Source organism: Peribacillus sp. NPDC046944 (assembly GCF_050272735.1).
Classification (GTDB): Bacteria; Bacillota; Bacilli; order Bacillales; family DSM-1321; genus Peribacillus.
Window position 1 is genome coordinate 115,343 of sequence record NZ_JBNNML010000002.1, and the last position, 57,671, is coordinate 173,013.

At 41.8% G+C, this 57,671-nt stretch carries 51 protein-coding genes and 1 tRNA gene (2 of these 52 running past the window's edge); 20 read left to right on the forward strand and 32 right to left on the reverse strand.

All coding sequences use genetic code 11. The features are described from left to right. A protein-coding gene (locus tag ACQKIC_RS03575) for a hypothetical protein (protein ID WP_402870120.1) crosses the window boundary here: on the reverse strand, window positions 1–431 show its 5' portion. 166 nt of this gene lie to the left of the window's left edge; only the first 431 of its 597 coding nucleotides appear in the window; the start codon lies at window positions 429–431; its stop codon lies beyond the left edge, outside the window. After that, window positions 428–1,048, reverse strand: a complete 621-nt coding sequence (locus tag ACQKIC_RS03580; RefSeq protein ID WP_402870117.1) for a hypothetical protein — start codon at window positions 1,046–1,048, stop codon at window positions 428–430. Before ACQKIC_RS03580 ends, ACQKIC_RS03575 begins: the two co-directional genes overlap by 4 nt. Window positions 1,049–1,454: 406 nt before the next feature. Here ACQKIC_RS03580 and ACQKIC_RS03585 point away from each other — a divergent pair. After that, window positions 1,455–1,528: transfer RNA gene (locus tag ACQKIC_RS03585), tRNA-Arg, on the forward strand. 144 nt (window positions 1,529–1,672) lie between these two features. On the opposite strand, the gene ACQKIC_RS03590 is transcribed toward ACQKIC_RS03585, so the two are convergent. After that, a complete protein-coding gene (locus ACQKIC_RS03590; protein ID WP_402955132.1) occupies window positions 1,673–2,362 on the reverse strand; it encodes a YetF domain-containing protein in 690 nt (229 codons plus the stop codon). A 497-nt stretch (window positions 2,363–2,859) separates the two neighbouring features. On the opposite strand from ACQKIC_RS03590, the gene ACQKIC_RS03595 reads away from it, so the two are divergent. Beyond that, window positions 2,860–3,021, forward strand: coding sequence for a hypothetical protein (locus ACQKIC_RS03595; RefSeq protein ID WP_402870111.1), 162 nt, complete (start codon window positions 2,860–2,862; stop codon window positions 3,019–3,021). A 60-nt stretch (window positions 3,022–3,081) separates the two neighbouring features. On the opposite strand, the gene ACQKIC_RS03600 is transcribed toward ACQKIC_RS03595, so the two are convergent. Both ACQKIC_RS03600 and ACQKIC_RS03605 read right to left on the reverse strand, forming a co-directional pair. After that, window positions 3,082–3,363: a nitroreductase family protein gene (locus ACQKIC_RS03600; protein WP_402955136.1), complete on the reverse strand. Its 282-nt coding sequence runs from the start codon at window positions 3,361–3,363 to the stop codon at window positions 3,082–3,084. Continuing rightward, window positions 3,360–5,552, reverse strand: a complete 2,193-nt coding sequence (locus ACQKIC_RS03605; protein WP_402955009.1) for a DNA topoisomerase III — start codon at window positions 5,550–5,552, stop codon at window positions 3,360–3,362. The genes ACQKIC_RS03600 and ACQKIC_RS03605 overlap by 4 nt, the downstream gene beginning before the upstream one ends. A gap of 256 nt (window positions 5,553–5,808) precedes the next feature. Here ACQKIC_RS03605 and abc-f point away from each other — a divergent pair, with 256 nt between their 5' ends. Next, window positions 5,809–7,359, forward strand: a complete 1,551-nt coding sequence (gene abc-f / locus ACQKIC_RS03610) for a ribosomal protection-like ABC-F family protein (protein ID WP_402870105.1) — start codon at window positions 5,809–5,811, stop codon at window positions 7,357–7,359. A 79-nt stretch (window positions 7,360–7,438) separates the two neighbouring features. Here abc-f and ACQKIC_RS03615 read toward each other — a convergent pair whose 3' ends face one another. From ACQKIC_RS03615 to ACQKIC_RS03625, 3 genes are read right to left on the reverse strand one after another with little or no spacing between them, the layout of a single operon-like run. Then, window positions 7,439–8,638, reverse strand: a complete 1,200-nt coding sequence (locus tag ACQKIC_RS03615) for a class I SAM-dependent methyltransferase (RefSeq protein ID WP_402955012.1) — start codon at window positions 8,636–8,638, stop codon at window positions 7,439–7,441. A 33-nt stretch (window positions 8,639–8,671) separates the two neighbouring features. Continuing rightward, window positions 8,672–9,580 carry a phosphotransferase gene (locus ACQKIC_RS03620; protein ID WP_427591681.1) on the reverse strand — a complete coding sequence of 303 codons (909 nt, stop codon included), beginning with the start codon at window positions 9,578–9,580 and terminating at the stop codon, window positions 8,672–8,674. Between the two features lie 14 nt (window positions 9,581–9,594). Then, on the reverse strand, window positions 9,595–11,106 hold the full coding sequence (locus tag ACQKIC_RS03625) for a DEAD/DEAH box helicase (protein ID WP_427591680.1): 1,512 nt from the start codon (window positions 11,104–11,106) through the stop codon (window positions 9,595–9,597). 306 nt (window positions 11,107–11,412) lie between these two features. Here ACQKIC_RS03625 and ACQKIC_RS03630 point away from each other — a divergent pair, with 306 nt between their 5' ends. Then, window positions 11,413–12,705, forward strand: coding sequence for an NCS2 family permease (locus ACQKIC_RS03630; RefSeq protein ID WP_402870094.1), 1,293 nt, complete (start codon window positions 11,413–11,415; stop codon window positions 12,703–12,705). A gap of 116 nt (window positions 12,706–12,821) precedes the next feature. Here ACQKIC_RS03630 and ACQKIC_RS03635 read toward each other — a convergent pair whose 3' ends face one another. Together ACQKIC_RS03635 and ACQKIC_RS03640 are read right to left on the reverse strand one after the other, a co-directional pair. Then, window positions 12,822–13,370: a hypothetical protein gene (locus tag ACQKIC_RS03635; RefSeq protein ID WP_402955015.1), complete on the reverse strand. Its 549-nt coding sequence runs from the start codon at window positions 13,368–13,370 to the stop codon at window positions 12,822–12,824. Window positions 13,371–13,378: 8 nt separating this feature from the next. Continuing rightward, window positions 13,379–14,572 (reverse strand): ParM/StbA family protein, encoded by a 1,194-nt coding sequence (locus ACQKIC_RS03640; protein WP_427591679.1) that lies wholly within the window; start codon window positions 14,570–14,572, stop codon window positions 13,379–13,381. Window positions 14,573–14,932: 360 nt separating this feature from the next. On the opposite strand from ACQKIC_RS03640, the gene ACQKIC_RS03645 reads away from it, so the two are divergent. The 3 genes from ACQKIC_RS03645 (at window position 14,933) to ACQKIC_RS03655 (ending at window position 17,552) form a co-directional block, all read left to right on the forward strand. Further along, window positions 14,933–16,453, forward strand: a complete 1,521-nt coding sequence (locus ACQKIC_RS03645; protein WP_427591678.1) for an FAD-dependent oxidoreductase — start codon at window positions 14,933–14,935, stop codon at window positions 16,451–16,453. Between the two features lie 112 nt (window positions 16,454–16,565). After that, complete coding sequence (locus ACQKIC_RS03650; protein ID WP_057914066.1) at window positions 16,566–16,760, forward strand: YwbE family protein; 195 nt, start codon at window positions 16,566–16,568, stop codon at window positions 16,758–16,760. Between the two features lie 135 nt (window positions 16,761–16,895). Continuing rightward, window positions 16,896–17,552 (forward strand): SIMPL domain-containing protein, encoded by a 657-nt coding sequence (locus ACQKIC_RS03655; RefSeq protein ID WP_427591677.1) that lies wholly within the window; start codon window positions 16,896–16,898, stop codon window positions 17,550–17,552. Window positions 17,553–17,617: 65 nt separating this feature from the next. On the opposite strand, the gene purU is transcribed toward ACQKIC_RS03655, so the two are convergent. Next, window positions 17,618–18,520 carry a formyltetrahydrofolate deformylase gene (gene purU, locus ACQKIC_RS03660; protein ID WP_402870082.1) on the reverse strand — a complete coding sequence of 301 codons (903 nt, stop codon included), beginning with the start codon at window positions 18,518–18,520 and terminating at the stop codon, window positions 17,618–17,620. Window positions 18,521–19,019: 499 nt separating this feature from the next. On the opposite strand from purU, the gene ACQKIC_RS03665 reads away from it, so the two are divergent. The 4 genes from ACQKIC_RS03665 (at window position 19,020) to ACQKIC_RS03680 (ending at window position 23,156) form a co-directional block, all read left to right on the forward strand. Then, on the forward strand, window positions 19,020–19,799 hold the full coding sequence (locus tag ACQKIC_RS03665) for a transporter substrate-binding domain-containing protein (RefSeq protein WP_402870080.1): 780 nt from the start codon (window positions 19,020–19,022) through the stop codon (window positions 19,797–19,799). Window positions 19,800–19,825: 26 nt separating this feature from the next. Further along, entirely contained in the window at window positions 19,826–20,491 is a 666-nt protein-coding gene (locus ACQKIC_RS03670) for an amino acid ABC transporter permease (protein WP_402870078.1), read from the forward strand. A 12-nt stretch (window positions 20,492–20,503) separates the two neighbouring features. Continuing rightward, window positions 20,504–21,244, forward strand: a complete 741-nt coding sequence (locus tag ACQKIC_RS03675) for an amino acid ABC transporter ATP-binding protein (protein ID WP_402870075.1) — start codon at window positions 20,504–20,506, stop codon at window positions 21,242–21,244. A gap of 259 nt (window positions 21,245–21,503) precedes the next feature. Continuing rightward, window positions 21,504–23,156 (forward strand): glutamine--tRNA ligase/YqeY domain fusion protein, encoded by a 1,653-nt coding sequence (locus ACQKIC_RS03680; protein ID WP_402870072.1) that lies wholly within the window; start codon window positions 21,504–21,506, stop codon window positions 23,154–23,156. Window positions 23,157–23,246: 90 nt separating this feature from the next. Here the strand turns inward: ACQKIC_RS03680 and msrB are convergent, their stop codons facing one another. From msrB to ACQKIC_RS03700, 4 genes are all read right to left on the reverse strand, one after another. Then, a complete protein-coding gene (gene msrB / locus ACQKIC_RS03685; protein WP_427591676.1) occupies window positions 23,247–24,206 on the reverse strand; it encodes a peptide-methionine (R)-S-oxide reductase MsrB in 960 nt (319 codons plus the stop codon). A gap of 156 nt (window positions 24,207–24,362) precedes the next feature. Next, entirely contained in the window at window positions 24,363–25,541 is a 1,179-nt protein-coding gene (locus ACQKIC_RS03690) for a NupC/NupG family nucleoside CNT transporter (RefSeq protein WP_402870067.1), read from the reverse strand. Window positions 25,542–25,871: 330 nt separating this feature from the next. Then, complete coding sequence (locus ACQKIC_RS03695; RefSeq protein ID WP_427591675.1) at window positions 25,872–27,098, reverse strand: sensor histidine kinase; 1,227 nt, start codon at window positions 27,096–27,098, stop codon at window positions 25,872–25,874. An 11-nt stretch (window positions 27,099–27,109) separates the two neighbouring features. Further along, window positions 27,110–27,781, reverse strand: a complete 672-nt coding sequence (locus ACQKIC_RS03700) for a response regulator transcription factor (protein ID WP_427591720.1) — start codon at window positions 27,779–27,781, stop codon at window positions 27,110–27,112. Between the two features lie 355 nt (window positions 27,782–28,136). On the opposite strand from ACQKIC_RS03700, the gene ACQKIC_RS03705 reads away from it, so the two are divergent. Together ACQKIC_RS03705 and ACQKIC_RS03710 are read left to right on the forward strand one after the other, a co-directional pair. After that, window positions 28,137–28,463 (forward strand): DUF485 domain-containing protein, encoded by a 327-nt coding sequence (locus tag ACQKIC_RS03705; RefSeq protein WP_427591719.1) that lies wholly within the window; start codon window positions 28,137–28,139, stop codon window positions 28,461–28,463. A 7-nt stretch (window positions 28,464–28,470) separates the two neighbouring features. Next, window positions 28,471–30,006 (forward strand): solute symporter family protein, encoded by a 1,536-nt coding sequence (locus ACQKIC_RS03710; RefSeq protein ID WP_427591674.1) that lies wholly within the window; start codon window positions 28,471–28,473, stop codon window positions 30,004–30,006. 66 nt (window positions 30,007–30,072) lie between these two features. On the opposite strand, the gene ACQKIC_RS03715 is transcribed toward ACQKIC_RS03710, so the two are convergent. Next, window positions 30,073–30,525 (reverse strand): threonine/serine exporter family protein, encoded by a 453-nt coding sequence (locus ACQKIC_RS03715; RefSeq protein WP_402870056.1) that lies wholly within the window; start codon window positions 30,523–30,525, stop codon window positions 30,073–30,075. Between the two features lie 18 nt (window positions 30,526–30,543). Beyond that, window positions 30,544–31,299 carry a threonine/serine exporter family protein gene (locus ACQKIC_RS03720; RefSeq protein ID WP_403124219.1) on the reverse strand — a complete coding sequence of 252 codons (756 nt, stop codon included), beginning with the start codon at window positions 31,297–31,299 and terminating at the stop codon, window positions 30,544–30,546. A gap of 620 nt (window positions 31,300–31,919) precedes the next feature. Here ACQKIC_RS03720 and ACQKIC_RS03725 point away from each other — a divergent pair. Both ACQKIC_RS03725 and ACQKIC_RS03730 read left to right on the forward strand, forming a co-directional pair. After that, window positions 31,920–33,188, forward strand: coding sequence for a dicarboxylate/amino acid:cation symporter (locus ACQKIC_RS03725; protein WP_402870052.1), 1,269 nt, complete (start codon window positions 31,920–31,922; stop codon window positions 33,186–33,188). 141 nt (window positions 33,189–33,329) lie between these two features. Then, on the forward strand, window positions 33,330–34,007 hold the full coding sequence (locus tag ACQKIC_RS03730; RefSeq protein WP_402870050.1) for a lysoplasmalogenase: 678 nt from the start codon (window positions 33,330–33,332) through the stop codon (window positions 34,005–34,007). 74 nt (window positions 34,008–34,081) lie between these two features. On the opposite strand, the gene ACQKIC_RS03735 is transcribed toward ACQKIC_RS03730, so the two are convergent. The 3 genes from ACQKIC_RS03735 to ACQKIC_RS03745 form a co-directional block, all read right to left on the reverse strand. Continuing rightward, entirely contained in the window at window positions 34,082–35,290 is a 1,209-nt protein-coding gene (locus ACQKIC_RS03735) for a class I SAM-dependent rRNA methyltransferase (protein ID WP_402991156.1), read from the reverse strand. 102 nt (window positions 35,291–35,392) lie between these two features. Next, the gene (locus tag ACQKIC_RS03740; RefSeq protein ID WP_402871292.1) at window positions 35,393–36,385 is read right to left on the reverse strand and encodes a PTS transporter subunit IIC; all 993 of its coding nucleotides are present in this window, start codon (window positions 36,383–36,385) and stop codon (window positions 35,393–35,395) included. A 482-nt stretch (window positions 36,386–36,867) separates the two neighbouring features. Beyond that, a complete protein-coding gene (locus ACQKIC_RS03745; RefSeq protein ID WP_402870044.1) occupies window positions 36,868–37,770 on the reverse strand; it encodes a LysR family transcriptional regulator in 903 nt (300 codons plus the stop codon). A gap of 163 nt (window positions 37,771–37,933) precedes the next feature. On the opposite strand from ACQKIC_RS03745, the gene gdhA reads away from it, so the two are divergent. After that, complete coding sequence (gdhA, locus tag ACQKIC_RS03750; protein WP_402870042.1) at window positions 37,934–39,316, forward strand: NADP-specific glutamate dehydrogenase; 1,383 nt, start codon at window positions 37,934–37,936, stop codon at window positions 39,314–39,316. A 109-nt stretch (window positions 39,317–39,425) separates the two neighbouring features. Here the strand turns inward: gdhA and rbsB are convergent, their stop codons facing one another. Genes rbsB through ACQKIC_RS03780 form a run of 6 tightly spaced genes read right to left on the reverse strand, consistent with a single transcriptional unit; the run spans window position 39,426 to window position 45,062 of the window. Then, a complete protein-coding gene (gene rbsB / locus ACQKIC_RS03755) occupies window positions 39,426–40,346 on the reverse strand; it encodes a ribose ABC transporter substrate-binding protein RbsB (protein ID WP_402870039.1) in 921 nt (306 codons plus the stop codon). 16 nt (window positions 40,347–40,362) lie between these two features. After that, a complete protein-coding gene (locus ACQKIC_RS03760) occupies window positions 40,363–41,307 on the reverse strand; it encodes an ABC transporter permease (RefSeq protein ID WP_402870036.1) in 945 nt (314 codons plus the stop codon). Window position 41,308: 1 nt separating this feature from the next. Further along, on the reverse strand, window positions 41,309–42,790 hold the full coding sequence (locus ACQKIC_RS03765) for a sugar ABC transporter ATP-binding protein (protein ID WP_402955036.1): 1,482 nt from the start codon (window positions 42,788–42,790) through the stop codon (window positions 41,309–41,311). Window positions 42,791–42,808: 18 nt separating this feature from the next. Beyond that, complete coding sequence (gene rbsD, locus ACQKIC_RS03770) at window positions 42,809–43,201, reverse strand: D-ribose pyranase (RefSeq protein WP_402870030.1); 393 nt, start codon at window positions 43,199–43,201, stop codon at window positions 42,809–42,811. Beyond that, window positions 43,198–44,082, reverse strand: coding sequence for a ribokinase (rbsK, locus tag ACQKIC_RS03775; RefSeq protein ID WP_402870027.1), 885 nt, complete (start codon window positions 44,080–44,082; stop codon window positions 43,198–43,200). Before rbsK ends, rbsD begins: the two co-directional genes overlap by 4 nt. Next, window positions 44,079–45,062 carry a LacI family DNA-binding transcriptional regulator gene (locus tag ACQKIC_RS03780; protein ID WP_402991154.1) on the reverse strand — a complete coding sequence of 328 codons (984 nt, stop codon included), beginning with the start codon at window positions 45,060–45,062 and terminating at the stop codon, window positions 44,079–44,081. Before ACQKIC_RS03780 ends, rbsK begins: the two co-directional genes overlap by 4 nt. A gap of 297 nt (window positions 45,063–45,359) precedes the next feature. Between ACQKIC_RS03780 and ACQKIC_RS03785 the strand changes: the two genes are divergently transcribed. From ACQKIC_RS03785 to pepT, 3 genes are all read left to right on the forward strand, one after another. Continuing rightward, window positions 45,360–45,545, forward strand: coding sequence for a hypothetical protein (locus tag ACQKIC_RS03785; protein WP_427591673.1), 186 nt, complete (start codon window positions 45,360–45,362; stop codon window positions 45,543–45,545). 299 nt (window positions 45,546–45,844) lie between these two features. Continuing rightward, complete coding sequence (locus ACQKIC_RS03790) at window positions 45,845–47,302, forward strand: alpha-amylase (protein WP_402870020.1); 1,458 nt, start codon at window positions 45,845–45,847, stop codon at window positions 47,300–47,302. Window positions 47,303–47,470: 168 nt separating this feature from the next. Beyond that, window positions 47,471–48,706, forward strand: a complete 1,236-nt coding sequence (gene pepT, locus ACQKIC_RS03795; protein ID WP_427591672.1) for a peptidase T — start codon at window positions 47,471–47,473, stop codon at window positions 48,704–48,706. A 65-nt stretch (window positions 48,707–48,771) separates the two neighbouring features. On the opposite strand, the gene ACQKIC_RS03800 is transcribed toward pepT, so the two are convergent. The 6 genes from ACQKIC_RS03800 to ACQKIC_RS03825 all read right to left on the reverse strand — a co-directional run bounded on the left by ACQKIC_RS03800 (window position 48,772) and on the right by ACQKIC_RS03825 (window position 57,064). Next, on the reverse strand, window positions 48,772–50,835 hold the full coding sequence (locus tag ACQKIC_RS03800; RefSeq protein WP_402955050.1) for a catalase: 2,064 nt from the start codon (window positions 50,833–50,835) through the stop codon (window positions 48,772–48,774). 274 nt (window positions 50,836–51,109) lie between these two features. Beyond that, the gene (locus ACQKIC_RS03805; RefSeq protein WP_402991141.1) at window positions 51,110–51,718 is read right to left on the reverse strand and encodes a hypothetical protein; all 609 of its coding nucleotides are present in this window, start codon (window positions 51,716–51,718) and stop codon (window positions 51,110–51,112) included. Next, on the reverse strand, window positions 51,715–52,356 hold the full coding sequence (locus ACQKIC_RS03810) for a phosphate starvation-inducible protein PhoH (protein ID WP_402991138.1): 642 nt from the start codon (window positions 52,354–52,356) through the stop codon (window positions 51,715–51,717). The genes ACQKIC_RS03805 and ACQKIC_RS03810 overlap by 4 nt, the downstream gene beginning before the upstream one ends. Window positions 52,357–52,790: 434 nt before the next feature. Continuing rightward, the gene (locus ACQKIC_RS03815) at window positions 52,791–53,927 is read right to left on the reverse strand and encodes a TcaA second domain-containing protein (protein ID WP_427591671.1); all 1,137 of its coding nucleotides are present in this window, start codon (window positions 53,925–53,927) and stop codon (window positions 52,791–52,793) included. A 14-nt stretch (window positions 53,928–53,941) separates the two neighbouring features. Beyond that, window positions 53,942–55,012 (reverse strand): DUF5105 domain-containing protein, encoded by a 1,071-nt coding sequence (locus ACQKIC_RS03820; RefSeq protein ID WP_402955062.1) that lies wholly within the window; start codon window positions 55,010–55,012, stop codon window positions 53,942–53,944. 603 nt (window positions 55,013–55,615) lie between these two features. Next, window positions 55,616–57,064 (reverse strand): DEAD/DEAH box helicase, encoded by a 1,449-nt coding sequence (locus ACQKIC_RS03825; RefSeq protein WP_402991131.1) that lies wholly within the window; start codon window positions 57,062–57,064, stop codon window positions 55,616–55,618. 334 nt (window positions 57,065–57,398) lie between these two features. On the opposite strand from ACQKIC_RS03825, the gene ACQKIC_RS03830 reads away from it, so the two are divergent. Beyond that, window positions 57,399–57,671, forward strand: the 5' portion of a protein-coding gene (locus ACQKIC_RS03830; protein ID WP_402869999.1) for a heme oxygenase. It continues 60 nt past the right edge of the window; the window shows 273 of its 333 coding nt (coding positions 1–273); the start codon lies at window positions 57,399–57,401; its stop codon lies off the right edge, out of view.

The window sequence follows — 57,671 nt, forward strand, 5'->3', positions numbered from 1 at the left end:
AGTGATTTTGCCCCTTCCGGAACTTTGAACGTCCCGTGGTAATGCCACTTCATATCTGATAGGGATACATGCTGATATAAAGGATGATCTGTATTTTCAGCCATTAAAGGTAAATCTCCATGCTCCTTCACCCACCAACTGAAATTCACTTCAGATTCCTCCCAGTCTATACCAGGAAGCCAATTATCCAGCACTTCACCGAAAACGACTAGACGTTTTCCCTCTTGAAGGAACTTCACGAAAAGCGATTGGTACCGTTTTAAAAGCATTAGGGACATCCGATCATTAACAATTAGCGTGTCATATTGACTTAAATCATATGTATGGAGCTGACGAAGTTGAAGCACATCATCATACATATAAGCAAACTCATCCATTTGAAAGAAACGATGATGGAAACTATAACCGTTATCTAAGATTGCCACTTTCATTGCTTTGTTTCCCCCTTGTTTGCTTCATACTCTTCGCGTATCCAGTCCAAAATTTGTTGACGTAGCACACGCGAACTATTTTCTTGGATTCCAAAGCGGTACAGATCCGTTCCTGCACCCGCGACAATCGTGCCACCGGTCGTTTTTCGGTCAATGTAAATGATTGCTTTTCCTTCTTGGTCTTCAACGATTACTTCCGAATGTTCTGGGGCCTCAAGATATCCTCTTGAGAAAAAGCCACGAACCCCTTTTTTATAATTCAAATCATAAGGGTCAATTCCTGCGAACATAGGATGTACAGGCTCAGTCAATCGGATTTCACGGTCCTTCAAAGAAATCGGAGAACGCATCCAATTTCCGCAACCAGGTAACCAAGGTAGGAAATTTTCGGTTTGGGAAAGAATGACGCCGCCATCATTCAAATAATTTTCGATGATTTCTTTATGTTCAAGTAAAAAGGCCTCTTCCACGAAATTAGTCACGATGACCCCAGCATATGCCGAGAAATCAGCAAATGGAATATCATACAATTGCAAAGAAACCAAACCATTTTCATGATCGATGTCTTTAAGTCTTGTGAATTGAATATCAGTACTTATATAGGCTATAGGTTTCATAATCAACCATCTTTCTTATATTGATATAATATTTTTTCGATTGTAAATATTGTCAAATGTTGATTTAACGGGATATAATCACTTTTATTTATTACTTCAAGATAGAATATTTATGTTTATCAGTATAAGTGATAATGATTATCATCGTCAACAAAAACTTTTATCCAGTTGGTTTTATCAAAAAACTAGTGGGGTAACTGATGGACTCCACCGTAGTTAGCCTTTCTCTGTCGAACGAAAAAGCATGGCGCGAAAGGTATTTATCGCCTTCTTCACACTGCCATTCAGACACTACAAGGCAGTCAATATAGATAATTTCCCATGAATATTTTCGCAACAAGAGGCTATAACCTTGAAATGTTTACTAATAACAAATATAATAAGAAAGTCGTCGTTACCTTTATATGTCCCAGTAGCTCAGTAGGATAGAGCGACAGCCTCCTAAGCTGTAGGTCGTAGGTTCGATTCCTATCTGGGACGCTAAATGGAAAACAGCCAAAACCTTGTAATATGGAGGTTTTGGCTGTTTTTTTTATTGGAACAATGATAAAAGTAGAAATATTGATGTAAGTTGTTTATTAAAAGAGGGATATGGCATCCAGCCTGTCCAATTATTCATACCATTTAATGAAGACTGCCTTCCTTTATGTCCATATAAAGTGTTCGGTCTGATTGAACTTCAGCATAAAAGACATCAGAGATTGATGTAATACCAGCTTTAGCTAATTGACCATTCAACCACTCCATATCAAGGTTTAACTGATCCAGGTTATCCATGTTGACTACCCCATCCGAAATAACGCCTGTTATGATGGGCGAAGGGTTCTTTTGAAGATTTCCAATATTCATGTCGCCTCTTACGATAGGCTGTTTATGTTCTTTCTTCATAACGGAAAGCTTACCCGTAATTTCAAAAATGGCATACTCCACTTCAGTGATTGAGAATATACTTTTTTGCCTAAGCAATGCCATTAACGTATCTGCATCCAAGTTAACCTTGCGAAGTGGTTTTTCCATCATTTTACCGTTTTTGATAATGATAAGGGGTTCCCCATCAATTACTCTTCGTGCTTTTTTAGACTTAATGACAATTCGTCCAGATAAGATCGTAAGTAAACTCCATATCATTAAGGCGACTATACCATTTTGAATGCTTAAACGATGGTTGAAAGAAAGATTTCCCGCTATTGAACCGATGGAAATGGCAGAAGCAAAGTTGAAGAATGTCATCTCTGAGATTTCTTTTCTTTCCATCACCCTTGTTAGAGTCAAAAGAATAACAAAGGACAATGATGATCTAATGATTATTTCGATAACCCCAAATCAATTCCCCCTTTTCTACAATATTATTTCCACCATTGATAAAAATATCGTAAAAAGGTTATTTTTCTCGAAGGCGAAATAATACAAGACTCTAAATAATAATTACTCGTATATTTTTTTACTTTTTTTGAAAAAATTGTTTAATCTTGTCCCAATCGGGTAGATAAATAGTGTAAGACATTCTCACCAAAGGAGATGATGTGCAAGATGAGTACTATCAGAAGCCAATGGAACAAAGAGAATGACGCAGCGGTGTTTAGTCCCGGTGATCAGCGTTAGAAGCTAGTGAAGCTTTCATGAAAACCACGAGGAAAATACAAATCTTCTCATCCAAAGGAGGATACCAACATGAGTATTTACAGCCAATGGAATCCAGAGAATGACGAAGCAATTTTCAGTCCAGGTGATCAGTGTTAGAAACTAGTAAAGCATTCGATGAAAACTATGAAGGAAAATGACAAATCTTCTCACCAAAGGAGGATACCAACATGAGTATTCACAGCCAATGGAATCCAGAGAATGATGAAGCAATTTTCAGTCCAGGTGATCAGTTGCCCTTCAGTGCGCTCACACCATTAGAAACGGTCAAACAGACGACCGATAAAACACCTGAATTTGATTTACAAGGTACCGTACTGAATAAAATCTAATTGATATTGATGAATGATAGAAAAAGGATGGAGCAAATCTGCTCCATCCTTTTTTCATATTCAGATGAACTTCGCTACTTCATCTAACGACAATCTTGTAGTTTGGAAAGAAGGTGAAGCTGCCTTCCCTTTTGCAATTAAGACAATCGGAACATAACGTTCAGGCACATCGAATCTTTCAATGAATTGTTGTTTATTATACCCACCCATTGTAAGTGTGTCGTATCCCTTAGATTTCGCTATTAGCATAAGCTGCATCGAAACAAGTCCAGCATCAAAATTAGCCATACTCTCCCTGGTTTCTCTTGAAGCATCATTCCGATACTGGACTTTTCCTATTATTTATCGAATTTCAGTTTCGCCAATGCATCCGCTAATGCTGTATTGATTGGCTCCTCTTTGTTTTGCTTTTTCATATAATTCGAGACTTCATTTTTAGACACTTTCTTATTCTTGTTTTGACCTTTTCGTTTGTTATATGAAGAAAGCTTTTCATGAAAGCCACATTTACATGTGAACGTCTGTGCTTCTCCTTGCCCTCTCATTTCCATTTTCTTATGGCATTGTGGGCATCTTGCATTTGTTACACGTGAAACACCTTTTTTATGCCCGCATTCTCGGTCTTGGCAAACGAGCATTTTCCCTTTTTTACTGTTTACTTCAAGCATCAACTTGCCGCAATCCGGGCATTTTGTACCGGAAATGTTATCATGCTTGAATTTTTGATCACTCGTCTTGATTTCGTGAACGATATTTTTCGCATAGGTGCGCATATCCCCAATGAATGTACGCTTATCAAGCGTTCCGTTAGCAATGGCTGTTAGCTTCTGTTCCCATTGTGCGGTCAACGCTGGCGAACGTAGATCTTCGGGAGCCAACTCGAGGAGCTGTTTACCTTTTGAGGTAACATGAAGACCTTTTCCACGTTTTTCAATCAGGAAACTATTGAACAATTTTTCAATAACATCGGCCCGGGTCGCAACGGTGCCGATTCCCCCGGTTTCCCCCAACGTCTTAATGAGTTCCTTGCTTTCCCCAGCCATGAAACGAGCGGGATTTTCCATTGCAGATAACAAGGTGCCCTCATTGAATGGCTCCGGTGGTCTTGTTTCTCCCTCTGTTTGTTTCACTGCCGTGATGTCTAAGATGTCACCATTCTCGAGTGTCGGAAGCAATTGCTCTGTAAGGCCATCACTTGCCTCTTCTTCCTCGAACTGATGATCATAGACTTCCTTCCAACCTGATTTCAAGATGACTTTTCCTTTAGCGACGAATGTTTCACTGCCCACTTTTGCGGTAACGGTCGTTTGCTCATATTCAAATGGTGGCATCAGAACCGCAAGGAACCGTTTGACGACAAGGTCGTAAATTTTCGATTCCTTGTCACTCAATTTACCCGGTAGAGGCGTTTGCTCAGTAGGTATGATGGCATGATGATCACTCACCTTGCTGTCATCCACGAATGATTTATTGGCCTTGATTGGGCTACGCAAGATTCTCGATGCATATTGGGCATATGGCTTGATGCTGACTGCCTGTAATCTTTCTTTCAGCGTCTCGACCAAATCCGAGGTTAAGAAACGCGAGTCCGTTCTTGGATAGGTCAGGACTTTATGTCCTTCATATAAACGTTGCATGATGGAAAGTGTCTCTTTCGCCGAATAACCGAATTTCTTATTGGCATCCCTTTGTAGCTCAGTTAGGTCATATAACTGGGGCGCAAAATTCTTCTTATGGGCTTTTTTCACTTCCACCACTTCAGCCTTTTTGTTTTTCACATCAGCAAGGACTTTGTCTGCCTTTGCCTTTTCGAATGTGCGTATATCTTTCGAATGGGCGTCTTGCCAGACAAGGCGTAGTTGAGATTCTGCCGTTGCCGTAACGCCATAAAATTTCCTTGGCTGAAATTGTTTGATTTCCTTTTCCTTGGCAGCTATCATCGCTAGTGTAGGCGTTTGAACCCTTCCGCACGATAACTGGGCATTATGCTTCGTTGTCAGTGCCCTTGTAGCATTCATACCGACAAACCAATCCGCCTCGGCCCGAGCAACTGCAGAGGCAAATAGATTCTCGTACTCTTTCCCATCCTTCAGCTTGTTAAATCCATCCTTAATCGCCTTATCAGTTACCGATGATATCCAGAGCCGCTTGATTGGTTTTTTAACATTCGCTTTTTCCAGAATCCAACGTGCAACGAGCTCCCCTTCCCGTCCTGCATCGGTTGCGATGATGACGTCCTTGACATCACTGCGGTTCAATTGCGTTTTTACCGCTTGAAACTGCTTTCCGGATTGCTTGATTACGACCAATTTCAAGGATGGAGGCAACATAGGGAGGTCTTCGAGCCGCCATGTTTTGTATTTTTCGTCATACGTTTCCGGATCTGCATGGGTAACTAAATGACCAAGCGCCCAGGTGACGATATACTGACTTCCTTCCAAATAACCGTTGCCTTTTTTTTCGCAATTCAGCACTTTTGCTATATCTCTTCCGACCGATGGTTTCTCGGCCAGTACGACTGTTTTACTCATCAAATACATCCTTTCCCTTTTAAACTGATTCTCTCATTATCTCATATATTTTTAGTCAGGGCGATAAAGGACTAGGGACTAACAACTAATGTCGAAGTGACTTAGGCAGACCGTCTAGTTGGTGAACCATTTATCGGTGGACCCCACCTAATTCATGCGCAATATGTAAATTACTAGATTAGATAGCAATCTAGTACAGATTTTAGTATGATGAAACGTAGAGATTTTTTCAAAATAATTGGGAGGTTCAACATAAATGAGCTTACTTTCTATAGATAATTTGGCACACAGCTTTGGTGATCGGACATTATTCAGAGATGTTACGTTCCGTTTGATGGCTGGGGAACATGTAGGCCTCGTCGGCGCTAACGGCGTAGGTAAATCAACAATGATGAACATTATTACCGGGCAACTGATTCACGATGAAGGCCGAGTTGATTGGACACCTGGCGTTGAATATGGCTACCTTGACCAGCACACCGTCCTGACTAAAGGCAAAACGATACGCGATGTGTTAAGAGATGCCTACTTACCTTTATTCGAGCAGGAAAAAGCTTTGAATGAAGTGACCGAGAAAATGGGTTCAGCGACACCAGAGGAACTTGAAGAACTTTTGGAACAAATGGGGGAAATCCAAGATAAACTCGAAGCTGGGGATTTTTATAATTTAGATATGAAAATCGAAGATGCGGCACGCGGGTTGGGCTTGGATGCGATAGGCCTTGAGCGTGACGTTTCTGCTCTGAGTGGCGGACAGCGGACAAAAGTATTGCTGGCGAAACTGCTATTGGAACAACCCCAAGTACTACTGTTGGATGAGCCGACAAACTACTTGGATGTAGAGCATATCCGTTGGTTGAGCAGCTACTTAAAGGAATATCCTAACGCATTCCTATTGATTTCACATGATACCGAGTTCATGAACGGCGTAGTTGATGTCATCTTCCATCTAGAATTCTCGAAATTGACCCGTTATACGGCGACATACGAAAAATTCCTTGAACTTGCTGAACTGAATAAGAACCAACATATTAATGCATACGAAAAACAGCGGGACTTCATTAAAAAGCAGGAAGACTTCATCGCAAAAAACAAAGCCCGTTATTCAACTTCTGGCCGGGCAAAAAGTCGGGAGAAACAATTGAATCGCATAGAACGTATCGACCGTCCGGAAACGGCGATGAAACCGACTTTCGATTTCAAAGAGTCACGTGCGAGCAGCCGATATGTATTTGAAGGGGAAGATATTGAAATCGGCTATGACCGTCCATTACTTCCAAAACTTTCAATGAACATAGAGCGTGGGGAGAAAATTGCCATTGTGGGATGTAACGGAGTGGGGAAATCCACACTGTTAAAAACGATTCTTGGTAAAATCGAGCCACTAAGCGGGAAAAGATCACTTGGTGATTTCCTCTTCCCTTCTTATTTTGAACAAGAGGTACAAGCAGGCAACACGACACCGATCGATGAAGTGTGGAACGCATTCCCTCATCTCGATCAACCTCAAGTACGTGCTATCCTCGCGCGGGTTGGCTTAAAAAATGAACATATCACTCGCCCGATGGCCCATTTAAGTGGTGGGGAACAGTCCAAGGTCCGCTTATGTAAGTTGATGCTTACAGAAAGCAACTGGCTTCTGTTCGATGAACCAACAAACCATTTAGACGTGGTGGCCAAGGAAGAATTGAAACGTGCATTGAAAGAATATAAAGGAACGGTTCTGATTGTCTGCCATGAACCCGATTTCTACGAAGATTGGGTCACGAAAGTATGGGACGTCGAAGAATGGTCGAACAACAACTAAATGAACGGTCAAAGAGGGTGCCGCATACATTGCGGGCACCCTCTTTATTTTATTGAACGGGACTGGTCATGCTCAATGATTAATGCATGTCCCCACTACGTTCAGCTACTAACGTATACGTTTTAGGTATCCCAATGTCATGGATTTTGTGGTTTGGTTCTTCTTCAAGGACTTTGATGATCAAACCGGATTCTCCGACTGCCGTTATGAGTTCACCCATGGTCCATTTGCGTTGGACCACTTTCGAAAGGCTTTGTTTATCTTCTTCAGGCATATGTTTGGAAAAAGCCACCTCGTTATTTTCAATGGCAGGAGCAAAATAATTGCCTGTCACCTTATGTTTTTTACCAGAAGAGGTTATGAGTTTCGTCGAAATTGGATGGAACTCATGCAGCACGAATCGTCCCCCCGGCTTCAACATCCTTTTTACCGTTTCGAATAATGGCTGCAGATCTATGAGATAGTGAAGGACACCCAGTTCCATCAAGACCAAGTCCTGGTCTCCTAATGCATGTTCGGGCGGCAAGGACAGCACATCCGAGACAATATATTCAATGCTGACGTCGGATGATTCAGCCAGTTCGTTCGCGAAAGTAGCATTTTCCCGAGAGAAATCCACGACCTTAACGTCAGCTCCCAACATCGCCATGGCGACTGCCTTGACCCCATTCGATCCCATTAAATGTGTGACTTTCCGACCCACTATGTCTCCCATATATTTATAAAATGGATGCAATCTCCATCGCGGGTTGTGCTTGATCTTCCCTGCCAATTCATCCGGTTTACCGTAACGGTTCACAAGGGCTAGATAATTATTTTGATTCCAGGCCTGTTCATTTTCAGCTGTAAAGCCCTTTTGTGCCGATAATAGATACGCATGGATTTCATCACGATTACTCTGCATTTCAGCATTGTAAAGGTAGCTGTATAGGGATTGGCACCAAAGCTCGGTTTCCCCTACTGGTATGAGTAGTCGGTAAGGATCCGTTTTAATTGTCCTATTGAATAAACAGCGGACCGTAATCAGTATTCCATCCTTTTCAACCTGGAAAAAGGCTGTTTCAGGATTCTTTTCGGGCTGTGAAGGAGCATGATCTATGAAAAGGGAAAATGTTTCATCAAAAACATCCCACTGCACGTCGACCGAGACATTTATAGTATCCTTTATTTCAACCCCTTGTATAAATAAAGCGGAGGGTCCCGTAAATTGATAGGGAATGTTTTCATCCTCAAGCAATTCCCCTATCCATGTAATTGTATGTAAATAGTTTCCGTTCATGCGAACCTCCTAGATCAGTAAAAATCAGTAGAATCAATCTTCCATAGCCAACGACAAACCTGTGCGCGTGAGGGAGATCAGTTCTTCGTCACCTCGATCGATTCCATACACAAGCAGCCTGACGAGCATGTAAATCGCCCTAAATCTTGCCAGGTTTTTGACTTCGGTTTCAATTTCACCATAGATTTCAAAAAAGGACCGTCTCGCCTCTTTTGGAAAGTAGCTGTATAAAAAAGAAAAATCGATAGCTGGATGCCCGATATGAACGTCCCCCCAGTCAATGATGCCCATTAGTACACCCTGGGCATCGAGCAAGACGTTCCGGACATGAATATCACCATGGACAAGGGTATCGCATGTCCCTTCATACGATACATCCAGGTCTTTCAAATACATCGAAACGGCATGGGCCTGTTCAGAATAGCCTAGTGCCACTAATGCTAAGAGTTGCTCATCAAGGCTGTCCTGCCGGAAAGAAACATCAAGCCTCCGCATTCCATCAGGCTGTACACCCAATTGTTTCGCCGTTGGCACAGGAAACCCGTGAAGCACTTTCAGGAAGTGGGCAAACTTTATTGCCGAGGAAATCTTACTTTCCATGGTTTCCTTCACAGGTAAGTGTCCCTTCACCATTTTGTAGCCAGTAAAGGGATATGGATAACTACTGCTCGGCTCTCCAAAAAAGACCGGTTCAGGAATGGCTAGCGGAAGATTTCCGGCCAATGAAGGCAAAAGCTTGTTTTCCACTTGAATTAAGGTAACAGCAATGGGTCTTCGGGGAAATCTGAATACATACTCCTCATTCAACTGAATGACCGTATTGTCAAACCCTTCCCCGATTTGCCTCACCTTTTCCAAGCCCACATCGGGAAACTGATGCTTTATCAAATTCTTTGCAAGTTCTAAGGAAACTGGATATTCTGCCAACCATGGTTTGTCCAATTCTCCTTCCCCCTTTATCGGTTTCTGCCCCTGCTAGGTGAACCTCCTGAATCATTGCGACGGTTCCCATTCGGACTATGGGTATTCCCCCTTCTGCCTTGACTCCCTCTTTGTCGTTCTCCTCGGACATTGTCGCGACTACGTCCCCGACTTTCATCCCTATGATCTCCTCGTGTGTTCTCGCGTTTAGGACCTCGGTTTGCAAAGCCCTCACGTGTATTCTCTAGACTCAACTCACGATTGTCGGCCTGATTAGCGGAGCGGTGACTTCCTCGGTTCGGACCTCGCGTATCGATTCTTTCTCTATGACGGCGTCCACCACCAGAACGTGGACGACGCGCTTCCCCTTCAGATGAGTCGCGGTCATGACGCTTCCGTTTATTCTCGACTTCGCCCGGCTGGAACATCTTAACCCCTTCGATCTTTCTCCGTTCAATTTTCATGGAAATACCTTTTTCAATATCACTCAAAAGCTGAAGATCCTTCGTAGCAATAAAGGTTACGGCTAATCCATGCTCACCGGCCCTTCCTGTACGTCCTATCCTATGGATATAGCTTTCGGCATCTTCAGGAACATCGTAGTTAAAAACATGTGTCACGCCTTCAACATCCAGCCCACGCGCAGCAACATCCGTGGCCACTAAATATTGAAGCTTCGCATCCCGGAAGTTTTTCATGACGCGCTCTCGTTTTGCCTGCGACAAATCCCCATGAAGTTCATCCGAGTTGAAACCAGCCGCCTTTAAAGCATCGTTCAAAACAGAAACACGGCGCTTTGTCCGGCAAAAAACAATCGCCAGATATGGCTGTTCTTCCTTTATGATGCTGATCAGTGAGGACTGTTTGGCCCTATCCGTCGTTTCAATGACAAGTTGACGGATCTGCTCGACCGTCACTTGCTCAGCTTTAACAGCAGCTGTCAATGGTCTATCCATATAACGCTTCGCCAACTGATGGACTTGTTCTGGCATCGTCGCGGAAAAGAGCAACGTTTGTCTTGTCTCTGGCAATTGTCCCATGATTTCTTCCACTTCCGGTAAAAATCCAATATGGAGCATTTGGTCCGCTTCATCCAAAACAAGCGTTTCGGTTTGGGATAAATCAATGGTTCCCCTTCGTAAATGGTCTAATAATCGGCCCGGTGTAGCTACCACGACAGAAATATTCCGTGTCAGCTTTTTCATTTGCTGCTCCACATCTTGTCCACCATACACGGCTAGCACTTGCAATTCCTCGATCTCATTGGCGAACTTTTTCAGCTCAGCCGTTATCTGTAACGCTAACTCCCTAGTCGGTGTGACGATTAATGATTGAACGTGGGAAGCTTTTGGGTCGACTTTTTCTAATATTGGAAGCAAAAATGCCAATGTCTTCCCTGTTCCTGTCTGTGCTTTCGCGATGACATCCCGTCCCGCCATTATGTCAGGTATCGATTTTTCCTGTATCGGGGTTGGGCTGGTTATGCCGGTTTGCTTCAATATCGTGTTAATTTCTGGGCTTATGCCAAGCTCGATGAAATTTGTCATGTATCGGCCTACTCTCTATATTTGTGATATCTTATTTAAATCATCATTACATCCATTGTCTATTATTGATTCTACACTAAGGCAATTTCCTTTACTCCAAGTTCTTTGTTAGTATATCATTATCTATTTTTGAGAGAAAATTTTTCATGGTATTGTGCTTTAGATGTTTTTCTAATATAATTTATAAGATTTTAAATTTCTGACTAACTATACTATTTGAGCTACTTGCCTGGAAAAAGGTGGGCGTCTCCTCCTTGTAAATGTCCGTACAAGGAGTTTTTGTATATAAAAAGAAGGAGTGGCCGCATGTTTAAATTAAAAGAACGGAAAACGAATATTAAGACAGAAGTCCTTGCAGGGCTTACAACCTTTTTAACATTAGCTTATATCATCGTTGTAAACCCCAAAATTCTTTCTGATGCTGGTGTTCCTTTTGAACAGGCTTTTACAGCAACCATCATCGCTACCTTAGTCGGTACTCTTTTCATGGCTTTTCTAGCCAATTATCCGATTGTCATTGCTCCTGCGATGGGATTGAATGCCTATTTCGCGTACTCTGTCCTAGGCACGCATGATATCTCGTACACGGTTGCCTTTTCGGCAGTCTTTGTTACAGGTATTATCTTCGTCATATTATCGCTTACTTCTTTCCGGTCTAAACTGATTGAAGCGATCCCCAATAATCTGAAACATGCTATCAGCGCCGGGATTGGTCTATTCATCACCTTTATCGGGCTTCGTTTATCTGGGGTCGTAACGAGTCATGAATCGAACCTGGTGACCCTAGGGAGCTTCAGAGACCCAGGAGTGGCACTTACCTTAATCGGTTTGGTAATAACCATCATTTTAATGGTCCGTAAGATTCAGGGTTCCATTTTCATCGGGATGATCATTACAGCGATCATTGCCCTATTTACTGGACAACTTAAAATTGAACATTTTGTTTCGGTGCCATCGTTACCCGAGGGCATCATTGTCGCTAATCCAATCACTTCTTTTGCGGATGTTGTAAACTACGGCCTATATGGTGTAGTGTTTTCCATCCTTCTCGTTATGCTTTTCGACACCACCGGAGCCCTAATCGGGATTGTGCGCCAAGCTGGGTTATTGAAAGACGGAAAGTTGGAGAAAGCAGGAAGTGCTTTCTTCGCGGATTCCGTTGGGACAACAATCGGAGCCATGTTCGGTACAAGCCCCACTGCCGCCTCCGTGGAGTCCTCGGCCGGTGTAGGTTCAGGTGGTAAAACAGGGTTAACCGCTCTTGTCGTAGCCATTCTTTTCTTGGTCACTGCTTTCTTCAGCCCACTTATCGGGGCAGTATCAGATATTGCGGCCATCACTGCACCTAGCTTGATCATAGTTGGTAGCATGATGATCAAAAGCATCAATGAGATTGAATGGACCCATTTCGACGAATCTTTCCCAGCCTTTTTGGTCATTGTTACGATGCCTCTTACTTCAAGTATCGCCAATGGTATAGCACTTGGATTCATCTCATATCCAATACTAAAAATCGCAAGAGGGAAATTCAAAGAAGTCCATCCGTTAGTATACATCTTTGCCGTTCTTTTTCTTTACCAACTCATTTTCTTAGCATAAAAGAGAGGAACCGTGACATCACGGTTCCTCTTTTCATGTCCTATCCTCGCCTTTAACCCCCTTCGAATCCTATCAAAAAAAGGATATCCAACATGTTGTCAGATACCCTTCCTCTTTTACTGATTCATTTGATCAAGAAAGTCGCCAAGAAGATCATCCAGGTTTTCCTCTTCTGGTTCCGGCTGCTCTGGCTGTTCTGAAGTCTCATCGAAACTCCAATCAAAATCATCCAAATCCATTTCGGGTAATTCCTTCGGTTCTTCTTCCAAACTCCTCTCCACCAATTCTTCCTCTTCCTTTACATAGACATCCTCATTGATTCCATTGCTGTTTAGTGAGGCCAACAAGGCCGTAGCCCGTAAAGGATCGGATAAAAGATGGTACAAAATCGTTCCAAGCATTGCTTCTGAGTGGGAATGCTTTAGCCAGTCACGCTGAGATTTACTAAGCTTATTCGGCATGGGCAAGGCAACCATCTCCCGTTCCTGATGAGAGGATTGCCCAACGCCATCAAGAACATACTCTGCAATCTTACTGGAAAAATTTCTTCTTTCCGTTTCCTTTAATTTCTGCAGCTGCCTTAACGTATAATCGGATACATCTGAAGGGATACGAAAAGTGATGGCCTGTCCTCTTTTGATTTCAGAAGAAGCTGTTTTTTTCATTTTCTCACCTATTTAACTGAACCTGTACGTTGTTCTTTCTTCTTATGTTGAGATTGTTGCTCTTCCTTTGAATTCCGGCGTTTAAAGTCGGAAATCAGCTTGTAATAGGCGTTGGCCATCATCCAAACGCTTTCTCTTTCATCTTCAAAAAAATCGATATTGTACCCATCAAAGTTTTGATTGAGTGTTTTCAAGTAATCCTTCAGTACAATTGAACCCCCACCTACGAAGTAGCAAATCTCCGTCTGTGAATTCTTTTTCCAAACGTTGCGAAGATGACGATATTGTTTTTTTGCAAGCTCCCCTAAAATGCGGTCGACAATATCATGCACACTTGTCCGACTTCCACGGACCATTATATGGTTCCGGTCGTTCTTTTTCGTGATAATCTCCACCACGTCACGTCTGCTGTCCAATTCGACACCATGTTTCTTCCTGATTTCCTCACGAATTGATTCGAGTGCTTCAGCCACACCAAGGTTAAACCCTTGTGCTTTATCATCATCCACTTTACGGTTCTTAATGACCGCGATATCTGTCGAAAGTCCGCCGATATCTTGAATAAGAATTCTTTTGTCGATCAGCTCACGGTTAATGATGTTCAAATCATTGTCCATTACTAGATTGATATAAGCTGCAAACCCTTCAGGATAGACCTTCACTTCATCAAATTTAATATTCACTTTCAATCCCTGATATTTAGGCGTGATTAAAAATTCCACTTGGTGAACCGAACCCACTAATTTCGAGCGATATCCGACATCTTTCCCTTCCTTCACTTCACGGAGCGGAAGGCCCGTACCCAACGTATAGTTCGCTTCGACGACATTATTAACCTTTTTGAAGCGATCATTGTTCCCCTGTTTAGCCGCATCCAATGCCAGTGCCGCAAAAAGCATGATCAACGTTTGGTCTTCTTCCGATTTACTGCTGCCTAAATCCAATTCTGTAGGGTTATCACTTTTTGTCGCTAAATTCCCAACACGGTAAATAGCATTATTATCTTGAAGTGCTGGTGAGTGCACTCTTATATGAATTCCATCCAATGGACTATTCTCATCCAGTTCCTCTATCCCGATGACCGGCCGGTCCTCAATATCTTTTGCAATGACATTCGGTATATATAGTTCAGACTCTAGTTTTCCAAAAATAGCTTTGATAGCATCATTACCTACATCTACTGCTGCGATTCTAGAACTCATCTTAAAACATCCCCTTTTTTTAAAAAAATGCCAGACAGTGTACTTTAATAAGAATAGAAAAAAATACCATAATAGTCAATGATTCGATAGATATACCTTTTCCTAAAATATGTATTCATTTTGTATACATTAGTAACAAGTGTGTACACACCTTGTATATAGCCATGCATACGTGTTTGTAAACATGTTTACTATATTGTTTACAAACTATCTTATTTTGTTTACATGTATACATTTTTGTATACAATGCAAACCATTTCCTTTTTATAACATCCATCTACCAAAAAGAGGATAAAAAGCTAGGTGAAAGGGAATGGTAATAAACGGAAACCATTCCTAAACGTCTGGAGGAATTTAAAAATGACTGAAAAAAATACAGAACTCCCACAGTATCCTGAACCCTTCTGGAGAAGTACATTGACTTTTCCTTCATTCCCCAAGGTAGAAGAAGATATTAAAACAGATGTCTTGATTGTTGGAGGCGGGATCACAGGCATAACTTCCGCTTATCTATTAGCCAAGCAAGGAGTTCAAGTCACACTCATTGAGGCGAGCGAGATCCTAAACGGAACCACAGGACATACAACAGCCAAGATTACCGCCCAGCATGGACTGGTTTATGACAAGCTAATTGCAGCGCATGGCGAGGAAAAGGCAAAACTATACTATGAAGCAAATACTGAAGCAATGAATTTAATCAAGGAATTGGTCGAGGAACATTCTATAGAATGTAATTTATCTAAACAAGATGCTTATGTGTATGCAAATACTGAAGAATATGTTAGTAAGATTCAAAAAGAATTGAGGGCCTATCGTAAACTCGGTATTCCCGGTGATTATACCGACACTATACCCTTCTCCATTCCATGCAAAGCCGCGGTAATCATGAAGGACCAGGCACAGTTCCATCCATTGAAATATTTACTGGGACTTACCTCCCCCATTCTGGATGGTGGCGGGAAAATCTTTGAACATACGACAGCCATGAAGATTGAAGATGGAGAGAATCCGACCGTTCTGACTGAGGATGGTCATAAAATTACATGCAACCATGTCATCGTCGCTTCTCATTTTCCTTTTAATGATGAGATGGGTTTATACTTTGCACGGGTCCATGTAAAAAGATCCTATGTCCTTGGCATTAGGATGAAACAGGAATATCCGGGAGGTATGTTTTATAGCGCGGATAGCCCTTCCCGTTCCCTTCGCTATACGGAAAACGACAATGGTGAAAAGCTGATTCTTGTAGGCGGAGAAGGGCATAAAACCGGGCAAGGTATATCCACAATAAACCATTATGAGGCTTTACAGGATTTTGGCTCCCACTATTTCAAAGTGGAGGACATCCCTTACCGTTGGTCGGCTCAGGATATCGTGACGCCTGATGACCTGCCATTCGTTGGCCCGGCAACCCCCAATCATCCCCGGGTGCTCATTGCAACCGGTTATGCAAAATGGGGCATGACAAATGGAACCATTGCCGCAAAAATCTTGACTGACCGCATTTTACAAAAGGATAACCGATATGCGGACTTGTATGATCCCGCCAGATTAGATGGAATGAAAAACATGGTGAAAGATAATGCGGATGTCGCGAAGCATATGATTCAGGGCAAGCTTTCCATCCTTCATAAAAAGCCAGACGACCTAGGATTGGATGAAGGGGCCATTGTCAAAGTGAATGGGGATAAGGCTGGGTGTTACCGAGATAAAGAAGGTCAACTATTCATCGTGGACTCGACATGTACCCATATGGGATGTGAAGTCGCGTGGAACAGTGGGGATAGGACTTGGGATTGTCCGTGCCATGGCTCACGTTACTCTATTACTGGAGAAGTTATGGAAGGTCCTGCAGTCGAGCCCCTCAAGAAAATTCGGTAATAACGGATACCTAGCGTACATTGCCCTATTATTCTCGACTATAACAACTGTTTTCCTTATACTGAAGGGACTGCAGTAACTTGCAAATACCTCTAAAAGGGATTGAAGTAAAATGAACGGTAAAAATCGAAAAGATATCACTCCAGGAACCTCTGTAGACATTGTACTGAAAGCAGATCAACGAAGCGGAAAACTAACAAGTGGTACAGTAAAGGACATCTTAACAAACTCTAGCAGTCACCCACATGGAATAAAAGTACGGTTGACAGACGGCCAAGTTGGCAGGGTCCAGGTCATTCATAAATAACATGCACTCGGTTTGAAACCGAGTGTTTTTTTATATCCTTATTCTTTCGATCAATCCTTCAACAAAAGGGAGCATGTTTTCCCTTACGGTCCCGTACAATAGGATAAACTCACTTTTATAAAAGGTTGGTGTCTTATGAATCAGGAATTTAGCACCCCCAATCGAAATTATCTTGATAACCCTCACGCTTTAAAGGTGTCCGGCTCTGAGACGCTTCAGGCTGCCCCTGATCAGGCGACCATTACCCTGGGGGTCATAACAGAGGATGAGGACCCCCAGAAGGCTCAACAAGCCAATTCACAAAGCATTGCACGAGTCATTGCTGGACTGAAGTCCATTGGCATTTCCGAAGATCAATTGAAAACGAGTGAATATAGGATTGACCCGCAATATGATTATGTTGGTGGAAAAGAACTGTTTAAAAATTATAAGGTCCATTATATAATCCAAGTCCAAACAACTGAGATTGAGGCCATTGGCATCATAATTGACACGGCTGTCAGCAATGGGGCCAATTCCATCTCCAATATCCGTTTTTCCTTGTCCACTCCAGAGGTCTATTACAATCAAGCCCTTTCACTAGCTTTAAAGAATGCTTATGAAAAAGCACTCTCCATGGCGAGAACGATAGGAGTTACCTTGAACCCCATTCCCACTCTCGTTGAAGAAATGTCGGAAACAACTCCTCCTGTTCTTTTCCAAACCAGTTCCTACACCAAAGCAGCCACTACCCCCATCCAACCTGGTGAATTGAACATTACCGCTACAGTAAGAGTGGAATATACTTACTAAGTTGCCGGTTTCCAAAGTAAAACCCTCTATTGGCAAGGCTACTTGCCAATAGAGGGTTTTTGTTTTTAAAAGACGACTGTTTTGTTTTCATGAACAAGAACACGGTCTTCCAAATGCCACTTCACAGCATGAGCAAGTACCCTGCGTTCTGCAGAACGACCAATTTTCTTCATCTCTTCTGCAGAGTCACGGTGATCGACACGTTCTATGTCCTGCTCGATGATGGGACCTTCATCTAAATCATTTGTCACATAGTGGGATGTTGCCCCTATCAACTTAACACCGCGGGTATATGCGCGTTCATAAGGTCGAGCCCCTATGAATGCAGGTAGGAATGAATGATGGATGTTGATGATTTTATTCGGATGGGCTGCCACGAAATCGGGTGTCAAAATCTGCATATATCGAGCCAATACGATTAAATCAATCTTAAAGTCCTCCAGCAATTTAAGCTGCTGCGCTTCCACTTCTTTACGAATCTCTTTATTTGCCGGAATATAATAAAAAGGAATATTCATGGATTCGACAATTTCCCTAGTATCTTCATGATTACTGATGACCATCGCTATATCTGCCAGTAGATTGCCGCTTTGCCACTCCCATAACAACTCAAGTAGACAATGTGGTTCTTTCGAAACGAAAATCGCCGTCCTCTTTAAATCACTAACGTAATTGAACGTCCATTGCATGGAAAACTTTTCTGAAATTTCTTGAAAATCTTTTTCCATGTCTCCTGATTTCGCTTTTAAGTTGGGGCAATCAAATTCAATTCTAGTAAAAAAAGTCCCGCCATTTGGATTCATGGAATACTGACTCAATTCAACAATATTCGCTTCATATTCTTTTAAAAAAGCCGTTACCGTTGCGACTATGCCTGGTTGATCCGGACATTTTATTATCAAACGTCCTCTATCTTCATTTTTTTCACGGTATGCCTGTAATTGCTCTTGCACAAAGTTGTTCACCATTATCCCAACTGCCCTTCGTCTTTTTGGCTCTATTATACTTTATTTCGTCAGCAATGTTAAAGTCAGTCCATTACTCCCCGATTAATAAGCACGATAATCCTTGTCTGAAACCTGTACTGCTTTCAACACCCACTCCGGATTGGAAGGTAATACATCCCCGTATACCGGCTTTTTTATTATTTCTTCGGTGGTTTCCACTTGCGTACCGTTTTAATAAGGGGGATTTTTTTCGATTGGATTTTCAATGACTTGATAGACACCCAGCTATCCAGTGACTTGAACATAACGGGAAATATAGAAGAAGTAAATGCAAAGTCCTAGAACCTCTAAGAATTGCATAGTAAAAGAGATTAAAAGACAAGAATCGGCCTGATTAAGGACGATTTTTTTTGATATTTGGACATTTTGGGACGTTCTTCCCAAAATTGGAGGTTATGACAGAAGACATGTTGGGTATAAAACACTTTATCAGTACCTAAAAGGGGGATTAGAAATAATCATGAAATTATCAGTAAAATTCATTCTTGCATTATTGGTCATTCTTGGTCTCATGTCCGGCTGTGCTGAGAAGGATCAGCTTGAAGATGGTAGTAAGCTGATTAATGAGGATCAGTTCATCTTCGCTTCCTCAGGTGAATTCAAACCATTCAGCTATGTCAATGATGACATGACTGTAACTGGATTTGATGTCGAGGTGGGAACGGCCATTGCCAAAGAATTAGGACTTGAAGCAGTTCCTAAGCGAATAAAATTCAAAGGAATTGTTGAAGGGGTCAAGACTGGTCGGGCAGATGCAGCTGTTGCCAGTCATACCATCAATGAACAGCGTAGTAAACACGTTTCCTTCTCTACTCCCTATTACTACTCTGGTCCTCAAATCTTTGTGCGCCCTGATAGTGATATCGAGACAATCGAGGATTTAAAAGGAAAAGAAGTAGCCGCGTCTAAAGGTTCTACATACGCAAACACCGCTGAAGAATATACAACCAATGTAAAAACCTATGATAGCGACATCACGGCCCTTAAAGCATTGAGCGGAGGGCGTCATGATGCTGTCATAACGGATTTTGTCACCGGAAAAGAAGCCGTGAAAGAAGGCTTTGAAATTGAAGGACGACAATTGATTGAACGGAGTGAGCAGGCGATTGTACTGCCACAAGATAACCCTGAGTTGCTCGCACGTGTCAATGCAGCACTCGACAATCTCCGTGAAGACGGAACGCTTGCTGAAATCAGCAAAAAGTACTTTGGTGAAGATATCACGACCAAACCTGAATAAAGATAGATAGAAAGGGAGTTGTTCCATTGCCAAGTTTTTCACATTTCTTTGATACATTATTTAGCTCTTCGGATGTGTTCATCCGAGCCATGCTCCTCACCTTGGAGCTTACTGTCGTATCCATTTTAGTGGGGACCGTCATCGGATTACTTTTTGCACTCTTAAAAATTTCTAATATTAAGATCCTCGCATGGATTTCAGATGCTTATGTATTCCTAGTCCGGGGTACACCATTGATCGTACAAATATTCATCCTTTACTTTGGTATTAGTAACATCTTCCTGCTTCCTGATTTTTGGGCAGCATCTCTTGCACTCGCCTTCCATAACGGTGCTTATATTTCGGAAATACTTCGTGGAACGATTCAATCCATCGACAAAGGACAGGTGGAAGCTGGTCGCTCGCTAGGAATGAGCAAGTCTCTCACACTAAGAAGAATCATCCTGCCACAGGCTTTCCGCCGTGCACTGCCACCACTAGGCAATCAATTCATCATCGGCCTTAAGGATTCCTCATTAGCCGCATTCATCTCAATGAATGAGCTCTTTAACGTTGCCACTACGTTAGGATCTAATAACTTTGATGAAATGACTTACCTTCTGATTGTAGCCGTCTATTACTTGATACTTGTAGCAATCTTAACCATAGCCGTCAATGCATTCGAAAAGAAACTGTCCATTAGCGATCGATAGGGGGAAATGAACATGGAACAAAAAGAAATGATTCGCATAAGAAACTTGAATAAATCATATGGAGATCTTCATGTGCTTAAGGATATCGATATGAAGGTGCTGGATAGCGATGTAGTCTGCCTGATAGGCCCTAGTGGCTCTGGTAAAAGTACATTGCTCCGTTGCTTGAACTATTTAGAGAAAAAGGACAGTGGACAGATCCTGATCGAGGGAACAGAGATTCAGCCTGGAAAACATGATATTAATAAGATTCGGGAAAAAGTGGGCATGGTTTTTCAGCATTTTTACCTTTTCCCACATATGACAGTGCTTGAGAATATTATAGAAGCACCTACTCACGTCAAGAAGGTCCCTAAGGCCCAAGCCATTAAGGAAGCAAAAGAGTTATTGGTTAAAGTGGGACTCTCGGATAAAGCGGATGTCTACCCAAGCAAACTATCGGGTGGGCAAAAGCAACGGGTTGCCATAGCTCGGGCCCTAGCCATGAAACCGGATATCCTACTCTTTGACGAACCCACTTCCGCTCTCGACCCGGAACTTGTCGGTGAAGTGTTAGCGACAATGAAGGAACTGGCCATTGAAGGCATGACAATGGTCGTCGTGACCCATGAGATGAGCTTTGCCCGTGAAGTAGGAGACTGGATTGTCTTCATGCACAACGGACGTGTGATAGAAAGCGGCCCACCTACGGAATTTTTCTCCAATCCAAAAGAAGAACGGACGAAGGAATTTTTACAAACGACTGTATTTTAAATGACACCATCCGAAGCAATGCAGAGAAACTCTGCATTGCTTCTTTTCTGAACAATACTAGTTATATAGATTTATCAGTTGCCACCAAAGTTTCAGGGATATATTCTTCCCAAATGTGCAAACTAAATACTAGATGAATTGTTTCAGAATATATCCTCACTCCCCCCATTCCGGCTCGAACATGGAAAAATGTCTGTATTTATGGTATATATACAGGTAAAATTAAAAGAAGTATATAAATGAAAGAGGTCGAATTCTGTTGGAACATAACTCTTCAAACTTTATTAAAAATATTATAAACGATGATCTAGAGTCCGGAAAACATAATCATATCGTCACCCGTTTCCCTCCTGAGCCAAATGGTTACTTACACATCGGGCACGCAAAATCCATCATACTGAATTTTGGTGTGGCTGATGAATTCAATGGGAAAACGAACCTGCGTTTCGATGACACGAATCCATTGAAGGAAGATATTGAGTATGTCAATTCCATCAAGGAAGATGTCAAATGGCTTGGTTATGACTGGGATAACCTTTTCTTTGCTTCCGATTACTTTGATAAGATGTATCAAAAGGCTGTATTGCTAATCACTAAAGGTCTAGCCTATGTGGATGACCTAAATGCAGACCAAATCCGTGAATATCGTGGAACATTAACGGAACCTGGAAAAGATAGCCCTTACCGCAATAGAACGGTTGAGGAAAACCTTGAGCTATTTGAAAAGATGCGTAACGGCGAATTTGAGAATGGCCAAAAGGTATTGCGTGCAAAAATCGATATGAGCTCGCCAAATATTAACCTGCGGGATCCTGTTATTTACCGTATTTCCCATACGGAACACCACAATACAGGAGATAAATGGTGCATCTATCCGATGTATGCATTTGCTCACCCAATTGAGGATGCCATTGAAGGCGTCACTCATTCCATCTGTACGTTGGAGTTTGAAGATCAACGTCCGCTTTATGACTGGATCGTTGATAATTGTGAAATGGAAAGCAAACCACAACAATATGAATTTGGCCGTTTAAACCTGACGAATACGGTGATGAGCAAGCGTAAATTGAAACAGCTTGTCGATGAGAAATTTGTCGACGGCTGGGATGATCCACGTATGCCTACCATCTCCGGTTTACGGAGACGGGGATATACACCGGAAGCGATTCGTGCTTTCTGCCAGGAAATAGGTGTTGCTAAAACGAGTGGTGTCGTCGATTCCCAAATGCTTGATCACTTTGTCCGTGAGGATTTGAAGCTGAAGGCTCCACGTACCATGGGTGTTTTAAAGCCACTTAAAGTCGTCATCACCAACTATCCAGAAGGTGAAGTTGAAATGCTTGAAGCTGAAATCAATCCCGAAGTACCTGAGATGGGTACTCGACAAATTCCATTTTCACGTGAAATATACATCGAGCAAGATGATTTCATGGAGAATCCACCGAAAAAGTACTTCCGTCTTTTCCCGGGTAATGAAGTCCGTTTGAAACACGCTTATTTCATTAAATGCGAAGACGTGATAAAAGATGAGGCTGGAAATGTCATTGAGCTTCATTGCACATATGATGTTGAAACAAAGAGCGGATCTGGTTTCACCGGCCGTAAGGTGAAAGGGACACTTCACTGGGTCGAAGCTACACAAGCTATTTCAGCAGAATTCCGTAACTTCCAACCTTTAATCTTGGATAATGAGCAAAATGAAGAAGAAGAAAAATCATTTTTAGAGCGGGTTAACCCTGATTCCATAGAAGTCTTACAAGGATTTGTTGAGCCTAATATGAAAGACGTCAAGCCACAGGATAAATTCCAGTTTTTCAGACATGGCTATTACAATGTCGATCCTAAACTTACGTCATCCGATCAGCTCGTCTTCAATCAAATCGTTAGCTTGAAGAGTTCATTTAAATTATAAAAACTAATGAAAAGGACCAAATTCCATAATGGAGTTTGGTCCTTTTCATATGCTTATGAATTATCTTGCATCTTCCATCCCTCAACAACATCACTCCATTTGAAATAGCAATAATAGGTCTCCGTATCCTTCCTCTTCCATTTCATTTCTAGGGATGAACCGAAGTGCAGCCGAATTGATGCAATAACGATTTCCCTTGGGGGCAGGACCATCCGAAAACACATGTCCTAGATGGGAATCGCCTTCCCTGCTCCGCACCTCAGTACGGGTAGATCGATAGCTTACGTCAATCTTTTCATGAACACTGGCAGACATGATCGGCTTTGTAAAGCTTGGCCATCCACATCCACTATCATACTTATTCCTGGAGCTGAATAGGGGCTCTCCAGAAACGACATCCACATAGATGCCTTCTTTAAAATGATCCCAGTACTCATTGTCAAAAGGTGGCTCTGTCCCATTTTCCTGTGTAACGAAAAATTGCCTCTCAGTCAAGATTTCCTTAAGGTGGGATTGATCCTTAGGCCAGTTTTCTTTTAAGAAAGCATCGCGGCCTGAACCCTTACGATACAAGGCGTACCTAAATTGATTCTTTTTATGGAAATCCTGGTGATATTCCTCGGCAGGATGAAACTCCATGGCCGGTAAAATATCCGTTACGATGGGGTCATCGAACAGATTATTCTCCATTAATTCTTTCTTAGACTCCTCGGCTTCTAATCGTTGACGATCATTATGATAAAATATCGCAGATTTATATTGATTACCCCTATCAGAAAATTGTCCACCAACATCGGTAGGGTCAATCTGCTGCCAGAATATCCGAAGTAAATCTTTATAAGAAATGAGGCGAGGATCAAACACAAGCTGAACCGCTTCTACATGATCGGTCTGACCTGAAATCACCTGCTTGTAACGGGGGTTGGGAACCTTCCCGCCCGTATAACCCGAAGTCACTTCAATCATTCCATCCATTTCATCAAAGGGAGCTACCATACACCAAAAGCATCCCCCTGCAAAGGTCGCGATCTCTCTATCATTCACTGTCACACATGGCACCCTTTCCTACTATTTACTTTGTTATATTATTACATACCCAAACAACAAGCTAACTCTTTCATTTCATGCCATTCTATAAAAAGAGGCACTTAGGAATCAACCTAAGTGCCTTACATGATCATTAATTAATTATTGCCATGGAATCCATTAAAGGATGACACTTACAATGATGGCTGATAGAATGCTGACAAGCGTCGCACCATAAAGTAACTTCAAGCCAAATCGTGCCACAACGTTCCCTTGCTTTTCATTTAGTCCTTTAACTGCACCAGCGATAATCCCGATTGATGAGAAGTTTGCAAAAGATACCAAGAACACCGATACAATACCTAAAGTTCTCTCACTGAATCCAGCATCCGCTAAGCTCAACATGGCAACGAATTCATTCGTCACTAATTTAGTGGCCATGATTCCACCAGCAGATACAATTTCAGATGCCGGAACACCCATGATGAAGGCAAATGGAGCAAAGATATATCCTAGGATTTCTTGGAAGCTAATACCTAGAATCAAGTCGAATAAGCTGTTTATACCAGCGATTAATGCGACAAAACCAATTAACATGGCAGCAACAGTTATCGCCACTTTGAATCCATCCATGATATATTCTCCGAGCATCTCGAAGAAGGATTGCTTTTCTGCCCCTTCTTCAACAGCGAGAATATCTTCTTCCTCGGAAACTGTATATGGATTGATGATAGAAGCGATAATAAATCCACCAAACATGTTAATAACAATGGCTGTCACCACATACCTTGGCTCAACCATAGTCATGTAAGCTCCTACAATCGACATGGATACAGTGGACATGGCCGATGCACAAAGCGTGTACATACGTGAAGGCGGTATGGCACCCAGCTGTTTCTTCAAAGTAATGAATACTTCTGATTGACCAACGATAGCCGAAGCAACCGCATTATAGGATTCAAGCTTACCCATCCCATTTATTTTACTGATTAGTAAACCAATCCACTTCATAATGAATGGAAGGATTCTTAAATACTGTAAAATACCAATTAAGGCGGATATAAAGACAATCGGAAGAAGAACATTTAAAAAGAACGGTGATGCGCCTTCATTGACGATTCCGCCGAAGACGAATGTTACCCCTTCATTGGCCCATTTCAAAAGCATTCCAAATGCGTCAGCAATAGCATTGATGATGACAAGACCAAACTTCGTATTTAATAATATATACGTCAAGATAAGCTGAATCAGGATCATTATGATGATTGGTTTAACTTTGATTTTCTTACGGTCACTGCTCACTAATACAGCAAGTCCAAAAACGACGATCAGCCCTAAAATTGCTATCAGAAATTTCATTATGCGGCCTCCACTTAGGTGAATTTAATTTATTTTAACTGGTACCTTAAAAGAATTATGCAAGCGTTTTCTCTTTTAGCCAAAATACCTTGTCCGTACCTCTTCAATTTTATATACTATACTAATATTTTTTGTAGTGCAATTAATTTTTTTCTATAAGCACAATACAATATTTGGTAACTGACAAACCCATTTTATTAAAAGTTTCCCCAACTGGTTTCTCTATATCCACATCTAACGAAACAGCAACGATCAAAAAAAACTTAGGGTTAAAAAAGACCCTTAACTTTCCCTTAAGATAAAAGGGGAAATTAGAGCCTATCTTTTTATTTATATCTTTGGTTTTTTTGGAAAGGTAATTTCGAAACGCGTGCGTTTTCTCTCTTCACTCGTCACTTTAATAATCCCTTGATGCATTTGGACAATCCACTTGGCAATAGAGAGACCAAGTCCTGACCCTTCGTTTAAGGAACGGGCTTGTTCCACTTGATAAAATCGATCAAAGATTTTCGATATTTCCTCTTGAGGAATCCCTTTTCCATCATCTTCTACAGAAAGAATGATGGACGAAGCGCTCTTGACGCAGGATATCGAAATTTCCCCGCCTTTTTCCGTAAACTTCAATGCATTATCGACTAATATCACCAGTAATTGATGAATTCTTTCTTTATCCCCGAAAAACTCAACTTGTTCCGGGACTATGCTAACCATTGTTTTATTCTGAAAAGAAGCTATATCAATATACTGTTCAACAATCTCGCTAATGACTTCATCTAAGAAAAACCTCCCTTTTGTAACCTCCATTTGATTGGAATCCGTTCGAGTCAAGGTTAAAAGGCTTGTAACTAACTTATTCAAACGTCGCACTTCTTTAGAAATAATCGATATATCGACCGCTTTTTCTTCGATTGTCGCGGAAGGTGATTGAAACAACAAATCGGCTCTCGATTGAATGACAGCAAGCGGTGTCCTGATTTCATGCGAAGCATCGGAAACGAACTGCTGCTGTTGCTCCCATGATTTTTTTATCGGGATGAGGGCCCTCCCCGCCAAAAGGTAACCAGCTCCAATGGCCAAAAGGCCTCCAATTCCTCCACCCATGAGCAATATGAGCAATAAGCGATTGAGCATAGCTTTTTCCGAATCTACATTCCGAATGAATTGCCACGTCATTTGTCCGTATTCTGTTTCTACCTGTGTGGAAACCGCTCGATACGTAGCACCATCGACGGAAATTTCTTCAATCTCATCAAACGTTTTCGGGAAAAACTCCGGTTCATTGACCTTGAAGAAATTGTTTTCGTTCAACCTCGGCTCAATGATTGTTTCATTCGGACCCCAAACAATCACACTTGGACCTGGACCTAACTGAAATTCACCTGGGGGGCGAATCCCCCCTGGCATGCCCCCAATCCTTTGATCACGCAAGGAATCATTCACTTCTTTATAAATCTGACTTTCTGTATAGAAATAAATCGTTCTGCTTAATATGGCAATAAGAACTATGAAGACGATTGAATTTAATAGTGTCAACTGAAGCCTCGTTTTTTGAAACATGCTACCCCCCCTTAAGGTTGTTTTAACATATAGCCAATTCCTCGGATAGTCTGTATGTCCTTATGGTATTGAAAGGGTTCCAATTTCTTTCTTAAATGGTGCACAAACACTTCAACGATAGCGATCGTCGTATCGGAATCAAACCCCCAGATGCGGTCAAAAATCTGTTCACGGGTAAGGATTTTCCCTTTATTTTGAATGAGGTATTCAAGCAGCTCATATTGCTTCAACGTTAGTCTTACCGGCTCACCGTCTACCAAAATATCCTTTTCCTTCTCCAAAAATTCAATTCCCCTGTATTTCAAACCCTGTTCAAGCGAAAGTATTCCACTCCTACGCAGAAGGGCCCGTATTCTTGCCTTAAGCTCGGCTGCCTGAAATGGCTTGACCAAGTAATCGTCCCCTCCAAGTTCTAGGCCCCTTACCCGATCCTCCAGGGAATCTTTTGCGGTTAAAAATAAAACACTCGTATCAATTTTGGCGTTCCTCATGTGGCGGATGATCTCGAATCCATCCATACCCGGAAGCATTACATCCAAAAGAATGATATCGTATATACGTTGCTGGGCCAAAAAAAGCCCATCTTCCCCGTTATCAGCTGTATCCACTTCATATTCATCCTCTAAAATTTGCCTCATTGACTCTAATAATGAAGCATTATCCTCTACCACTAATACCTTCATCAAAAGGCTCCCTCCCGACAAAATTCTCCTGTAAATATATTGTAATCCTACCCCTTTATATATATAAAAGAAAACCTGACAACATCATCCTGCTTTTTTAAAGATGTATAATGAAATCAGTATTACGAAAGAAGCTTAACTTTTCCTTAATGATGGCTGCCTTTATATGTAACAAATGAACGAAGATTTCTTTTCTTCGCTTTACTAAATTCTATGTCGAACAAAAAAAGGGGATTTTTTTAAAATTAAATTTACAAAATATTCTAATAAATATATACTGAGAGTGTTATCGGGCTCCACTAGGTAAATTATATTGATTTATAAAGGGGGAACCACATTGCCATCAAATGAATCAATGGCTGAAGATCAAAAAGTAAGCGCTTCCAAAAATTACACCGAAATTGTCCAATCACCATCATTTCAAGATCTCCTTAGAAAAAAACGTAAGTTCATCGTTCCACTTTCCATCTTTTTCATGGTCTTTTATTTCTCCTTACCCATTCTCACTTCCTATTCTACAGTCCTGAATTCAAATGCTTTCGGCGCTATCAGTTGGGCCTGGATGCTTGCCTTCGCACAATTCATCATGACATGGACCCTATGTGTGCTTTACTCCAAAAAGGCTGCAACTTTCGACAAGCTTGTCGAACATATTATAAAAGAAGCGAAAGGAAGGGGGTGAAGAGGGCATGAATGTACTTGCTTTTGTCTTATTTCTTCTCATAGTCGGTCTAACCTTGGTCATAACCTTCTTTGCCTCACGCCGCACCAAAACGACAGCTGACTTCTATACGGCGGATAGCAGTCTAACCGGTTGGCAAAATGGCTGGGCAATAGCCGGGGACTATATGTCCGCCGCTTCATTTCTGGGAATTGCGGGGATGGTCGCACTCTCTGGATTCGATGGGTTCTTCTATAGCATCGGTTTTCTAGTCGCTTACCTCGTCGTACTCTATATTGTAGCCGAGCCCCTTCGTAATCTTGGGAAATACACTCTTGCCGACATGATTGCTGCACGCTTCAATGAAAAGAAGGTACGCGGCGTGGCTGCTTTAAATACGATTTCCATTTCTACCTTTTATATGATTGCCCAACTTGTCGGTGCAGGCGCCCTCATAAAATTATTACTTGGAATCGATTACTTATACTCCGTTATCATTGTTGGGGTTTTAATGACCGTATACGTCGTATTTGGTGGGATGACCGCAACTAGCTGGGTGCAAATCGTCAAAGCCGTTTTATTGATGGCCGGGACATTCATCATCTCCATTATCGTACTGGCAAAATTCGACTTCAGTGTGTTGGAGATGTTCCGGCAGATGAAAACAGCCACTCCTCTCGGAGGTGATTTCCTGAACCCAGGAAACAAGTTTAAGGATCCATTGGACACTTTATCACTCAATCTGGCCCTCGTGCTAGGAACGGCTGGACTTCCGCATATACTCATTCGATTCTTTACAGTGAAAGATGCCATCACTGCGCGAAAGTCCGTGGTCTATGCTACATGGATCATTGGAATTTTCTATATCATGACCATATTCCTTGGATTCGGGGCAGCAGCCTTCGTAGGATATGACAAAATCGTTGGAGCGAATTCTGCTGGCAATATGGCTGCTCCCTTGCTTGCTGAAGCCCTAGGCGGAGATTTCCTTTTCGCCTTTGTATCAGCCGTTGCTTTTGCTACCATCTTAGCGGTTGTGGCCGGTCTTGTTCTATCTGCCGCCTCCGCCTTTGCCCATGATTTTTATGGTCATATCATTCGTAAAGGTGAAGCCACTGATAAAGAACAAGTCGTAGCCGCTCGTTGGGCATCCATCGGTGTGTCCATCCTTTCCATCATCCTTGCTCTATTTGCCCAAAATATGAATGTTGCCTTCCTTGTATCCCTTGCCTTTGCCGTTGCCGCTAGCGCCAATCTTCCCATCATTCTCTTTACGGTATTCTGGAAACGCTTCAACACAGCCGGAGCAGTCACAGGCATGCTTGTCGGCCTAGTCAGCTCCCTGTTGCTCGTGTTCTTAAGCCCGAATGTCTGGTCTCCGGATGGGAATGCTATCTTTGTAGGGAATCCGCTCTTTCCTCTTGAAAATCCAGGAATCATCTCCATCCCGATTGGCTTTATCGCTGCAATCGTAGGAACCTTGTTGTCCAGTAAAAAAGCGGATGCCAAGAAATATGATGAAATATTAGTCAAGGCTAATACGGGGATGAAGGATTCAATTTAACCCAAATAGGAAAAGAGGGGGATCATTTTTCCCCTCTTTTCCTATTTGGTAACATTCCAGCTATTTCTATATCTTATTTAGCCTCTTTAATTTTCTTTTATTGTATTTATTCACTAATTGATTCATAACCTCAGCAAAAATCAAACCCATGGCAATCGCCCCTGCTAGCATAAATGCTTTTGCTGCCAGCTGGACGGCCATATTGAAATCATTTTCCACAAAATGCTTCATCGCATCATAGGATAGTCCCCCAGGTACGAGTGGGATAATCCCTGACACATTAAAGATTGTAATCGGTGTTTTATACCTCTTCGCAAAATATTGGCTGATAACTGCTACGAGGAATGCCGCTGCCAATGTAGCAGCAATGCTATTTATCTCATTTTCGACCAGATAATAATAGAGAAACCAACCTACCATTCCAACCGTACCACATTGAATCAACGATTTTTTTGGCACATTGAAAATGACTCCAAATGCAGCAGAGGCAATAAAACTTGTAATTAACTGTGCAATCATTTTTCTACCTCCCCAACATCATAGGAAAACAAAGGCAACCGCAATCCCAGTACCAATGGCCAAGGCGGTCAAACCTGCATCTGCTCCTTTGGACAGCCCTGAAACTAAATGCCCTGCAATTAAATCCCTTGCTGCATTCGTAATTAATAATCCCGGCACAAGTGGCATCACGGCTCCAATAATGATCTTATCCAACTGACTACCCAAACCTAATTGCACAAATAACATGGCGGCCATGCCCACAACTAACGAAGCGATAAACTCGGCAAAAAAACGGACCTCCAATAACCAATGCAAATACAGCAGGCAAGAAAACCCTAACCCTCCGGCGATACACGACCAGATAAAATCACTCCACTGTCCTTGGAACATAATTAAAAAACAACCACTTGATATGAAGGCTGCAAAAATCTGTACCCACACGGAATACCCCATGCCTTCCTTTTCTATTTCCTTCAGACGGGAATAAGCTTGCTGTGGCGTCATTTCCCGACTTGATATGCTACGGGAAATGCTGTTCACTAACGTCACCTTGTGTAAATCAGTGGACCTTTGGGAAACCCTGATTAGCTTAGAGGCGGGGTGTTCCCCATCCAAGGAGAAGATAATTCCTGTCGGCGTTGAAAAGCTATGCGATTCATCACAACCAAAAGCGGCCGCTATCCTAACCATCGTATCTTCCACCCTGGAGGTTTCCGCCCCGTTTTGGAGCATGATTTTCCCTGCAAGCAAACAAACATCTATAATTTCATTCGTCTGAAACTGACTTTCCATCGTATCCTCTCCATTACTTCCTATATAGGAAATGCTTGCTTTATAAGTAAAAACTAACCCTTCCAAATTCATTCCATGATAGCCTAATTTTCGAAAAAAGGATATAGCTAACCCTTCCTAAATAAGCCGATTATTCTAACAAATCTCTCCCTATTATTTATATTCCTCATTACGCTAATCGAAGGGTACCCCCTTTTCCACCTAGTAACCTCATCAAGCCTTCTACATCCTGCAAGGGCTGGTTCTTAAAGACTGGAATCCCACTACTTTCAACTGCCCCAACATCCACGGTACTTGGTAACAGGCATATCCACCTCGTTGGCCAATGGAACATATCTCCTTGCTATTTCAGTGTTTTATCGAATTCACCTTTTCTAATCCGTACATGGTCAACCAAATTGCCCCCTAGGCCTACATATTTTCACAAAGATTCTGATATTTATTGTTACATAACACATGAGAGATTTCTCAAATGCCAACTGCTAACTCACCGCACTATTTTTATCTGATTATTCTTTTAACTAAACTTCCTTTAATTAATTATTGTCAAACTACGCTCTAAAGCTGATAATTGAGCGTGTAATTATTGTTAGCCACATCCTGAAAGGAAGGAATATTTCATGAAAAGCTTCTTTAAAAACTATCGATCCTCACTAATATTGCTGACGGCAATTATTATTGGCGGTATAGCTGGTCTGATATTTGGAGAGAAGACCTCCATCATCCAGCCGCTGGGGGACTTATTTCTAAATTTAATGTTCACAATAATTGTGCCACTGGTATTTTTCAGTATCTCTTCGGCCATCGCCAATATGAATGGGATGAATCGTCTAGGGAAAATCATGGGCAGCATCGTCTTCGTTTTCTTAGCAACAGCTGCGCTGGCTGCCGTAATTGGCTTCGTTGGGACAACTATCATCAATCCATTGGAAGGCACAGATACCACTGCGATTAAAGAACTAATGGAAAATGGTGGTTCACAGGAGCCTGTTGAAGAGGTTTCATTACTTAGCCAGCTCGTTCAAACGGTTACGGTCTCCGACTTTCCCGAACTGTTCTCAAGAAGCAATATGCTACAGTTAATTGTCTTCTCTGTTTTAATTGGACTTTCCACCGCATTAGTCGGCGAAAAAGCCAAACCGATTACTGTGTTTTTATCAGCTGGTACGGCTGTGATGATGAAAGTCGTTAAAATTGTCATGTATTATGCACCGATTGGTCTAGGCGCTTACTTCGCTTCCATCATCGGTCAGCTTGGACCACAAATTTTAGAAGGCTATGCACGCACATTCGTTCTTTATCTCATTTTGACCGTGATCTATTATTTTGGGTTCTTCACTCTATATGCCTTTCTTGCTGGTGGCAAAGAGGGTATTAAATTGTTCTGGAAAAACGCATTCACGCCTTCCATTACAGCCATCGCTACCTGCTCGAGTGCGGCTTCGATTCCAGTCAACTTGGAATACGTCCGAAAAATGGGTGTACCAAAGGATATTGCCGAAACAATCATCCCACTTGGGGCCAACACACATAAAGATGGTTCTGTATTTGGTGGTGTCTTGAAGATTGTTTTCCTTTTCACCCTATTCGGCAAAGATATGACGAGTATTTCCAGCATTCTAAGCATCCTTGCCGTGGCCTTTTTAGTCGGTGCGGTCATGGGCGCCATTCCTGGAGGTGGCATGATTGGGGAAATGTTGATTCTAAGCGTGTTTGGCTTCCCTATCGAAGTCTTACCAATTATTGCTGTCATCTCTACCATTATCGATGCACCCGCTACACTTCTAAACTCAACAGGGAATACCGTGTGCGCTATGCTTGTCACACGGCTTGTCGAGGGTAAGAACTGGGTAAAACAGGCCTTTGTAAAAGAGGATCCTACTATATAAGCTTCGTATGAAATAGACTCCAAGAGATTTGGAGTCTATTTTTTTATTCCTTAATTGTCTTCTAACAAGTTTTCAGCAGAAAAGGATTTTCCCTTCCTTAAATCGAATTAAAGGAGAAAGAACGCGAGGAGGGGTAGAATATTGAATAAGTGGCTGCCTGCTGGAATTCTTATCATGGGCTTACTCTATATATTTTTCATACCTGAAGAACCGTTAGCTATAAAGATTCTATTCAAGATTATCCCCATGATATTGATCCTGTTTTATGCCTACACCAAAAATATGGATCGTATGACCCGCTATCAACAACTTGTATTACTTGGTCTATTCTTTTGCATGCTAGGTGACGGCTTATTAATCTGGTTTGTTATTGGCCTAACGGCTTTCTTGATTGGACACATCTTCTATATTGCCGCATTCTTGAACCAGTGGAATTTTTCATGGCTGCGCATGGCAAGCATTCTTCCCATTGGGGTCTATTCCACTTGGATTGGCCGGGAAATAGTTCTTTCTTTGACTGAGAAGGGGGAGAGCAGTTTGATCATTCCCGTCATTTGCTATATAACCGTGATTTCCATCATGGGCTGGACCGCATTCATGACTGGGAAGGCAGCCGCCATTATCGGTGGTTTGCTGTTTGTCATTTCAGACTCCATTTTATCCTGGAATAAATTCGTCGAAGATATTACCTTTGCCGGTCCCCTGATCATGCTTACCTACTATACAGCTCAATTCTTCATCGCTTCTAGCATTCGGCCAAAATATGCTTATCCTTCATTGATAAACAGAAAGTATGATGAACCGACTATATACGACTAATTTCATTCCTATTCGATACATAAAAAAGGTATGCACAGTCTTATTCCAGACCGTTGCATACCTACATAGGGATTTCATCCTTTGATTTTCTTGATAAATGCCACTTTTAAATAATTGCCCTCTTTGAAGTTCGAATTTGTTCTAAAATCGGTGGGGAGCGTGAACTCTTCCATCAATTCATATTTTCCATTCATTTCTCTAAATGCCGCGTCAATGAAGCTTTTGAATTTTTTCATATCAAAGGTGCTACAGTTCGTAGATGCAATAATCACTCCATTGTCCTCTGTAATGGCAATAGCATCTTTCAATAAGTTCGTATAGTCTTTACCAGCACTAAAGGTAAACTTCTTTGATTTGGCAAAACTCGGCGGATCCAGGATGACTATATCAAATTTCAGAGCTTTCTTCATCGCATACTTAAAGTAATTAAATACATCCATTACGACGATGTTCTGCGCTTCTGGATCAATTCCATTCACGTTAAATTGTTCAATCGTTTTAGGCAAACTGCGGTTAGCCAAGTCCACACTTGTCGTTTTAATGGCACCGCCTAAAGCTGCAAATACAGAGAAGGCACCGGTGTAAGAGAACATATTCAAGACAGTTTTCCCTTTTGCATACTTATCCCTGATGGTCCTTCTAACATCACGTTGATCGAGGAAAACGCCTACCATTGCTCCATCGTTCAGGTAAACCGCAAATTGAACACCATTTTCCTTGACGATAAGTGGAAATTCCGGCTGCACACCCATGACAAAGTCATCTTCCTCTACATATTGTCCCTTTGTATCAAAGCGTTTCTTCTGATAGATGGATTTGACATTGACCGTATTCTGCAAGGCTTTAATAATATAGTCTTTAAATGAATAGATTCCCTTGCTATACCAGTTGATGACATAGTTGCCCTCGTAGTGATCAATGATTATCCCACCAACTCCATCTCCCTCACCATTGAAGAAGCGGAATGCCGTCGTTTCGTTATCTTTGAAGAAAGGCTTTCGATAGTCATAAGCAGCCTGGATTTTTTGATTGAAAAACTCCTGGTCAATGTTTTCGCCCTCTTTGTGCGTCAACACCCATCCATAGCCTTTATTCTGTCTTCCATAATAGCCCTTGGCAAGAAAGCGATTGTTTTCGTCGACCAATCGCAACAAGCATCCTTCTTCCTGAAGGTCATTGAGGTTGCCAATCGCCTCCTTGGCAATCAGAGGATAGCCTTTTGCGATTTTACTTACGAATTTAGTTTTAACTTTTACATCTATTTCTTTTATCAAATATATCATCCTATCTTTGGTATTGCTTTCCTCCCCATTTTACCCTAATCCCCACATAAATAAAAACCAGCTTGGTTCCCTGACCAAGCTGGTTTCTAAAACTCTATCGATTCATGAGATTTTCAAGTGAAGGTCCCCGGCATGGGCTTTCCCCATCACTTTCAAGGCCCGGTGTAAAACGATGGTAATTAAGGCGGGCAGCACCATCCCTACTGCCACATAGATAAGAAACGTATACAACCCTTGACCCGTCAGTACGGCAATCGGAGCGATTAAGGAGCTTAGCCCCATTCCTCCAAGCTCATAAGACACTTGAAAATCAAAGACCATCGTGGCAATTGGAGCACAGACAATAGCTGCCACGAATGGCGGAATGACGTATAACGGATTCTTTATTAAGTTGGGAAATTGAACCTTTGGAGTCACGACCATCTGGGCTAGAAAACCGCCCATATCATTATCTTTATAAGACATGACAGTAAAGCCAACAAACTGAACAGTGCACCCAATTAACGCTGCCGCACTAGAAACGGGATCCAACTGGAGCGCAATTGCTAAAGCAGCGGAAGAAGCCGGTGTCATCAATAAAATGCTAAAGACTAACGCAATGACCATGGAACCAATTAAAGGAGAACCGGAAACAGCGGCGGTAATTTGACCGCTTAACCAAGTCAGTAACGGTGTCGTAACAAGCGCAAGTCCATAACCTGACACCCCTCCGACAAGGACAGCAGCCAACGGGATGGCCATGATATCCAACTTGGTTTTCCCTATCAAACGTTTACCGACATACGTGGCAATCAATGCAGCCAGAACAGCACTGATCGGCTGACCGGTGACAATCGTAAAAGCCCCCTCTGCCGTTCGGTTAATTGCAGCTCCACCGACCGCACTTGAAGCCATCGCACTAAAGATGACCAACGAATTACCCCCGAGTTGGTATGCTATTCCAGCTCCTAAAGCTGGTGCCAACAAGACCTTAGTAGCCCCGCCGATTGCAAGGAAGACTTCCCAGTCTAAATACCCTCCTATTGATTCAAACAATAAACCGATCCCTAATGTTACCAATACAGCATTAGCGATTCCCGTTGAAGCCTTATACATTCGTTCTGTGATGTATTCTTTTCTGCTCACTGGATTCCACTCCTATTTTTTAAATATTCTAATATTAAATATCAAATAAAAAACTGACTACGCTAAGCCTATATAAAAGGTAGAATATACCCCAAACTATCCATCGTAAGATAGAGGTTAGACAATTGATTTTCTCCTTCATTAATTGAGCTTGTTCGTATAGTAACACGAATATTCTGACAATGTAAACAGGATTTATATTCTAATAAAATAAAAACGCTTACAAAAAGGAATGATTTCTTCATTTAGCGCTAACCATTTCGCTTCCACTTATTATCTTCATGACTATTTGGCACAAGGTTTATGGTTAAATTATCCATATAATCAATCCCTTCACTCCTCCGATTTCTTAGTTATTTCACTATAATAGACGATTTTTTCTTTCCTAACAAAAAAGAGAACCACTTTACAGCGGATTCTCCTTTTTTAGGTTTATGTCCTTACCTTTCCTACTATTGAAAGCCTTCAAGGGTAGCAAAGGTTTCTCTAAGAAATTTATAAAATAACTTTTCCGTTGGCATTAATTCTCTTTCAGTAGGAATGATAACACCAACTGCACGTGTTACGGAAGGTTCCTCTAAAGGCAATCTCACCGTGAAGCGAGGCAGGCTATCAATCAAAGAAATTTCAGGTATCAGCGTGACGCCAAGCCCGGCTGCCACCAACCCTTTAATAGCATCGGTGTCTTTCCCTTCGAAGGCAACCTCCGGCTCAAAGCCGTTAAGCTTACACGCCTTCATGACCAGTTCCCGCAGAACATATCCCTTAGGGTAGACAATGAATGGGTTTCCCTGTAATTCATTTAACTTGATGGACTTCCTCTTTGCCAATGGATGATTTTCCGATAGAAGGGCAACTAGCTGTTCAATAAATAACGTTTCTCCATGAATTTTCTTTTCATTCGGTGGTAACGGACCTATCAAGGCCATATTGATATTTCCTTTTATTACAGAATCTATTAAGTAGCGATAGGATCCTTGTTTTAATGTGAATTTAGCTTGCGGGTATATTTCCCTGAAGTCAGAAATGACCTTTGGCAATATATAGGAAGCTAAACTACTCGGAAAACCGATCCGAATCGTTCCCTTTTCCGGATCCAAGCTTTCAGCCATCTCCCGTTTTGCCCGTTCAATCATGTCGACTGCCTTCTGCATATGTATGAGAAAGGTATTTCCTATGGGGGTCAGCTTGATTTTCCGTCCTTCACGGATAAATAACTGCACACCCAGTTCTTCTTCTAAATTATATATTTGACGACTAACCGCAGATTGGGCCACATGCAACGCCACGGCTGCTTCAGTCATATGTTCTCGTTTTGCCACTTCAATGAAGTACTCGATTTGTCTTAATTCCAATGTTGGTTCCTTCTTTCATATCAAAACAGCATGTAATTTATCTAATATTCAGATTGTTCTTTTAGAATTTAAATTATATCATGAAACTATCACATAAGAACCCATCGATAATACTACTTATAATTATTTTACTAAATAACAAAAAAAAGGGAGCTAAATGAAGATGATAACATCCCAAGAAATCCAGCAAGATGAATTGCAAGTTGCAAAAGAATACGTAAGCGACGTATATGCAAAAGTGAAAGAACGCAATCCCCACGAAAGTGAATTCCAACAAGCTGTAAAGGAAATCTTCCTTTCGTTGGTACCGGTATTTGCACAACATCCGGATTATATGAAAAACGGGATACTAGAGCGGATCGTTGAACCAGAGAGAATGATCACCTTCCGTGTCCCTTGGGTCGATGACCTAGGTAATGTACACGTGAATCGAGGTTTCCGCGTACAATTCAATAACGCAATCGGACCCTATAAAGGCGGCCTACGTTTCCATCCAACGGTAAATGCAAGCATCATCAAGTTTCTAGGATTTGAACAAATCTTTAAAAACTCTTTAACAGGTCAACCGATCGGCGGAGGTAAAGGTGGCGCCGACTTTGATCCAAAAGGAAAATCAGATGGTGAAATCATGCGTTTCTGCCAAAGCTTCATGTCAGAACTTGGATTACATATAGGACCAGACACCGACGTACCGGCTGGGGATATCGGAGTGGGAGCCAGAGAGATCGGGTATCTGTTCGGTCAGTATAAGAAAATGCAGGGAAGCTACCATGCCGGCGTTTTAACCGGTAAAGGCATTAGTTACGGAGGCAGTCTAGCACGTACAGAAGCAACCGGCTATGGAACGGTTTACTTCGTTGAAGAAATGCTAAAAGATAAAGGACTACAATTCAACGGCAGTACTGTTGTCATCTCGGGATCTGGTAATGTTTCCATCTATGCGATTGAAAAAGCAACACAATTAGGTGCCAGAGTAGTCGCTTGCAGTGATTCCAATGGATACATTTATGATAAAAACGGTCTAAACCTAGATACGATTAAGCGACTAAAAGAAGTAGAACGGAAACGCCTATGTGATTATGTTAGTGTTCATCCTGAAGCGGAATACACTGAAGGCAGTTACGGAATTTGGTCTATCCCATGCGACATCGCCCTTCCTTGTGCAACACAGAATGAAATTGATGAAGATGCAGCAAAACTGCTGATCAAAAACAATGTAAAAGCGGTCGGCGAAGGTGCTAACATGCCTTCTACCCTTGAAGCGATTGACGTATTCCTTAACAATGGTGTCCTCTTTGGTCCAGCTAAAGCTGCCAATGCAGGTGGCGTAGCTGTTTCAGCCCTTGAAATGGCACAAAATAGTGCCAGAATGCCTTGGACGTTTGAAGAAGTCGACGAAAAACTGCATGGCATCATGAAAAATATTTACAAAAATAGTATAGAAGCAGCTGAAGCATATGGTGTTCCAGGCAACTTAGTTGTCGGTGCCAACATTGCAGGATTCCTTAAAGTAGCAGACGCTATGATGACTCAGGGAATACTCTAAGAGCTAGTGAAGGAGGCGGTCCAAAGACCGCCTCCTCTTCATTGTAACATCCCACAACAAAGGAGAGTGCCGGACAAAATACCGGCACTCTCCTTTATTACATACACTTTTATTCCTTAGTCACTAGCTTCAATGGAACAGAAATCGTACTATCCACTTTTTCGCCTTTCAGGACTTTTTCAGCCGCATGAACTGCTTCTTCACCGATAAGGACCGGTTGTTGAGCAACGGTTGCTTGTAATTCACCGTTTTCAACCGCTTTTAGAGCATCCTCGTTTCCATCAAAACCAACGACAATGACGTCTTTTCCGGCCGCTTTGATTGCCTCTACTGCTCCTAATGCCATTTCATCATTATGAGCAAAGACCGCTTGGATGTCTTTTTTCCCTTGCAGGATGTTTTCCATAACGTTAAGCCCTTTTGTACGGTCAAATTCAGCCGTTTGGCTTGTCAGAACATCTAATTGCTCATCTGCGATGTTATGGAACCCTTTCCCCCGCTCACGCGTTGCAGATGCTCCAGAAACCCCTTCTAATTCCACAACTTTTGCCTGTTCTCCAAGTTGTTTAACAAGATATTCAGCCGCTGTCTCTCCGCCGGCTACATTATCTGAAGCAATGAACGTTTCAATGTCGCCTTCCTCGGAAGAACGGTCAATTGTTATGACGGGAATGCCCGCTTCATTAGCCGATTGAACCGCTGATGAAATCGCAGCCGAATCCGTAGGGTTGACGAGTAGTATATCGACGTTTTGAAGAATTAAATCTTCAATCCCGCTTATTTGTTTCGCTGTATCATCTTGTGCATCGACCACTGACACTTTCATGCCTTTTGCCTTCGCTTCTTTTTCAATCCCATCTTTCAACGCAACGAAGAAAGGATTATTTAATGTAGATATGCTGACTCCAACCTTCACGTCTTTCATGGACTCTTTTACTTCTTTTTTATTATCATTGAATCCCGATTCCATTGAACATGCTGCTAATACCACTAAAGACAGAACCATGAATAACGAAAGAACCTTTTTCATTTTGATACACCTCTACTTATGATTTTTTACGATCAAGTAAAACAGCAACCAATATAACTGCGCCCTTTACGACTTGCTGGTAGAAAGAGGACACACCAAGTAAATTCATTCCGTTGTTCAATGTACCGATAATCAAGACACCGACTAGCGTACCGAACATCCGGCCCTTTCCTCCTGATAGGCTTGTCCCGCCTAATACAACGGCAGCAATGGCATCCATTTCGTAGGATTGACCGGCAGTCGGCTGTGCTGAATTCAAACGAGATGTTAGAATGGCACCGGCAAGCGCTGCCATTGTGCCTGCAAGCCCATAAATAGCTACCTTGACCCGGTCCACTTTAATTCCAGAGATACGTGAAGCCTTCTCATTTCCACCTATTGCATACGTCTTACGTCCAAATGATGTTTTATGGAGCAAGAACCAGAGAATGATGAAAGCGATGATCATCACAACCGCTGGAACAGGAATTCCAAAGAAATATCCCCTACCAAACAATTGGAACATCAAAGAGTCACCAATACCCGTAATCGGCTTACCATCTGTATACACAAGCGTTAATCCACGGAAAATGGTCATCGTTGCCAATGTGACAATGAAAGGCGCCATTTTTCCTTTCGAGATAAGAATCCCATTAATCACACCCATTATGGTACCTAATAAAACGCCTACTAATATAGCTAAAATAGGGTCCAATCCTGAAACCATCATGCCAGCCATAAGTGCACTGGATAGTGCTAGAATGGAGCCGACCGACAGATCAATTCCGCCAGTCAAAATAATGAAGGTCATCCCAAACGCAATCAATGCATTAATGGAGGTTTGACGCAATAGATTCAAGATGTTACTCGGTTCCATGAATGATGGGTTTAAAACGGTTATTACGATAAATAAAAGAATCAAAGCAAGTAATGGACCAAATTTCTGCCAGATTCCAGTTTTCCCTGCAGCCTCAAGTTTCATCCTAGTTTCCTCCTGTTGCCAATGCCATAATTTTTTCTTGTGTTGCTTCCTTCTTCATCAATTCCCCGGCAATTTTACCTTCGTGTACAACAAGAACTCTGTCACTCATTCCCACAATTTCAGGAAGTTCTGACGAAACCATAATGATGGCGATGCCTCGTTCTGTTAATTCATTCATCAATTCATATATTTCACGTTTCGCTCCGACATCGATTCCCCTTGTCGGCTCATCCATGATCAACACTTTAGGAGAAGTTCCAATCCATTTGGCAATGACCACTTTTTGTTGATTTCCTCCAGATAAGTTGCCAATAATCGCTTCTGTAGACGATGTTTTCACGTGAAGACGCTTGACCATCATCTCCGCAAATTTTTTCTCATCAGCTGTCTTTACAATTCCGTTAGGGGCAAAGCTCTTTAGGTTTGGAAGGCCGATATTTTCGCGGATAGAAAAGTCCAGGATCAACCCTTCTTCTTTACGATTTTCCGTGATGAAGGCTAAACCATGCCGTACTGCATCTGTAGGTTTACGTATGGCTACCTTTTTACCCTCTATCTTTAACTCTCCACTACCTATTTGATCAATTCCGAAAATGGCACGCATGATTTCCGTTCTTCCTGCTCCCATTAACCCGGCTACACCCACAATTTCACCTTGACGGACAGCAAAATGAATATCTTCAAAGAGTCCTTTTTTAGTGAGTGCATTCACTTCAAGTACCACTTCTCCAGGGGATGCCTCACGATGAGGGAAACGGTCCTCTAGCTCACGACCGACCATCTTCTGGACCACTTCATCAAAATTGGTATCTATGATTCTTTTGGTATCCACTGTTTTACCGTCACGCATGACTGTGATCCGGTCACAAATGGCAAAAATCTCTTCCATCCGATGAGAAATATAAACAAGTGATACTCCTTTTTTTATTAGGCCTTTCATCACTTCAAACAACTTCTCAATTTCCCGATCGGTCAAGGCGGCGGTTGGTTCATCCATGATGATGACCTCAGCATCCGTCATCAGCGCTTTAGCAATCTCTATCATCTGCTGTTCGCCAACTGAGCAAAGACCGGCTTCTTTATCAAAAGGAAGCGAAATATTAAGCGTCTTAAAAATCTCATTGGCTTTAGCCTTCATTTGTTTGTTTTTCAACACACCGAAAGCATTGACCATTTCCTTACCGATGAATAGGTTTTCTAATACCGTCATTTCTGGCCAGATATTCAACTCTTGTCGGATAAAGGCCAATCCTGCTTTTTCCGCTTCCTTCGAGTCCTTGAAGGAAACCTCTTTGCCATTGATCATGATTGTTCCCTGGTCATGTTTATGAAGTCCGGTCAAAATATTCATCAAGGTTGACTTTCCGGCTCCGTTTTCCCCCATAAGTGCGTGGACTTCCCCTGCCTCTAAAGAAAACTGTACGCCCTCTAATACCTTGTTCTGGCCAAATGCCTTATAGATATTACTCATTTCAATTTGCATACTTTTCACCTCATTTCGTTAAAAGAATACGCCAGACTGCAAAATGCAATTGGAATACGGCGTCGTTTCTCCTGTACGGATGACTGCCTTTGCTTTACGCGTCAATACTTTGAATTCCTCGTGGGAAATATAATCAATCGATTCTCCGAATTCTTGTTTCATGAAAAGATGCTGTTCTGGATTTTTTTCTATGATTTCATTAGCCGCAATTACCTTTTCAATAACCATATCGTCGTGAACGGCACGAACGACATCTTGAAAAGAAGGTGTTCCCGGTGTTAATGCTACATCTATTTTGAGCACTCCCTCAGGAACTGGCAGGCCTGCATCTCCAATGACGATATAATCTGTATGTCCAAGATCGACTAGTACCTTGGCGATTGAACTATTGATGATTCCATGACGCTTCATGAATTAAAGCTCCCTTCGACTTCTTCCCTTGTCGGCATACCGCCCTGCGCGCCAAACTTCGTTACTGAAATAGAGGCTGCTCGGTTAGCAAAGAGCAAACACTCTTCGAAACCTTTCCCTTCTGCAACAGCCACAGCAAAGGCGGCATTAAACGTATCCCCGGCCCCTGTTGTATCGACTGCCTCGACCACGAAACTTGGAACCACTCTCTCTTGTTCCCCATCGAAATAGCGTACTCCGTCTTTCCCTTCTGTGATAAACAATTTATTAGGATATTCGGCCAAAACTTCACTCCGATCCCTTCCCTTGAAAAGAATGTCGAATTCGTGCTCATTCGGGGTGATGAAGGATGAGCGCTGAATAACAAGCTCACTAATCTCACGTGCAGGTGCAGGGTTCAACAGTAATTTTTTCTGGAGCTTTTCACATAATTCAGCAAGAAACTCCACAGTTTCCTCCGGTATTTCTTGTTGAACCAGGACGATATCGCTCCCTTCTATAATTTTCATTGCCTTTTTGACATAATCGGGGGTGATGGAATCATTAGCACCTTTAACAACTATAATGCTATTATCTCCCTCTGAAAGCGTTATATGGGCAGTTCCGGAAGCTTCACCTGCAACCGGTTCCACAAAATTGGTAAAAACGCCGTTATTTTTTAAATTTTCGAGGATAATTTCTCCGTAAAAATCATCTCCTACACAACCGACCATCGTTACTTCAGCACCCAAACGGGCTGCTGCAACGGCTTGATTGGCTCCTTTTCCACCTGGAACTGTTACAAAAGAATCCCCAAGGACCGTTTCGCCTGCGATTGGACGCTTAGGCGATGTAACGACTAAGTCCATCGAGGAACTTCCGACTACTGCTATTTTTATCATGACTCCGCCTTCTTTCTCGTAGTTAGTCTTTCAACAAATGTAACTGGAAGCTTTCTATGTGTCTCTTCTATTACTTCCTGATTGATTCTTTTAATCAATAACTCTGCTGCCTGTTTTCCCATCTCATAAGCTGGCTGCCGAATAGTCGACAGAGGCGGGTGTAATAATGCTGTGAAGGCAATATCATCGTACCCAATCAATTGGATGTCATCAGGGATGCGTTTTTCTCTTTTTAAGATCTCCTGTAAAATCGCTGCTGCCACTATATCATTACAAGCAATGACTCCATCTACATGTGGATATTTTTCAAATAATTCTTGCGCACAGACCTGACCACCTTGAATGGTAAGCGGCGAGTCCACAACATGGAACTTCACCTTTGCAAGCCTTAACTCTTCCATTGCCGCTACATACCGGTCATACACAGGTTTTATTTCAACAGGACCCCTGATTAAAACGATGTCCTTACTTCCTCTATCTATCAATATTCGGGCCGCCAGTTGGCCACCCGCCCTTTGGTCGGAATAAACCGCGGGCAGTCCCTCTACCGTCCGGTCCAGCAAGACGACGGGGATTTCCAGGTTGCTAAAACTTTCATTTCCTATCTCACTTGTAGAAGCAATCATTCCCACTACATTGTTTTGCAAAAAAGTATCTATATATTCCATTTCCTTACTTCTCTTCTCATCACTATTGCCAAAGATTAACCGATACCCATATTGTTGGAGATAATCTTCTACTCCCCTTGCCATCTCAGGAAAGAAGGGGTTCGTAATGTCAGGTAAAATAAGGCCTACCAATTTAGATTTACGTTTATAGAGGGATCTAGCCACCTCATTCGGCTTATAATTCAATTTTTCCACAGCTAACATGACGGCTTTTCTTGTATCTTCATGTGCGTACCCGCTGTCATTTATCACTCTAGAAACCGTCGCTACGGAAAATCCCGCTTCCTTCGCAACATCCCGAATAGTCGCCAATACATTCACCTCAATGTGTTATCTGTAACCGTTTCCACATTAGCTTATCATCATTTTATATGAACGGCAAGTCCTATTATCTTAGCAATTAGTAGGTATAAATAACTAAAAAGTGTAACACAATCTACCATCCTTTAAAATTTACACTGAGTAAAATGTGATTACCTTTCTAAATCCTGTCCTAGGATGCATATCGATGATCTTTTTCTTTCGCTGTTTTCAACAAACTCGTCGGTTTCTCACTCGATTGGGTGGGATATATGAATCATTTATGAACTGTGCGGTGCCGCTCCTAACATGGGAAATGATGAAAATGGTATGGCCATGCAGCCTCCTGGTATGAATCGAGATTTGGATTCACGTGGTGGAATTAACAGTAGCTATTCCAAGGAAACCATCATTCTATCATCTGCCCTCCTTTTATTACTATTCGGTGCGATAGCCTTTGCTCACTCCTTTAGACGCAGAGGAAGAAAGGGATAATCGTTTATAACTTCATCACAATCAGGTATCCCGAGTTTGGGATGCCTTTTTCCAAGTTGCAAACATACGACAATAGGGAGAAGCCCAATCTCTATAACTTCGCCTTATTTTTTTTCAAGCCGAAACGCTATATCCATTTTTATTACAAGGTAGTAAAATAATAGGAGGGTGAATTTTATTTTCATCTAAACATTTTCAGTTGTTTATTATTTTTCTATAAAGGGTAAAGATTTCCATTATCACTTTTCCGATCGTTCTATATGTATCTTGTCAAACGTGTCGGTGTCAGGGGGGAAAGAATGAAAAGAAATCATACGATGATGCAATTTTTCGAGTGGCATTTAGAAGCGGATGGAAAGCACTGGGAAAGATTGAAATACGCGGCCCTGAAATTGAAGGATACAGGAATTGACTGTATATGGCTTCCACCTGTTACAAAGGGCCAATCCCTAGAGGATAATGGGTATGGTATTTATGACGGGTACGATTTGGGTGAATTCGACCAAAAAGGAACCGTGCGTACAAAATACGGGACAAAGGAAGAATTGCATCAGGCGATTGCCGCCTGTCATAACTACGGGCTATGCGTATATATCGACCTGGTCATGAACCATAAAGCTGGGGCTGATGGCACTGAAAAGTTCGAAGTCATCGAAGTCAATCCAGAGAACAGGATGGAAGACATATCGGAACCATTTGAAATAGAGGGATGGACAACATTCGATTTTCCCGGACGTAATAATCAGTACTCCTCTTTTAAATGGGACCATACTCATTTTAATGGAACAGACTATGACGCCAAACATGACAAAATGGGCGTTTACCGGATAACAGGCGAAAATAAGCATTGGAGTAAGCATGTCATTAATGAATTTGGGAACTACGATTACCTGATGTTTGCCAACATTGACTACAGTCTTCCAGAAGTTCGGCAGGAGATGATCACCTGGGGAAAATGGATGGTCGACACATTGAAATGCGATGGTTTTCGTTTAGATGCTGTAAAGCACATTGATTATGAATTCATCAATGAATTTTTACAAGAACTCATCCCTTACACAAAGGAACATTTCTTTATGGTGGGTGAATTCTGGAAGGCAGACGTAAATGCCTGTCAAACTTTTTTAGACCAAACGAATCATGACCTCAACCTATTCGATGTTTCCTTGCATTATAAATTTCACGAAGCCTCAAAAGCAGGATCTGACTTCGATCTCTCAACCATCTTTGATCATACCCTCGTTCAAACTAATCCGGCACAAGCCGTCACTTTTGTCGATAATCATGACTCTCAGCCCCATGAATCACTTGAATCATGGGTTAAGGATTGGTTCAAACCCTCGGCATATGCCCTAATCCTGCTTAGACTTTGTGGTTACCCTTGTGTCTTTTATGGAGATTACTATGGAATTGGCGGTCCTTCCCCGGTTCCCGGTAAAAAAGACATTATCGACCGGCTCCTGCATGCAAGGTATGAAAAAGCCTATGGTGAGCAAAAGGATTATTTCGATGATCCCCATACAATCGGTTGGGTACGCCTAGGCGTAGAAGAGCTAGAAGGATCGGGATGTGCAGTCGTCGTCTCCAACAGCGATCAAAACAGTGAGAAAAGGATGTTTGTTGGCGAGCACCGCGCCGGTGAAATCTGGACCGACCTAACCTTCCATAGAGATGATCACATTACGATAGAGGAAGATGGGTATGCAACGTTTCCCGTTCATGGAAAAAGCGTATCCGTATGGGCACTCAATCAATAAGTGATTTGCCTCCTACAGCAAAAACAGTAAGGTTCATCATCATCCTACTGTTTTTGCTGTTGTTTCTCATGGAAAAAGAAACCCCCATTACACCATTTCAAGCATGCACGAAGATTTCTCCATCCACAGCAACCATGGTAAGATAAGGGAAAAGGAGTTGGATGAATCATGAAAGATAAAATCATTGAGAGGTTTACATCTTATGTGAAGGTGGATACACAATCAAACGAGGATGTTTCCAGTTGTCCTTCCACAGCTGGGCAACTGCATTTAGCCCAACAGTTGGTGGAGGAGTTACAAGCTATCGGAATGTCCGATGTCACCATTGATGAAAATGGTTATGTCATGGCAACTTTGCCTGCCAATTCAGAAAAGCAGGTTCCGACAATCGGCTTCCTGGCCCATGTGGATACGGCAACGGATTTCACAGGGAAAGATGTGAAACCTCAGATCACTGAAGCCTATGATGGTAGTGACCTCCTATTACATAGAACATTGAATGTCATTCTATCACCTGATGACTTTCCCTCCCTTCATGACTACAAAGGACACACATTAATCACGACGGATGGAACAACCCTTCTTGGGGCGGATAATAAAGCAGGCATCGCTGAGATCATGACGGCTATGGACTATTTACTTCAACATCCAGAAATCAAGCATGGAAAAATCCGCGTGGCCTTCACTCCCGATGAGGAAATTGGAAGAGGTCCCCATAAATTTGACGTGGAAGCCTTCAATGCCCAATTTGCTTACACAGTGGACGGTGGCCCGCTTGGTGAACTCGAATATGAAAGCTTTAATGCTGCGTCTGCCAAGATTACCATAAAGGGCACGAACATCCACCCGGGCACAGCCAAGGGAAAAATGGTCAACTCCGCTAAAATAGCCATGGAGCTACATAGCAAACTGCCTGTTAACGAAGCACCGGAATACACAGAAGGATATGAAGGCTTTTATCATCTTAGCTCATTCCATGGAGACGTAGAAGAAACTAAACTATCCTATATCATCCGGGATTTCGATAAGCAAAAATTTAATGATCGTAAAAACTTCATCAAGCAAATTGTCGCCGAGTTAAGTGATAAGTATGGACATGAACAAGTCAAACTGGAATTGACTGACCAATACTACAATATGAAAGAAAAAATAGAACCGGTCAAAGAAATCGTCGATATCGCATACGAAGCCATGGAAAGGCTCGGGATTGAACCAAAAATCTCTCCAATCCGTGGAGGGACAGATGGGTCTCAGCTCTCTTATATGGGACTGCCTACCCCTAATATCTTTACAGGCGGCGAAAACTTCCATGGAAAATATGAATTCATCTCCGTCGATAATATGGTGAAAGCAACAAATGTCATTATTGGAATTGCTTCAATCTTTGAGGAAAAGGCGGTTTAATCGCTTTAACCACACGCGAAAAGCCCAGACTCTATACAGTCTGGGCTTTTGCATGTGGAGTATTCTTATAGTGCACGTGACCAATGTCGATGTTGGGCAATCGCCTCAATGAAACTAGCAGTGGATTTACCCTCTGCATCTGCAGTAATCGTGACAACTCCTGTAATAGGATCACCTGCTGGTATTCCTGCCTGGATCAGAATATCGGCTGCTTCTGTCCCTGCCCCAATCGCTTTGAAATGGTTATAAGCTTCGTCAACAAAATAGATGGCATCTTTTACAGCTTTCAATTGCTCAATGCTTTTCTTGCCACCCGCCACATAAACGGCATCATATAAAACCGAGTCTGCAGTCAGGAAGCTTTGACTCACCTCTAGTTGTTGCCCTTCTTCACTCGTAATCATTCCGCGATTCGTACTGATGATTTCAGCCATGATTCCAGCTGTTTTAAATGCGTCCATGACTTGGTCCATTTCAGAGCCCTTAAATCCATCGGCAGCCAATACAGCCACTTTACGCGTTGCAGGCGTAATGATCTTATTTTGCTCCTGGCTTAAAGCCGGTGAAGCCAATTCTACTTCCGATTCATTTTTATTGGTAGGAGGGTTTACACCGACTCCTTCCGCAATTTTTTCAGCCAATTTCAAGTCCACATTGCTGAACATCTCAACAATTTGTTGTTGGAGATCTTTACTTTTCACTTTACCCACTTCAAAATGGAAAGCTTCGATTATATGTTCTTTTTCCACGTCCGTCATACTATTCCAGAATAGTTTCGCTTGGCTGTAATGATCTTTAAAGCTTTCACTACGCTGACGCACTTTTCGGCCATCTACCTTCTCTTGGTAGTGAGCATATCCACCTTCCGCTTCCGATGCAGGTTCGGGAGAGTTATTGGCTAGCCCATTTTTATGGTAGCTGACTTGTCCTTGGTTGATCGTCATGCGATGCATACCATCACGTTGATTATTGTTAACCGGTGCTACTGAGCGGTTAATCGGAATCTCATGGAAATTCGGTCCACCCAAACGTGAAAGCTGGGTATCTGTATACGAGAATAGTCGTCCTTGAAGCAACGGATCATTGGAGAAATCAATGCCCGGTACGACATGCCCAGGGTGAAAAGCGATTTGTTCCGTCTCGGCGAAGAAATTATCCGTATTTTGGTTCAATACCATTTTCCCGATAATTTTCACTGGAATCTGTTCTTCCGGCCATAGTTTCGTAGGATCTAGGATGTCGAAGTCGAAGTTGAATTCATCTTCCTCCTTAATCATTTGCACACCAAATTCGAACTCGGGGTAATTTCCTGCTTCAATCGCTTCCCACAAGTCTTGACGGTGGAAATCAGAATTTTTCCCGGCAATCTTCTGAGCCTCGTCCCATACAAGGGATTTCACACCAAGAACAGGCTTCCAATGGAACTTGACGAAATGGGAGACGCCTTCTGCATTCACAAAACGGAAAGTATGGACACCGAATCCTTCCATCATGCGAAAGCTTCTAGGAATGGCTCTATCCGACAAATGCCACATTACCATGTGGGCTGTTTCTTCATTGTTCGCAACAAAATCCCAAAATGTATCATGGGCGCTTGCAGCTTGAGGTATTTCATTATGGGGTTCTGGTTTAACAGCATGGATCAAATCGGGGAATTTAATCGCATCCTGTATGAAAAATACCGGGATATTATTCCCAACCAGGTCATAGTTCCCCTCTTCGGTGTAAAACTTCGTTGAAAATCCACGGACATCCCGGACGGAATCTGCTGAGCCGCGTGAACCCGCTACAGTCGAGTAACGTACGAATACTGGTGTCTTAACAGAAGGGTCTTGTAGAAATTTTGCCTTTGTAAATTCCTTCATTGACTCATACACCTGAAAATAACCATGTGCGCCTGATCCACGTGCATGTACAATTCGCTCAGGAATACGCTCATGGTCAAAATGAGTCATTTTTTCACGGAAATGAAAGTCCTCCATCAACGTCGGACCACGGTCACCCGCCTTCAAAGAATGCTCATCTTCGGAAACCCGCAAACCTTGATTGGTTGTCATCTTTTTCCCGTTATCATCCACTCTATATTGTTCCAACTGTTGGTTCTTGCTTTGTTCATTATCTTTTTTCATCCTTGTCTTTCCCTCCAGTACCTTGTCGATAAAAGTCGATGTATAGTCCATTTCATGATGTATGTATGCTAAATAAGTATCTTATTCTTTAATACCACCCTAATTTCATCGATAAACAGGAATCACAAAAGTTATAGGACAAGAGTTCTTTAAAAGCTTAAGACAAATGACGACCTAGAGATGTATCCGCTACTCCTTCCATGTTTTTTTATAAAAAAATGGCTACGGAGATGCTGTTCTCCATAGCCATTACTCATGATAATCTTTTTGCTTCTTACACTTCGCCTTCCGCAAGCCAAGGGAAAAATCCATCTAGGAATTTCTCGGTCGCAGGCATGAAGTATGAGCCGTAATGATAGTCGGGGTCAAGTGTCATGATTACCCAAGTACCTTTTGTACTAACCTTGTCGATGTATAGGACAGCTCCGCCATCTTCCGTTGAAACCAGGATATCTGTCCCTGCCGGAGGCCAATACACCCCGTGTTGGTGCCATGTCGCATCGGCAAGTGTAAGATAGCGACTGAATAAATCATGATCGGGACGTTGCAACACTAAACCACTTTTGGCATCCTTATCAAGCCACCACCAAAAGTTCGTTTCTCTGAATTCCCAATTATGGCCTGGTAGCCATTCATTTAACTGTGGTCCAAAGGAAACGATGATCCCTCCCTCATCAGCAAAATCCATAATTTTCTTCATGGATTTCATGAGTAGGCCCATATGCAACTGGGAAGGAAGAAGGATTACATCAAATTCATCTATAGACGTTTTTTCTAAATCGGGAAGATAAATAAGTTTCTCAATGTATTTTCTGTATTTCGGTTCGGTATATGTCCGATTATGTTGCGAACTGCCTCCATCGATGACTGCAATTTTTCTCATCCCATTTCACCTCTCTCCTGAAGCGTTGAATACTCATCCCGTACCCATTGTATGAGTTGTGGACCAATGCGCTTTTTCGTTCCACTCGCATTCATCGCACCAAATAGGTCACTACCTGCATGAACCAAAATAGTGCCCTTTGTACTATTCCTGTCAATATACGTGATAGGTTCTCCGCCAGGTAAGGTCAACAGAACTTCCGCTCCTTCGGGAATTGGATGGTGCCCCCTTGCGAAAAATCCCGAAACTCCTTTATTATAAGTCATATCATCTTCCTCTACCCCGTCAAAGATTGGATGGCGATGATCGATTGAAACCTCATAATCCTTGTAACTATGAATGGTTTTAGGGATGAAGGAAGAACCTCCAGGTAACCAGTCCAAAAACAAATTCCCACTGAAAACGACAATCTTCTTATCATCCAAAAACTCACGAATGACTTCTTTATGTCTAAATAAGAATTTCTGATCGATTAACCCTTGAACGACCAAGCATTTATAAGGTTTTAAGTCTATATTGGGCAGTTCATATGTATCAACAAAGGTAAAGTCATCCTGATATTGCGGGTCATTCACCCTTGCCTTTCCAAAGTAACTTCCTGTGTCAAGCATCAGAAAGTCCGTTCTATTCTTATTCACTTTTTTTCCTCCTTCGTGTTGCTCTAACTCTAACAATGCTGTTGTGAGACTTTGTGTGAATAGATCCTTAAGGGGTACAAGATTGGGATGTTCCCCTGTACTTTACTGGAAAACCCTATCCGCCAAAGAAGGGACTAAAAGGACTTCCCTATAAGCATGATACGGACTATACAGTAATCGTACTTTAAATTTATCATCGTTGATAATCATTATCAATGGAAGTATTTTTTCCTTTTATAAAAAACCTCCAATTATAAAGGTTTCATGTCGATTATTATATTCTAGAATCGATTTATTTATTTTTTGAATAATAAAATTTGTGACTTTAGCAAGAAAGGATCTTAATTCTATAAAGCCATTTCCTTTGGAACCAAAGAAAAAGGATTTCTCCCCATGGAAGAAACCCTTTTTCTTTATTCCCGCTTTGCACACTCTTACAAGCCCTTGCTACTGTCTTTGCGATTCCATTTGAGCAGTTTTGGATCTTTAATTTTCATTTCCTTTTTATTCTCCCAATCCTCTTCCGTTCCGTCAGCCTCATACTCCTTAATTTCTTCAATAATCCATTTCTTCTTATCGGCATTATAAATCATGGAAAAGTCACGCACCGCTTTATAAGAAAGGTCATCCATTTTCTTTTTGTTTTTGAGTTTCATTTTGCTGTTATAGGACACTACAGCTACCGCTTCCGCTCTCCACTGATTATCAAAGTAACTGATATCCAAATCATCCAGATTAATGACGGCCCCTAAATATTGTGAATGTACTTCATCGACATAATTTTTGACCTGTTCAAAGTTTTCCGCAACAATGGAGGTATCATCTTTAATGTCATCTGAAACATTGGTAAGCTTCTTGGTATCAAAACTGCTGGTTTCAAATACGGCCCAGTCATGATTGAAAACATCGACAGCGGACATGACCGATTTTTGTACATCTTTATCATTTCTAGCCAAGGAATCAGGATCCACTACAAGCGTGACTTCCTTAGATCCACCCCAGACATCTATCTTATCCTTTTTCATGAAAGTACCCAGTTTGTTCTTTACTGTAGTGACCGTGTTATACGTCCCAGGCAAAAATGGACCATACGTGCCCTTCTTACTCTCTTTTACGGATTCCTTCAAGTCATCTACAGAAAGGGATAGTTGATCTTCATCATTTTGTCCCGTCACTTTAATGAATCCGGTTTTGACTCTCATTTTGTATTCCTTGAAAATGCCCCATTTTTTCCCCGACTCCACCAAGCTGACTTGCTGGTTGGTTGCCGAAAAATCCTTATCTTCTACTTGTTCATCCAATCCGTCCTTGATGGCATCAAAACTCGAGTCATTTTTGTTTAAGTACGTAGCAAATGCCTTAATGGATGCATTATTTACCACCGTTCCCTTTTTATCAGGATCGAGTAACTCCTTAAGTTGGTCCGTATCTTTCTTTTCAACTGCTTCTGTAAAGGATGCCACTACTTTTTTGGGTTTATTGTTTTGTTGAACGAAAAGTATGGTGACCAAGACCACGGCAATTAAGGCAACAGCGGAGACCCCACTTATAATCCAAGCTTTTTTCGACATATCTCACTGCTCCTTTAATATTTTGATCCTGCAGCAAAAATATTCGTTAATCTTTCTTGACCATCTTGTGATGAATTAACGTTCCACTTTCCATCCTCTTCTATCATATGAATCTTTAAATCTTCGCCTTCTTCTACTTCTTGGTTATTTATGATTTTATCGAATTTAGATATTAAATACTTTTTGGTACCTTTTTCATCGTATTTTTTCGTTTTTTCTCTATATTCATATTGGTATTCTGAAAGGTCTTCATATATGTTTCGCAATGAAACCGTTGAGAATTCAATTAGCACCACGGCTTTTCCATTTGCCTTGGCAGATGTGACCGTTTTAAACTCGGCCTTTTGTGACTGAGCCGATTTATAAGCAGCATAAAGTTTATCTACTTCTTCATCAGTCAATTTCCCTACAAAGTACCTTTTTATTTTCTCTTTGAATACCTTTTTCGCTTCTTCCTGTATAACCGCTTTATCAGCAGATACTAGTTTTTCATAATCACTATTGTCTTTATCCAGGTATATCGAATCAATATAAGCAGCTAACGCTTTCGCCGGGTCTTGAAGGGCATCAAAACTTTCAGCATAATCTGCCGTATTCACCTTAATGATCACTTCTTCAATTTTCTTTTCATAGTCTTCTGAAGCCGCTTTTATCCCTATTTCATACTCTTTATCTTTTTCTACTTCAAAAAAGCCTGTGGTCGTTTTCGTTTTGCCGGCACCCAAATCGCCACTAGACTCAAACTCAATCCCTACGTTGGTGTTATATGCATCTGAAATGGCATTTGTCTCTTCATCGCCATCGTATAACTTAAATCCATCTCTTGTTGAGAGTCGAATGCCATCCTTTGATTTATTACTCAACTTAAATTTAACAGCCAGGACTCCTTTTTCTGTACCTTCTTCAGCCACACCATCATCTTTTCCAAGTAGCACAAAAGATGCATCCTCAATGGATACCTCTAAATCCTTATTCTTACTCTTGCTATCGCTCTTTTTTTCCGAAGATCCACTAGAACTGCTGCATGCAGATAACAACAGCATACAAATAAACAATAGCGAAATACCCCTTAACTTAGACACCATCAAAATTCCCCCCTATAAATAAGTAAAAGACCGCACACTTTCCAGCGAGATCTTTGGATAGGGAAAAAGAATACCGAGAACCATTAGTTAATGCAGATCAATGATTTAGACTAGTATGTATTGGATTCTTTTTCCACTTATCTTTATTTACCTCTAATCGACCTACCACAAACCCAAAAACAACCTATTTTATGAATATTTTGGTATAATTTTTATAGTTGAACAGGCATAAAGTATATAGGTCATATCCACTTCTTTACTTTCATGAGCCATTTTAACCATTCCCCTATTAAACCAGAAAGCCCGCTACGATTTTTTCCCATAAATTAAAACTGCACACAAAAAAAGATCATCCCTTAGGACGACCTTTATATCAATTGCTAACACTATGTAACTCACGGTAATAAGGTTCTTTGTATCTTCGCACATGTTTTTCGCGGGAAAACCAAGGATAGGATGTCCAGTGAAGTCTCCGGGTAGCTTCTGATGTGCCACTCCGTAAGAAAGGTGAATGTTTCCGTTGTTTCACTAGTATTAGAGCGAACCTGGCCTTACAAGAATCAGAAAAGATATATGTACGTCTTTTCCGATTCTTCCTGCCATTTATCGTTTATTTGCCTCGGAAACCTTCAAAACCTTGCCTTTGACTTTCGTATTCTTCATCACTTTCAAGACCAGCGGACCTTTTCCATTCAATATCTCTACATAGGAAACATTATCCTGAATGGTTATAATGCCGATGTCCTCTGCATTTACTCCATCTATTTTTGCAATGGTACCCACGAAATCTACGGCCCTGATTTTCTTTTTCTTGCCGCCATTAAAATACAGCTTCATAATTTGTCTGTTAAGCTGTTCACTTTTACTTTTTTTAATTTTTGGCCGTGTCTTTAGCTTCGCTTCAAAATCATTCTTCATGTCCAAGATATATTCTTTTGATGGAGCCGGCATGGTAGGGATCGTAAATCCGATATAGCTTTGAATCTCGGTGAGGAACTTACCTTCGAATGGAGTCACAAATGTGATTGCCTTCCCCTGTTTACCCGCACGTCCTGTTCTACCTGTACGATGGACATAGCTTTCCTTTTCAAGTGGTAGGTCATAATTGATGACATGGGTAATATTATCAATATCAATTCCACGTGCCGCTACATCGGTCGCGACTAGATAGCGGAATTCACCTCTTCTGAACTCGTCCATCACTGCCAGGCGGTCCTCCTGAAGCATCCCTCCATGAATCATATCGCATGGATACTCTAATTCCACTAACTGCTCACATACTTGGTCGACCTTGTCTTTTGTGCGACAGAAAATGATGCAGCTATCTGGATTTTCGACAATCGTAACATCTCTAAGCAGGGTAAACTTGTCATCTTCCTTGACTTCAATAACAGCATGTTCGATTTTTTCAGTCGTTAAGCCGGTTGCCTTTATTTCAATATCCAAAGGTTCCTTCATATATTTATGGCACAGTTTTTTAATGCTATCTGGTAAAGTAGCGGAAAACAGCATCGTCACACGATCCTGCGGCAGTACTTTAATGATGGCTTCCACTTGCTCGATGAATCCCATATTTAACATTTCATCGGCTTCATCGATTACCAAATGGGATAATCGGTCTAAAGCGAATGTACCTCTTTCAATATGATCAAGGACACGTCCAGGCGTACCCACAACCACGTGGCTCTTTTGCTTCAACTCCGCTTTTTGCTGGGCAAAGGGAGACTTCCCATATACCGCAGTTGCTTTAATCCGTTTAAATCGACCAATATTCGTAATGTCCTCCTTAATCTGTACGGCAAGCTCTCGCGTTGGTGTTAAAATGAGCGCCTGTGGCTTATTCTCCTGCCAATCGACCATATCACAGAGCGGTATGCCGAATGCAGCCGTTTTTCCGCTTCCCGTTTGCGACTTCACGACCAGGTCCCTTTTTTGCAAAGCAACAGGAATCACTTCACGTTGCACTTCCGTTGGATGCTGATAGCCTAGGCTTTCCAACGCCCGAACTATTTCATCACTTAATTTATAATCAATAAACTTAATTTCCGTCATATAACAGCCTCTTTTATTGTTTAGTATCTTGCTTTATTGTTTCCGTAATTGTTATTTCCTTATACTAAATTCTATTATACGCGATATGCATCAATAAACCTTATAATTCCTAAACCAATTCCCGCTTAAAAAGACTTCCCTTCATGCCATCCGGGTATAATACTTTTTGAAAGACAAATAATAAGATGGTTCGATATATACTCAAAACAGCAAATCCAGTATAGAATTCATTATCAACAGTTATTGATTAATCAAAATGGATTATAAGCTTAATAATGTGCTAAAATATGTATGTAATGAATCAGTTAAATAACCTTAAAAGGAGAGATTAATGATGATAATCGTAGCAAATAAAATCAAAGTAAAAAAAGGAATGGGAGCAGTAATGGCACCAGGCTTTACGGCACCAGGCCCTCTAGATACGACAGAAGGCTTCGTTAAAGTTGAAGTATTGTTAACACAAAACTTAACGGACTACGACGAACTAAACGTGAATATGTACTGGGAAAACATGGACAGCTTTACTGCATGGAGAAACAGTGACGCGTTTAAAGCTGCACATAAACGTCCAGAACCTTCTTCAGATGAAGCTAAAAAAGAATCACCA

Bases quoted from the DNA above. Each gene is read 5' to 3' on its own strand.
- ACQKIC_RS03715 (WP_402870056.1), bottom strand. From the start codon at position 30,525: ATGATTGCACAGTTAATTACAAGTTTTATTGCCTCTGCTGCATTTGGA.
- rbsD (WP_402870030.1), bottom strand. From the start codon at position 43,201: ATGAAGCGTCATGGAATCATCAATAGTTCAATCGCCAAGGTACTAGTC.
- ACQKIC_RS03630 (WP_402870094.1), top strand. From the start codon at position 11,413: ATGTTTAAATTAAAAGAACGGAAAACGAATATTAAGACAGAAGTCCTT.
- ACQKIC_RS03695 (WP_427591675.1), bottom strand. From the start codon at position 27,098: ATGTTTCAAAAAACGAGGCTTCAGTTGACACTATTAAATTCAATCGTC.
- ACQKIC_RS03705 (WP_427591719.1), top strand. From the start codon at position 28,137: ATGGCTGAAGATCAAAAAGTAAGCGCTTCCAAAAATTACACCGAAATT.
- ACQKIC_RS03640 (WP_427591679.1), bottom strand. From the start codon at position 14,572: ATGAGTTCTAGAATCGCAGCAGTAGATGTAGGTAATGATGCTATCAAA.
- abc-f (WP_402870105.1), top strand. From the start codon at position 5,809: ATGAGCTTACTTTCTATAGATAATTTGGCACACAGCTTTGGTGATCGG.
- ACQKIC_RS03625 (WP_427591680.1), bottom strand. From the start codon at position 11,106: ATGACAAATTTCATCGAGCTTGGCATAAGCCCAGAAATTAACACGATA.
- ACQKIC_RS03710 (WP_427591674.1), top strand. From the start codon at position 28,471: ATGAATGTACTTGCTTTTGTCTTATTTCTTCTCATAGTCGGTCTAACC.
- ACQKIC_RS03760 (WP_402870036.1), bottom strand. From the start codon at position 41,307: ATGAAACTTGAGGCTGCAGGGAAAACTGGAATCTGGCAGAAATTTGGT.
- ACQKIC_RS03790 (WP_402870020.1), top strand. From the start codon at position 45,845: ATGAAAAGAAATCATACGATGATGCAATTTTTCGAGTGGCATTTAGAA.
- pepT (WP_427591672.1), top strand. From the start codon at position 47,471: ATGAAAGATAAAATCATTGAGAGGTTTACATCTTATGTGAAGGTGGAT.
- ACQKIC_RS03645 (WP_427591678.1), top strand. From the start codon at position 14,933: ATGACTGAAAAAAATACAGAACTCCCACAGTATCCTGAACCCTTCTGG.
- ACQKIC_RS03725 (WP_402870052.1), top strand. From the start codon at position 31,920: ATGAAAAGCTTCTTTAAAAACTATCGATCCTCACTAATATTGCTGACG.
- ACQKIC_RS03580 (WP_402870117.1), bottom strand. From the start codon at position 1,048: ATGAAACCTATAGCCTATATAAGTACTGATATTCAATTCACAAGACTT.
- ACQKIC_RS03605 (WP_402955009.1), bottom strand. From the start codon at position 5,552: ATGAGTAAAACAGTCGTACTGGCCGAGAAACCATCGGTCGGAAGAGAT.
- ACQKIC_RS03805 (WP_402991141.1), bottom strand. From the start codon at position 51,718: ATGAGAAAAATTGCAGTCATCGATGGAGGCAGTTCGCAACATAATCGG.
- ACQKIC_RS03825 (WP_402991131.1), bottom strand. From the start codon at position 57,064: ATGACGGAAATTAAGTTTATTGATTATAAATTAAGTGATGAAATAGTT.
- ACQKIC_RS03740 (WP_402871292.1), bottom strand. From the start codon at position 36,385: ATGTATAAGGCTTCAACGGGAATCGCTAATGCTGTATTGGTAACATTA.
- ACQKIC_RS03615 (WP_402955012.1), bottom strand. From the start codon at position 8,638: ATGAACGGAAACTATTTACATACAATTACATGGATAGGGGAATTGCTT.
- ACQKIC_RS03690 (WP_402870067.1), bottom strand. From the start codon at position 25,541: ATGAAATTTCTGATAGCAATTTTAGGGCTGATCGTCGTTTTTGGACTT.
- ACQKIC_RS03655 (WP_427591677.1), top strand. From the start codon at position 16,896: ATGAATCAGGAATTTAGCACCCCCAATCGAAATTATCTTGATAACCCT.
- purU (WP_402870082.1), bottom strand. From the start codon at position 18,520: ATGGTGAACAACTTTGTGCAAGAGCAATTACAGGCATACCGTGAAAAA.
- ACQKIC_RS03815 (WP_427591671.1), bottom strand. From the start codon at position 53,927: ATGTCGAAAAAAGCTTGGATTATAAGTGGGGTCTCCGCTGTTGCCTTA.
- ACQKIC_RS03735 (WP_402991156.1), bottom strand. From the start codon at position 35,290: ATGATATATTTGATAAAAGAAATAGATGTAAAAGTTAAAACTAAATTC.
- ACQKIC_RS03595 (WP_402870111.1), top strand. From the start codon at position 2,860: ATGAGTATTCACAGCCAATGGAATCCAGAGAATGATGAAGCAATTTTC.
- ACQKIC_RS03800 (WP_402955050.1), bottom strand. From the start codon at position 50,835: ATGAAAAAAGATAATGAACAAAGCAAGAACCAACAGTTGGAACAATAT.
- rbsK (WP_402870027.1), bottom strand. From the start codon at position 44,082: ATGATAAAAATAGCAGTAGTCGGAAGTTCCTCGATGGACTTAGTCGTT.
- ACQKIC_RS03635 (WP_402955015.1), bottom strand. From the start codon at position 13,370: ATGAAAAAAACAGCTTCTTCTGAAATCAAAAGAGGACAGGCCATCACT.
- ACQKIC_RS03665 (WP_402870080.1), top strand. From the start codon at position 19,020: ATGAAATTATCAGTAAAATTCATTCTTGCATTATTGGTCATTCTTGGT.
- ACQKIC_RS03820 (WP_402955062.1), bottom strand. From the start codon at position 55,012: ATGGTGTCTAAGTTAAGGGGTATTTCGCTATTGTTTATTTGTATGCTG.
- rbsB (WP_402870039.1), bottom strand. From the start codon at position 40,346: ATGAAAAAGGTTCTTTCGTTATTCATGGTTCTGTCTTTAGTGGTATTA.
- ACQKIC_RS03700 (WP_427591720.1), bottom strand. From the start codon at position 27,781: ATGAAGGTATTAGTGGTAGAGGATAATGCTTCATTATTAGAGTCAATG.
- ACQKIC_RS03720 (WP_403124219.1), bottom strand. From the start codon at position 31,299: ATGGAAAGTCAGTTTCAGACGAATGAAATTATAGATGTTTGTTTGCTT.
- ACQKIC_RS03785 (WP_427591673.1), top strand. From the start codon at position 45,360: ATGGGAAATGATGAAAATGGTATGGCCATGCAGCCTCCTGGTATGAAT.
- ACQKIC_RS03675 (WP_402870075.1), top strand. From the start codon at position 20,504: ATGGAACAAAAAGAAATGATTCGCATAAGAAACTTGAATAAATCATAT.
- ACQKIC_RS03765 (WP_402955036.1), bottom strand. From the start codon at position 42,790: ATGCAAATTGAAATGAGTAATATCTATAAGGCATTTGGCCAGAACAAG.
- gdhA (WP_402870042.1), top strand. From the start codon at position 37,934: ATGATAACATCCCAAGAAATCCAGCAAGATGAATTGCAAGTTGCAAAA.
- ACQKIC_RS03650 (WP_057914066.1), top strand. From the start codon at position 16,566: ATGAACGGTAAAAATCGAAAAGATATCACTCCAGGAACCTCTGTAGAC.